We start from the raw sequence: 57527 nt of genomic DNA on the forward strand, positions 1-57527 counted from the left end.
TTTAAATACTGTTTTTGAAGAAAATGTTGCAAAAGCTGTTGATTCAAGAACGATAAAATTAAATAAACCTGAAGATCTTTCTAATGTAGAATTTATGGCTAAAGTTTTAGAACAAGATATTTCTTATACTCCGCAAAATAAAGTTATAATTGATGAAAGAACTGGAACTGTTATTGCAGGGGTTGATGTAGAAGTTGAACCTATTTTAATCACTCATAAAGATATTACCATTAAAATTGATCCTAATAATACTACACCTTTAGCTGGTAATGAGATTGATATGAAGGATGGGGGAATTGTTGATCCAAATTCTAATACTTTAAGGATTAATAGTTCAAAAACAACTGTAGCAAATATAGCAAGAATGCTTAATAAATTGGGTGCTAGTCCAAATGATATTATAGCTATTATGGAAAATTTGAAAAGAGCAGGTGCTATTAATGCTGATTTGGAGATTATATAATGAAAATTGATAATTTCTTAAATACTTATAATATGTCAGGTCAAATTTATGATTTAAAAAAACCTTTTGAGGCTAGAGTAAAAGATAACGAAGTTATTGCAAAAACACCACAAGATCAAGCCTTAAAAGAGCAAACAGATGCTTTTGAAGCTTTTTTGGTTAAGTCTGTTCTTGATATTTCGCTAAAAAACCAAAATTCACTTTTTGGAAAAGATGCAAGTGATGAGATATATTCATCAATGTATAATGATGCTATGAGCAAGGCTTTAAGTGGCGGACTCGGATTTTCTAAATTATTATATGATTTTTTAAAAGAAAGGAGTTAATTTTTTTTAGATTTATCCGATATGCCTTATAGGAAATTGTAAAATCCATTTTAACAAGGAAGGCAAAAATGATAAATCCAGTAAAACAAGGTTATCTTAGTAGTATTGCTACCATAGATACAAATAAATCAGATAAAAAAATAAAATTAGATAATACTCAAAAAACAGAAAATGAAAAAGTTGCTAAAATTGCTGAGCAAATTAAAAATGGAGAATATAAAATCGATTTAAAAGCTACAGCAAGTGCTATTGCAGATTCTTTAATCTAGCTTTTTTCTCTTCTTTTTTTGAGTAAAAAAGGAGAGAAAAATGATAAAAAAACATTTAGATAAAGTTAATACGATTTTAGAGAAGTTAATTTCTCTAACTACTGAAGATATAGAAAATATTAAAGTTGCTAAACATGAAAGCGTTTCTTTAAGCGTGGAAGAAAAAAATAAGCTAATAATAGAATTTAATCAAGCTAAAAAAGAATTAGATCAAGCTCTTATTACCCTTAATAATAGTTCTACGGCAGGATTATCTCAAATGCTTGATGAAGAAGATAAACAAAAACTTGATCAACTTAAAAATAATCTTCAAGCTCTTTATGCAAAAAATAAAGAATATGCAAAATTTGTTTTAATTGTTAAAGATTTTTTAGATGGTTTGCTTAATAAAATGTTTGATGCAAATAATGGAACAAATAATGCTTATGGAGATAAAAAAACTACACCAGAATCATTTTTTAAAATAAATGTTTAAAGGGTTATATAATGGGTATTTTTTCTACGCTTCATACAGGGGTAACAGGTTTAAAAGCAAGTGAAGTTCAAATTGCTACAACAAGTAATAATATTTCAAATGCTAATAGCACTTTTTACACACGTCAAAGAGTTGTTCAAACAACCAATGGATTTTATACAACAGGAGGAGTACAGGTTGGCACTGGAACGAGTGTTGATAGTATTATTCGCTTGCATGATGAATATTCTTATTACAAACTAAAAAATGCTTCAACGCAACTTGAATATACAAAATATTTAGGAGATACATTAAAAGAAGTATCTCAGAGATTTCCAGATTTACAATCAACTGGAATTTTAAAAGATTTGGAAAATTATAATAAAGCTTGGAATGATTTTGCTTCAAACCCAAACGAGAATGCAACAAAAGTAGCTCTTGTTAAAGCTACTCAAACTTTAACAGAAAGTTTAAATAATACTTTTGCTACTTTGGGAAAAATGCAACAAAAAGTCAATGATGATATAAAATCAACAGTTGATGAGATCAATCGTATTGGTGAAGAAATTGCAACAATTAATAAACAAATTTATGGACAAGAAGCCTTAACTACAGAGCATGCCAATGAATTAAGAGATAGAAGAGATGAGTTAGAACTAACTCTTTCGAAATTAGTAGATAGTGTTGCTTCCAAAAATCCTATCAATCAAGACAATCGTTTTGATCAAACAGTTACAGATCCTGGACATCAATATAACCTTAGCATAGAAGGTTTTACTATAGTAGATGGAATAAATTTTCATCCTTTAAAACTTGATTATGATGATAAAAATAAATCTTATAGTATTTATTATGAAACCGCAGATGAGAAAATTCGTGATTTAACTGGAAAGATTAAAGGAGGTCAACTTGGAGCACAACTTGATCTTCGTGGTAGAGATTATAATAAACTAGAAGGAAAATATGAAAATGGGATTCTTCAAGGTTATATGGACTCTTTAGATACTTTTGCTAAGACTTTAATCAATGAAACAAATAATTTATATGCGAGTTCTGCAAAAAATTCAATGACTTCTGATTATATTAGCGGTTTGCAATCTAATATACCTTTAATGAATTATGATAGAACCATACAGCCTGGAAGTTTTGATATTGTTATTTATGATGAAAAAGGAGATAAAAAAGCTACAAAAACTATTACCATAGATGTTAATACTACTATGGAAGATTTGATAAAGCAAATAAATTTTAATTCTGATGATAATGGTGATCATAACAGTCAAAACGATGTAGATGATTATATTAATGCAAGTTTTAGCTATGATCCAAAAAGTGATAGTGGATTGTTTCAAATCAATGCAAAATCAGGGTTTAAGGTAGCTATTGAAGATAAAGGGACAAATTTCGCAGGAGCTTTTAGTATAGGAGGGTTTTTTAGTGGAAATAATGCTGGGAATATTTCTGTTAAAGATAGTATTTTAAATGATCCTAGTACTTTAAGAGCAAGTTTAAGTGGTGTTGATAGTGGTAATGACATGGCGAATAAAATTATACAGCTTCAATACGATAAAGTAAATTTTTATAATGATGATGGGACTATTGATAAACTAACTTTAGAAGAATATTATAGAAAATTTACAGGTAAAATTGCAAGTGATGGAGAAAATAATGAAGTTGTTCTTGCAAGTAATACTACCTTATATAATTCTGTTTATACAGAATATCAGTCAAAATGTGGTGTAAATACCAACGAAGAATTAGCAGCTTTAATACAATATCAATCAAGTTATGGAGCAGCAGCAAAAATCGTTAGTACTGTTGATCAGATGCTTGATACTTTATTAGGACTTAAATCTTAAATATTAATTTTGAAATTTGACTTTTTATTTTTTGTCAAATTTCTTTAATCTTTAAAAATTCTTTTATTTTTATTGTTTTAATTTTCGGCTTTCTAAAAAATTTAAATTAGAATAAATAAAGGATTTTAATGCAAAATTTAATTAATCTTAAAATCAAGCTCGATGAATTAGCAAGAGAAAAGAATAATTCTAAAGCTTTATTTAGTACTCCTGATCCTCTTCAAGTTGCCAAAATATATAATGATGAATTTATAGCATTAATTTGTGCTTTATTTGCTTATGGAAATGCAAAAAATATGCTTAATTTTTTAAAAAAGCTTGATTTTAATTTAATTAATTTAAACGAAGAACAAATTTACAAAAAATGTAAAAAATTAAAATATCGTTTTCAAAATGAGCAAGATATTGTTCAGATTTTTATTACTTTTAGAAGATTAAAACAAGAAATTTCTCTTAATGAATTATTTACTAAAGCTTATCAAAAAGAAGAAAATATTTTAGATGCTATTTTAGTTTTTATACAGAAAGTAAAAATGCTTAATAATTATGAAAGTTATGGATATACTTTTTTCTTTTCTAAAAGCTTTGAAAATATTCCAAAATCACCATTAAAACGTTATAATATGTTTTTAAGATGGATGGTAAGAAAAGATAATCTTGATATGGGACTTTTTGATAAAATTCATACTAAAGATCTATTAATGCCTTTAGATACACATACTTTTAAAACCTCGATTGCTTTAGGACTTATTAAGCGTAAAGTATATGATTTTAAAAGTGTGTTAGAATTAACAAATAAACTCAAAGAATTTGATTTTTATGATCCTGTAAAATATGATTTTGCTCTTTATAGATTAGGGCAAAGTAAGGAGATTTTAAAGTATGGGAATTGAAAATTTTGATATATTTTATTATTTTGTGCTTTTGTTTGTTGCTATTTTTGCAGGATTTATTGACTCTATTGTAGGTGGCGGGGGTCTTATAACTATACCCGCTCTCCTTGCTTGTGGAATTTCACCGCATTTGGCTATAGCAACTAATAAGCTTCAAAGTGTTTTTGGATCTTTAACTGCTGCTTTTACGTATTATAAATCAACTACTTTACCTCATTTAATTTGGGGAGTTTGTTTTACAGCTATTGGTGCAGCTATCGGAAGTTATGGTGTTTTATTTATTGAAGATGATTCTTTAAAAATTATAATATTAGTGTGTTTAACTTTTACTTTTTTATATATTGCATTCAAGCCTAATTTTGGAAAAGAACAAAGCAAAGCAAAGATTAAAAATATCAAAGTTTTTCATATTATTTGCGGATTAACTTTGGGTTTTTATGATGGTTTTTTGGGACCAGGAACAGGATCATTTTGGATTTTTGCTTGTGTCTTTTTATTGGGCTTTAGTATGAAACAGGCTAGTATTAATACTAAAATTTTAAATTTTTCTAGCAATATTGTTGCTCTTTTTATTTTTATTTGGCAATATAAAGTTTTATGGGATATAGGTTTTTTAATGGGATTTGGTCAAATTATAGGTGCATTTTTAGGTTCAAAACTTGTTCTAAAAACTAAAGGACATTTTATAAAAATTTTATTTTTAGTTGTTGTTGCTTTAACTATCATAAAAGTATCTTGGGATTATTTTATAAAATGAAGGCGTTTATGTATAAAATTATCTTTTTAATGTTTTTTTCTTCTTTGCTTTTTGCAAAAGATTTTATTAATTTTGAACAAAATATTTCTAAAAAACAACAAATAGATAAAAAGAAGATAGTTAAAATTCCAACTCATTAAGGATATAGTTTGGAGCTTTTGCATTTTTTTCAATACAAAGAAGGCTATCGTTACAATAGTGATTCTTTATTGCTTGTAGATTTTGTATTAAAAGAAGGTATAAAATCTGAAGTTTTAGATGTTGGTAGTGGTTGTGGTATTATAGGAATATTATTGAAACAAAATATTCCTAGTTTGAGTTTAAATTTATTAGATATTCAAAAAGAAAATATAAAACTTATTAAAAAAAACTTAGAATATAATTTTTTGGAAGCTGAGGTATTTTGTGAGGATTTTAAAAATTTTAATTCTTTAAAAAAATTTGATTTTATTGTTAGTAATCCTCCTTTTTATAGGCAAGGGGCACAACTTAGCAATAATATCCATAAAAATATAAGCAAATTTAGAGAATTTTTACCTTTAGAGGTTTTTATTGAAAAATCCTATCATTTATTAAAACCGCAAGGAATTTTATATTTTTGCTATGAAAGTATAGCTTTAAGTGAAATTTGTGCTTTATTGGAGAAAAATAATATAAAAATTATTAAAATTTGTTGTGTTCATAAAGATATTAAATCAAAGTCAAGATTAGTTTTGATTAAAGCAAGAAAAGGAGTAAAAAGTTCTTGTGAAATTTTAGCTCCTTTTTTAATGTATGAAAATAATCACTTAAGTGATAAAATGAATGAAATTTGCTTAAGGTTTGGGATAAAAAGTTATGATATATGAAAAAGATTTTCCTTATGCTTTTGATGAGAATGCTTGTGCTAAATGTGGCGGGAAATGTTGCACTGGAGAAAGTGGGAATATTTTTATAAATAATGATGAAATAAACCTTCTTAGTGATTATTTAAAGCTAGATAACAAGCAGTTTATGGAACGATTTATAAAAAAAGTTGGCTTAAGATATAGTTTAAAAGAAGTTGAATTTGAACAAGGATATGCTTGTATTTTCTTTGATAAAAAGAAAAGAAATTGTAGTATTTATGAATTAAGACCTAATCAGTGTAAAACATTTCCATTTTGGAAATATTTTAAATTTCATAAAGAGGAATTGCAAAAAGAATGTATAGGAATTTATTATTTATCTTAATAACTATTTTTTTAACAGCTTGTGCAAATAAAAACCAAGTAGTTTTTAAAGATTATGAAGAGCAAAAAAGTAATAAGCTTGATATGCAGATTCTTAGTGCTTTAAATTATGAGTATTTTAATGATTATAAAAAATCTAGAGATATATTTTTAGATCTTTTTAAAGAATATAAAGATGTTGTTTTTTTACAAAATGCTTATTTTTTGACATTGGCAAATAATTTAAATGATATTAAAGAAATTGACAATATTGCTAGAGTTTATGTAGATGAAAATGATAATCTTAAAAGACTTAGTGCTTTTTATGCTTTAAAAAGTTTAGAGCTTAATAGAGCGCAAAAATTAATCAACGAACTTTTGGCTAAAAATTCTAATGATCCTAGAAATTTGGAACTTTATGGCGATTTATTTGTACAAAAAAAAGATTTTATCAATGCTTTAAAATATTATAAATTAGCTTATGAACAAAATCCAACAGAAGATTTTTTATTTAAAATTATCAGCACTTATGCAATTTTAGATGATACTAAAAGCATTGAAAAATTTCTTGAACAATGGCGTCAAAAAAATGGTTGCACATTAAAAACTTGTTCAGTTTTAGCTAAAATTTATAATGATGAAAAGAAATTTGATTTGCTTGAAAATATTTATATCGATCTTTATAAAATAAGCAATAATAAAAGTTTTATTTATTCTTTGCTTGATATTTTAAATAAAGAGCAAAAAAAACAAGAGGCACTAGATTTAGCTTTAGAATATGATTTAGGTAATGATATTAAAATCTTTTTATATCAAGATCTTAAAAAATTTAATGAAGCTAAAAATTTAAGTTTAAAAATGTATGAGCAAAGTGGAAATAAAGAATATCTTATGCGTGCTGCCGTTTTCGAATTTGAACAAGCGAGTTTAGATAAAAAAATAACTCCAAGTTTAGTTTTATCTGTAGCAAAAAAATTCGAACAAGGAATAGATTATAATAGTAATGCTTTATATTTAAATTATTATGGATATTTATTAATTGATAATGATATAGATATTGAAAAAGGGATATATTTAGTAAAACTTGCCCTAGAAAAAGAACCAAATAATTTATATTATATTGATTCACTTGCTTGGGGTTATTATAAATTAAAAGATTGCAAAAAAGCTTGGGAGTTTTTGGAAAAAACTTTTATTGATAAAGAGTTTTCAAATTCAAAAGAAAGTAAAGATCATATTGAAGCGATTAAAGAATGTTTAAAATAACAGATAAAATAATAAATGAAAGCAAGATAGAGCTTGAAAAAAGAAAGAAAATTTTTCCTTATGATATGCTAGGAAGATCTTTAGCTTCAAATCCCTTTTTTCCAAAAGAAGTGAAAAAAAATCTACAAAGAAGCAATAATGAAATAAAATTTATGCCTATTATAAAAGAAGAAAAAGAAGAAAAACTTTTACAACAAGCTTTGGATTTAGAAAAAGATAAAGCTAATTGTGCTTTATGTATTGAATTACAACCCCAAAATCTTCAAAATTTAAGTTTAATAAGACGTTATCTTAAGCTTCCTTTGCTCAATAAACAGCTTATTTTTGATGAATATCAAATTCTTGAATCTTTAGTTTATGGAGCAGATTTTATTTTGCTTAGTGCTAAATTTTTAAATTTAAAAGAACTTAAAAGATTACTTGAATTTACAAGATACTTAGGACTTGAGGCTTTAGTTTTAATTAATGATAAAGAAGATTTAAGTAAGGCAATTTTTGCTGGAGCGGATATTTTAGGAATTTATTTTTTGCAAACCTTTAATGAAGTATCTTATAAAAAAATAATTTCTTTAATTCCTAATTCTAAAATTATTTTAGCTTGTAATACGATAGAAAAAAATGAGATAGAAAAATATCAAAATTTAGGAATTGATGTTTTTTGTAAGGATAAATAATGCAATATTTGTATGCACCTTGGCGTCAGGAATATTTTAATCATAAAAAACAAAGTTGTGTCTTTTGTGATTGTGCGAATAAAATTAAAAGTGATGAAGAATTAGGAGTTATTTTTAGAGCAAAATATTGCTTTGGTGTGATGAATGCTTATCCTTATTCTGTAGGACATTTTATGATAGTTCCTTATATACACGAGGAGCATATAGAAAATTTAAAAAATGAAATTTGGCAAGAAATGAGTGATTTAGTAAGAGTTGGTGTTAAAATTTTAAAACAAGAATTAAATGCTAGCGGGGTTAATATAGGTATGAACTTAAGCAAAGACGCTGGAGCTGGGATTGCAATGCATTGTCATTATCATCTCGTGCCACGTTGGAGCGGGGATACGAATTTTATTACAACAATAGGAGAAACCAGAGTTTATGGAAGTGATTTTAAAAAAAATTACGAAAAAATAGCAGCAGCTTTTAATAATGTTTCAAGAGTTTGAATTTCAGGAATTTGATAAGCAAAATTTTGATTGTTTGATTGATGCAAGAAGCCCTAGAGAATTTATTTATTCCCACATTTTTAGAGCCAAAAATTTTTATGCATTAAATAATGAAGAATTTGAAGAGATAGGTATTTTATATACTAAAAATCAATCTTTGGCTAAAATCAAGGGTGCAAGCTATATTTGCAATAATATGGCAAAACATATTTTAGAATTATATAAAGAACTTCCATTAAAATCTTTGATTGGGGTATATTGTGCTAGAGGAGGAATGCGCTCTAAAAGTGTGAGCATTATTTTATCAGAACTTGGTTATCGTGTGGTTAGATTAAAAGGAGGTTATAAAGCCTATCGATCGTATTTAAATAATTATTTTTCCAAACAACTCAATTTTAAACTTTTATCGCTTTGTGGTAATACAGGATGTGGAAAAACAGAACTTTTAGAATTATTGCCTCAAAGTATTAATCTTGAAAAACTAGCTAATCATTTAGGCTCAGTTTTTGGATCGATTTTGGGAGAGCAGCCAAATCAAAAATTTTTTGAAACTATGCTTTTTGAGAATTTTAAAAATATTAAAAATCAGGTTTTTATTGAACTTGAAAGTAGAAGGATAGGAGATATTATTTTACCTTTAAATTTATATGAAGCTATGCAAAATTCTTTTAAAATTTATTGTTTTTGCTCTTTGGAAAATCGTATTTTACGAATAGAAAAATTTTATAAATCGAAAATAACACCTTTAAAATTTAAGAAAGCTATAGAAAAAATTACACCTTATATTAGTATGAATTTACGTCTTGATTTGTTAAGTTCTTATGATAGAGGTGATTTAAGAAGGGTTATTGTTATGCTTTTAGAATATTATGATAAAGTTTATAAAAAACCTAAAAATATTGATTTTATATTAAATACAGATGATATTTTGCAAGCAAAAGAGAATCTTTTAAATTTATTCAATTTAAAAGATTCTTTAGATTAAAGCCCTAATGCAAATTTAAAAATAACAAAAACAATAGCCGCCATAAGTCCCGCTGCAGGTAAAGTAATCACCCAAGCTAAACCTATAGGCTTCATAAGAGACCAATTTGCATTTTTATTATAAAGACCTATGCCTAAAATTGCCCCTATTAAAATATGAGTTGAACTTACTGGGATACCAAGCCCTGTAGCAAGAAGTATAACCAAACTTGCACCAAGTTCTGCACTAAATCCTGTTGTTGGTTTAATTTTTGTGAGTTTAGAACCAACTGTTCTTATCACTTCTTTTCCTAAAAACCAAAGTCCTATTACTAAAGCTACACCAAACATACAAAGAGCAGCAAAAGGAACTGGAGAATTTGCATTGATTGTATTATTTTTTAAAACGTCTAAGATAGCAGCAAAAGGTCCAATGGCATTTGCTATATCATTTGCACCGTGTGAAAAAGCAAAACTTGAAGCAGTAAAAATTTGAAGCCATGCAAAAATCCTATTAGTTGTTTTATTTAGTTCTGTTTTTCTTACAATTTTTACAATGGCAAAAGTAACTATATATGCAACAATACCTAATATTCCTATAATCCATACATTTTGTAAAATATCTAATGTGCTAACATTATTTAAACCTTTAAATAAAAACATAGCGGAAATAATAATAGCACTCAAGCAACCTATTATAGGCATATGAGTTTTTAAAACAGAGTAAATATCAATAGCTTTTTCTTTTTCTTTAAAATTTTTAATTTGATTTTTATAAAAACTCTTTTCCTTTTCTCCATCATCTAAAACGATCAAGCTTAATTCTTTGATTTGCTCATCTTGAGATTTGTTTTTAAGAGCTTGAAAATATTCTTCTTTGAATTTTTTCTTTTCTTTTTTTATATTTTTAATTTGATCATTTAAGTTTTTAGAAGGTTTAAGAATTTTTTTATCTATGTAGCTAAAAATGCAATAAGCTACTAAACCACCTAAAAGAGGAGAAATAACCCAGCTAATAGCAATTTTTAAAATTCCACTCCATTTTACCATAGAAAGAGTTTGTTCACCATCAAAATATATCATTCCCATCATAATGCTAGCACCAACAATTCCTCCTATAATACTATGAGTCGTTGAAACAGGAAGCCCTTTTTTTGTAGCAATAAAAATCCAAGTTCCAGAGCTTATAAGAGCTGCCAACATAATAGATACAAAGAGCATAGGATTTAAATCTTGTGAAAAATTTACTATATTTGAACGAATGGTTTTTGTAACCTCTCCACCTGCAAAAATAGCTCCACTTAATTCAAAAATAGCGGCTATTATTAGAGCTTGTTTTATGGTAATGGTTTTTGCGCCAACGCTTGTACCAAAAGAATTAGCCACATCATTTCCACCAATATTAAAAGCCATAAAAATTCCAAAAATACTTGCAAGAATAAAGAGTATTAAATGATCATTAGAGATATAATAACTCCCCCAAACAAAAAAGACAACAATACTAATAATAAATATGCCAGAAGCAACAATATTATCCTTTTTCAAACAAAATCCTTAAAATTAAATTGCGATCGCAATTGAAGTTTAGCAAATTTTTCTTATTTTACTTTTAATTTGTTTTATTTTTTTATAATGTTTTTTATTTTATTTTGGATAATGATGAAAAGAGTATTTTTAATTGTAGTAATATGCACTATAAATGTTTTAGCAGGATCTAACCCAAATAATCAATGGAAGAAATTCGATTTTAATATTTCTCAAAAAAAAATAAAAACACCAGAGTATAATATAAATTTTAAAGATTCTTTTAGTTCTTTGTTGTCTAATGTCTTGGAAAATAAAAATGGCATTGATAAAACTTGGGATGATTTGAATTTTAACAATGGGAATGTAAAAATTAAAAATTTAAATTCTTTATATGAATATAAAAATATTTCTTTGTTATTTCAAAAAGAACTTTATGTGAGTGAAGATAATTATAATTATTCTGGTGGATTGATTAATCGCTATAAGCAAGATAATTTTTTAATTGGTGTTAATAGTTTTATCGATAGAAAAAAAGAGCAAAAAGATGTCAGTTTCGGGGGAGAATTTGGTTATAGTAATTTTTTAAAAGCTTATACAAACTATTATTATTTTGATCAAGCAAAACGTAACATTCAACTTGGGGTAAGTTTTACTATTCCAAATTATGATTATTTTTATTTTGATATAAATAAAAACGAAGAAAATATTGATTATAAAGTATCTTATTCTCCTTATAGTATTTTTAATTTAAATTTTATTTTTAGAGAATTGGATCAAAGTGAAGATAGAATTTTGCAATTAGGTTTTAAGATTGATTTGAATAAAAGTTTTTTTAAACAGCTTAAAAAAAATAATGATATTTTTGAGGAAGTTCAACGTTATGATTTCCTCAAAAGATAACTAATACATTCCAGCATTACGAAATTCTTCAGGGTGATCTAGAGCATATTTAAATTTTTCTCTATCGATTTGTTTATCCCATATACTTACAATTAAAGCCGCAACACTATTTCCGCAAAGATTGCCCACAGCTCTCATTTCTGACATAAATTTATCAACTCCAAGCAAAATTCCTATAGCAGCTACAGGTAAAACTTCAGCTAAGGTTCCACCAAATCCATTATTTGCTTCCGGAATTTGCATACCACCTAATGCCGCTAAAGTGCTTCCAAGAACTATAAATCCAGAACCAGTAACACCAACAGCCCCCTTAGATGCTATCATTAAAACAATTAAAATACTAATTTCATGACTTAAAGATAAATTTACATTAAAGGCTTGCGCTAAAAAGATTAGACTCATTGCTAAATAAATATTTGTACAATCTAGATTAAAACTATATCCTGTTGGTAAAACTAACCCAACTGTTGTTTTTGATAATCCTGCTTTTTCTAATTTTCTCATTAAAGGAGCAAGAGCTGACTCACTTGAACTTGTAGCAAAAACAATTAAAACTTCTCTAGAAATAAAACGCATAAATTTAAAAATATTTACTTTAACTAAATAACAAATAATACCTAAAATAATAAAAATAAAGACAAGACAAGAAATAAGCATTACAAAAAGTAAATAACCAAGATTAATTAAAGATTCAATGCCATATTGTGCAATCAATACAGCCATAGCGGAAAATGCTGCAATAGGACTAAAATACATTACAATTTGTAAAATTTTAAATACAAAATTTTGTGCAATTTCAAATGTTTTTTGTATTATTTGTTTATCTTCTTGCTTCATTAAAGAAATAATTAAAGCTGTAATAATAGCAATAATAAGAACTTGCAAAGTTTTTCCTTCTGTAAAAGGACTAATAATATCTGTTGGAATTGCATCTTTTAAAATATGCATAATTTCTGATTTGGCGCTAATTTCTTGAGTTTGATTTACATATTTTTCAACTTTAGTTAAATCAAGTGTTTTTGGATCTAGATTCATTCCAGATCCTGGTTGCATGATATTTGCCATAAAGATTCCAATAGCTAAAGCTAAAGTGCTTACTATTTCAAAATAAAGAACAGATTTAACACCAATACTACCAAGTTTTTTAAGATTTTCAAGACTAATAATACCCAATACAATGGTAATAAATATAATAGGTCCAATTAAAATTTTTAAAGTTTTAATAAAATATTCAACTCCGCCTTTACTAGCAAAAGCTAAATCTTTATTAAAATATCCAAGTATAACTCCTCCAACGATGCCAATAATAACCCAAAAACCGAGACTTTTTATTAAAGATTTTAAAAAAGGTGGTTTTCTTTTTACCAATGTTTGACTCAAAGTTTCCAAAATAAACTCCTCTAAAAAAACTTCAAAAATTTTAACAGAAAAATAAATACTTAGCATTATTTTAATATGAATTCTTTTTTAAGTGTTACTTATTTTCTCAAATATATATTATTTTAATAAAAATATTTAATTTTTATTTTAATTAAACACGATATAATGCGTCAAAAATTTAGAGGTGAATTATATGAAAGAGATTTTTTTATCAAAAGATGCTTTAATTACTTCTAAAACAGATCTTAAGGGAAATATTATTTATGCAAATGATGATTTTTCCAAATATGCTGGTTATGAGACTAAGGAATTTTTAGGAAAGCCTCATAATATTGTAAGGCATCAAGATATGCCAAAAACTGTTTTTAAATGTCTATGGGATACCATACAAAAAGGAGAAGAAATTTTTGCCTTTGTAAAAAACCAAGCAAAAAATGGAGATTATTATTGGGTTTTTGCAAATGTTACCCCATCATTTAATTCTAGCGGTAAGATAATTAATTATTATTCAGTTAGAAGAGCTCCAAATCGCAAAGCTTTGCCTATCATAGAGAGTGTTTATAAAACTATTTTAGAAAAAGAGAAGCAAGGAGGCATTAAGGCAGGATTAGATTCTTTGATAGAAATCGTTTCATCTTATAATGTCAGTTACAATCAGTTAGTTTTCGATTTGCAAGAAAATCTTAGATAATTAAGATAGAATTAATCTTGTTTTTAATATAATTTCTTTTTCAAAAATTCTAAAAAATTATAAGTCTATTTGGCTTAAAAATCATTCTTTATTAAAATATCTTAAAATTTATTAATTTTCATAGGAGTATAGATTTAAAATGGTAAATTGGTTTATATTTTCTATTTTATCGGTTATATTAGGAATTTTAGGAGCTTTTATAAGTATTTTTATAGCAATCCCTATTTTAATTTTATCTTTAGTATTGCTTATATATATGTTTTTTTATTATAAAAATGAACAAGTTATAATTGATAAATTGCTTCAACTTTCTGGGGAGTTAAGAGAGGGTAATTTTGATGGTAGAATTATTTATACTAATACCAAAAGTAAAAAATTAGGTATTATTGCTGATAATATGAATAATACCATAGATAATTTAGAGGCTTATTTAAGAGAAATTAATACTGCTATTTCTTGTTCTCAAAAGGGTGAATTTTATAGAAAAGCGCTTCCTGAGGGTTTAAAGGGAACTTTTGCTTCTAATATAGAATTTATTAATAAAGTTTTATCAAGTATAGAGGCTACTTCTAAATTGGCATACAAAAATGCTTTATCAAAAACTTTAATGGATTTAAGTCTTACAAATCAAAATAAAGATATGTCAGAAATTTCATCTTCTTTAAATCAAGATATAAGTATTATGAAAAATGTTTATGATATGGTTGATTTTATAACACAAACTGCAACTCAAAGTGGTTCTGAAGTGAATTCTTTGCAAAATTCTATGAGTTCTTTATTAGAAGTTGTAAATTCAAGTAAAGATACTGTGCAGACTTTCGTAGCAAATTCTCAAAATATCACTTCTGTTGTAGAAGTAATTAGAGATATAGCAGATCAAACAAATTTATTAGCGTTAAATGCTGCAATAGAAGCTGCACGTGCAGGAGAACACGGACGTGGATTTGCTGTTGTTGCTGATGAAGTTAGAAAACTAGCAGAGAGAACTCAAAAATCTACAAGCGAAATTTCAATTGCCATACAGACAATGCAGCAAGATTTTACAAATATTCAATCAGGTAGTGAGCAAATATTTGGTATTGTGAGTGAGTCAGAAGAAAGAATTAATAAATTTTCTCAAGCATTTAAGCGTCTTGAAGAGAATAGTCTATCTTTAGGAAAAGATTTTGTAGAATTTGCAAAAAGACTTATACTTTCAACTGTAAAAATAGATCATATTTTGTATAAATCAAATATTTATCTTAACCTTAATGGAGCTCAACAATTTAATCTTGAAAGTGTTGATCCAATTTCAAATCTTTGTAATGATGACAGAGCTAAAAGCATTATTGACAAATGTATTAAAGAGAATGAATTAAATCAAGGAAAAGAGTATATAAAAGATAATGCTCAAAAAGCAATTAAAGAATCAAGTCTTGAATATATTGATCAGAATGCATATAATATAATTGTTAATGATGTTAAAAATTTAGAACAAAAAAGTTTAGAAATTTTAGAAAAATTAAAAGTATAATTCAAAGAGGAATAACAATGTCAAAGGAGATTTTTTTAACACAATATTGTTTAATAACTTCAAAAACTGATTTACAGGGAAGAATAGTTTATGCAAATGGCGATTTTTTAAAATATGCCGGTTTTTCAATGAGTGAAATTTTATATAAACCTCATAATATAGTAAGACACTCTTCTATGCCAAAAGCTGTTTTTAAACTCTTGTGGAATTATATGAAAGAAAAAAAAGAAATTTTTGCTTTTGTAAAAAATCAATCAAAAAATGGAGATTATTATTGGGTTTTTGCAAATGTTACCCCATCATTTGATTCTATTGCAAACAAAGTTATAGGATATTATTCTGTTCGTCGTAAACCTAATAAAAAAGCTGTTGATATAATTGAAAAATTTTATGATGAATTATTAAAAATTGAAGATAAAGAGGGTATCAGTGCAAGCTTGCAAACTTTAGATGAATTTTGTAAAAGTCAAAATAAAACTTATAATGAACTTATGTTTCACCTTCAAGAATCTTAAATAGTTTTTTTAAGATTCTTTTTTACTCAACATATTTTAGAGGTTAGCTATGTTTGATATTATTGTTATAGGCGGAGGTCATGCAGGAATTGAAGCAAGTGCAGCAGCTTCTAGAATGGGTAAAAAAACCTTACTTTTAACTACTCTTATTGAGCAAATTGGCGCAGCAAGTTGCAATCCTGCTATAGGAGGGCTTGCTAAAGGACATTTAGTAAAAGAACTTGATGCTATGGGTGGTTTGATGGGAGAAATTACAGATCAAACAGGAATTCAATTTCGTATATTAAATGAAAGCAAGGGTGTAGCTGTTAGAGGTTCTAGAGCGCAAATTGATATGGATGCATATAGAATTTATGCTAGAAATAAACTTTTAAGTTTGGATAATTTAGATATTTCTCAAGAGCAGGCTGTAGATTTAATTATTGAAAATAATCAAGCGCTTGGTGTTAAAACAAATTTAAATAATGAATATTTTGCTAAAAAAATTATTTTAACAACAGGGACATTTTTAAATGGACTTATTCATGTTGGGGAGAAAAAAATTGAAGCAGGAAGAGTAGGGGAATACTCTTCTATAAAGCTTGCGAATTCTTTAAAAAAAATTAATTTAAATATTGGAAGATTAAAAACTGGAACTTGTCCAAGAGTTGATGCTAAAAGTATTGATTTTAATCTTTTAGAAATTCAATACGGAGATAAATTTCCTAAAGCTTTTAGTTTTAGAACAAAAAATTTTAATCCTATTCAACTTCCATGTTTTATTGCAAGGACAAATTTAAAAACACATGATATAATCAAAAATAATTTTTATCGTGCTCCACTTTTTACTGGACAGATTGAAGGTATAGGTCCAAGATATTGTCCTTCTATAGAAGATAAAATTAATCGTTTTGGCGATAAAGAAAGTCATCATTTATTTATAGAACCTCAGACAAAAGCTGCAAATGAATACTATATAAATGGTTTTTCTACCTCATTGCCATATGAGGTGCAAATTGCAATGTTAAGAAGTATAAAAGGTTTTGAAGAAGCCAAAATAACGCGCTTTGGTTATGCCATAGAATATGATTATATTGATCCAATGGAGCTTTATCATACTTTAGAAACTAAAAAAATTAAAAATTTGTATTGTGCTGGACAAATTAATGGAACAACAGGTTATGAAGAAGCTGCAGCTCAAGGTTTTATGGCTGGGGTAAATGCGGTTTTAGCTATTGATAAAAAAGAACCTTTTATTTTAGATAGGGATGAAGCTTATATAGGCGTATTGATTGATGATTTGGTAACAAAAGGAACAAAAGAGCCATATAGAATGTTTACTTCAAGGGCTGAATTTAGACTTTTATTAAGAGAAGAAAATGCTATATTAAGACTTGGTAAATATGGTTTTAAATTAGGGCTTCTAAGTAAAAAAGACTTTGATTTTATTGAAAATATTAATAAGAATTTGAATAAAGGTTTAAAATTTTTACTAGAAAAAGAACTTACCCCAAATAATGAAAATAATGAATTTTTAGCAAGTATTAAAGAAGAGTCAATCACCTCAGTATTAAACTGGCAAAAAATCGTTGCAAGATCAAGTTTTAATATTGAAAAACTTAGAAAAGTTGATACAATTTTTGAGGATATGGATGAGTATTCTTTACAAGAAATTTTAAGTGAAGCCAAATATTATCATTATATTAAAATGCAAAAAGCACAAATCAATAAAATGAAAAATTTAAATGAATTAAAAATTCCAAATGACTTTAATTTTAGAAATATTAGTGGTTTAAGTAATGAGGTAGTAGAAAAATTAGAAAAATTTAAACCCCAAACTCTTTTTGCAGCAAGTAAGATTAGTGGTATTACTCCAGCGGCTTTAGATATTTTACATATTTATATTAAAATGAAAAAGAGTGATAAAAAAATTATTGATTAGAATTATTTTGTATAGGTTTTAAAAAATCTTCATTGATCAAAATATCAATAACATCTTTAAACATAGGTAAAGCACTTTGTGCAGCATAATAAGTCTTAGTAGGATTTCTTACTAAAACCCCTATAGTATAGCGATGATTTTCATCATTAGCAAAGCCAAAAAAGGAAGCATTGTAGCGATTAGATGTGTAACCTTGTCTTTCTGCAATTCTTGCTGTTCCTGTTTTGCCTCCTATGATAATACCAGGTGTCATAGCCTTTTTTCCTGTTCCTTTTTCTATAACGTCAATTAAAATATTTTGCATAGTTTTTGCTGCTTCATTTGAAAGAATTTTTTCTTTTTTAATTTCATCATCCAAGCTAATAAAACGTCCATTCTGATAAAACTTATCTGCAAGTTTTGGGGTGATGTAAATTCCATCATTATTAAAGACATTATAAGCTCCAAGAAGTTGTATAAAAGTAGTTTTTAAACCATATCCATAACTTAAAACAGATTTTTCTATATCTCTTAATCTTTTAGGATTTGGAAGCTCTCCTTTTTGTTCATAAGGCAAATCTATACCACTTTTTTCTCCAAATTTAAAAATTCTAAGTCCTGAAATAATTTCTAAATTATTCAATCTTTTAGCGATTTGAATCATTCCTATATTTGATGAATATCGAATAATTTCTTCCATGCTCATTTTATCTTTTCTATGATCATCGCTGATAATAAAACGTCCTAGTTTATATTTCCCTCCATAAGTATTAATGATTTCATCGAGTTTAATTTTATTAAGTCTTAAAGCTGTTACAAAAATAAATGGCTTAATAACAGATCCAGCTTCATAGCCATATTCTATAGCACTAGCATTTAAAACAGATAAATCTTTGCTACGGTTTTTAGGATCATATCTTCTTGAGCTAGCAAGGGCTAGTATTTTACCTGTTTTGCTTTCCATAACCCCTACAATAATTTCATTTGCTTTTAATTCTTCATTTCTTTGATCAATTGCCTTTTCTATATTTTTTTGAAGTTTTAGTGAAACATTAAGATAAAGATCGCAACCATTAATTTTTTTTTGTTGCAAGGAGTTAGAATTTAAAATAATATTCCCTCCTATATCTTTAAGACCTTGAATTTTTTCATCTTGTAAAGGACTTAAACATTCATCATAGTATTTTTCTAAACCTTTAACACCTATATTTTTTAAAATATTATTGTCTTTATCTAAAAAAGTTTTTGTATAGCCAATAGCAGGAGTTAAAGTATCTGCTGACATATAAATTCTATCTTCTCTATGTTCAATAATACTTAAACCTCTAGTTTCAACACGATTGTTATTGTTAAATGCTTTAAAAAATCCTTGTATATATAGTTTTTTAGCAAGTTCTTTTAAATAGCTTGCTCTTTTTGAATCAAGGTTTTGCAAAAGGACAAAATTATAACTTTTTTTCTTTGCGTTTTGAATTCTTTTTCTAATATCAAGCATTTGTTCATTACTAGCTCCACTATAAATTTGAAAAAGCTTTAAAAATAAATCAAATTTATCTTTATCAATGCTTCTAAGGTCAATTTCAGCACGATATACTTGACGCGATGATGCAATGGTAAAATTATCTTTTGTAACAATATTTCCTCTTAATGCGTGAGAATATTGATCTTTTTCTGTGTTTGGAATATGACGTTTTGAAGTTAGAAAAAAAGTTGAAATGAGGAAAATAATCATAAATAAAAGTGCCATGCAAAAAGCAAAGGCAACTTTTGATATTCTATTTCTCTTGTTTTCTTGTATCAAAGTTTAAATTTGTGTTCTTGTAATTTCTTTGTAGGCATTAATAGCTTTATTTCTAACCTCAAGCATAAATTTCATACTACTTTCGGCTTTAGTTATAGCAATTGCAGCTTGATGCAAATCTTTAACTTCTCCTGTTGCTATATCTGTCATAGCTGCTTCAGCATCTTCTTGAGTTTTGTTGAGGCTATTAATTTCATTTTTTAGAAGTTTTGAAAATTCATCTCCAATATTATTTGAAGTTTTATTATCAGATAAGTTATTATTTGAAATTGTATTAAGTCTTAAATCATTAATATTATTCATTTTTAACCTTTAAGTAAATCAATAGCACTTTGCGCTATAGTTTTAGCACTTGTAAAAGCACTTACATTTGCCTGATAAGCTCTAGTGGCTTCAATTAAATCTGCCATTTCGATAACTGGATTAACATTAGGATAAGCTACATACCCCTCTGCATTAGCATCTGGATGAGAAGGATCGTATTTCATACGAAAATCTTTATCATCTCTTACAACTTTATCAACCACAACACTCATAATAGCAGGTTTGGCATCATTAGGAGAAGTTGGATCATTTAAAGGATTTTCATATTTTAAGAAATTATTATCTTTATTAATTTGTTCATTTAATAACTTATCAAAATCTGTCGCTTTAAAAATAACCTCTCTTCTTCTATAAGGCCCACCTTCTGCGGTCCTTGTTGTATTTGCATTAGCTATATTGGAACTAATGACATTCATTCTAAAGCGTTGAGCACTTAATCCATATCCGCTTATATCAAAATCACTTAAGTATGCCATAATTTTCCTTTAACTTAATTTAGAGCTTGCATCAATAATGGAGCTAAAAATATTACTTTGTCTTCTTAATACCCCATCAAGAGCTGTTATCATAACTGTATTTTTGCTCATTTCTGTAGTCTCTACATCAAGATCTACTGTATTTGCATCATTTCTTGCTAAATGTCCATCTCTTAAATAAATAGTTGATTTATTTGGATCTGGAAATTTCCAAGGTTTTTGATGTCCTTCTTCTGTTATTGCTAATTGTAATTCTTTGTTATCATTTTTCTTAAAAATTTCATTAGCACGGTTAACTAAAGCTGTTTCAAATTCAATATCTCTTGCTTTATAAAAAGGAGTATCAACATTTGCTAAATTAGAATTAATAAGTTGATTTCTTAAATTTCTACCAGCTAAAGCGCTTGCTACAAGCTCTTTTGATTTAAATGGTGAGATCATTTTCTTCCTTTTTATTTGATATTTTTAAATAATAAGCAAAAATTGTTCCATTATTTTTGTCTATTAATAGCATTATTATGATCCTTGATATTTGTGGTAAAGATATGTTTTTTTGTATTTTTATCTCTTACGAAATATAGATACTCACTTTTTATTGGGAAAATAGCAGCTTTAATAGCATTTAATGAAACATTGCAAACTGCATCTTCTGGAACCCCGCTAAATTTATAAGTATTATAAGAAGTATTATCTTGTTTTATTCTTTGAGGTGTTATTTTTTCGTGAGAATAAATTCCATAATTAAGTGTTCCATCCATTTGAAGTTTCATTCCTTTTTTAAGACGATTGTAAATAACACTTGAAACAATTGGCATTTCATCTTCACTAGCCGCCTCTTTTTGGATAATTGAAGCTATTATAATATATTGATGCCATTTTTTTGCATTATATTCCCCAAAAATTTTTTTAGAGATTTTTTGAAAATTATTTTCAGAATACTTTAATATAAAATTAATAAATAAAGATTCAGTAATTCCTTTAGGAATTTTATAAGTTTCTGGTATTAAAACTCCTTCTTTATAAGAGGCTTGTTTTTCAAATTCTTTTAAAAGTATAGTTTTGTTAAGATCTAATTGTTTAGCAACTTGATCTAAAAAAACAATTGTTGTTTCACCTGGTATTAAAGTGATAGTTTCAAGAGCAGCTTTAGATACGGTGAGTTTATATAAAAATTCAGCACGATTTAATTCTTTGTTTCCTATATTAATCCATCCAGATTGAGGATGACCTAAAAAAGATAAAATATATTTATCAATTATACTCATTTGATAATTATTCTGATTTAAATATGATATAATTTGTCCCACTGAGCCTTTGGGGATATAAACTACAGAATTACTTTTAAGCGGAAAAAGCAAGTAGTAAAAAATTCCAAAAATAATAAATAGAAAGAAGTAACGTATGAAGAAAAAAATACTATATTTTTTATTGACAATTTCTATATTAGTGATGTTATTATTTTTAGTTTTAAAAAACGGAATTTCCATATCAAGTATCCAATTTGATTTTTTAAAATTAGAGCAATTATATATTAAATTAGATAAAAAATTAATTGTAAGGGCAAAAAATATTAGTATTTATCAAAAATCAGACATTAATTCCCAAAAGCAAACCAATCAATTTGCCTCAGTTAAACTTTTAAGTCTTGCTGAGAATTTAAAATATTTTTATATTTTTATACAAGAAATAGATATTCGTAATTTAGTTTTTAAAGACTATCATTTGCAGATTTTATTTAAAAACAATGAATTTTTCATTAATAATAATTTATTTTTCTTAAAAACAACTTTACAAAAAGAAAAAAATAATATAAAAGTAAATATAGAAAAAATGCTTATTAAGGATTATAATTTAAGCATAGTTGGAAATTTAGATATTAATACTAAGAGCGAGTTTTATTTTTTTGATGCTAAAGCAAATTCTGATTTGATTAATTTTAATATAAATCTTTCTTATAAAAATGGCCAACTTGCTTATAATTTTAAAGAAATTAGTTTTAAAAATATTTTAGAGATTTTTAATAAGATTCAAAATAAAGTTCAACTTCCAGAAGATCTTATTTTATGGGTTGGAAATAGAGTAAAAGGGGAATTTTATTATTTAGATTATATTAAAGGTTTTATAGATTTTAATAAAAAAAGATATTATTTAGATAATATTGAAGCTTCAGGTTATGTTGATAAAGTTAAAATTAGTTTAGATGGCAAAATGGATCCAATTGAAATTCCAAAACTTAATTTAAGTTTAAATAAGCAAAAGCTTGATTTTAATTTTAAAAAAGCTAATTATAAACAAGCAGATTTAAGTGCAAGTAAAATTTATATTTATGATTTAATGGATGAAAATAAAGCAGGAATTTACTTACATATTATATCTAATAACTTAAAACTAGATCAAAAGCTCTGGAAAGCACTAGATTTTTATGATGTTAAAATACCATTTTTTCAAAAAGAAGGAAAAACAAAAACCGATTTTACTTTAGATCTTGGTTTTTATAAAGATCAAAGTTTGTTTGATGGAAAATTCATTATAGAAAATTCTATTTTAAATTTTTTGGATACAAATGTTAGTAAAGCTTTGCTTAAGATAAATAATAACACATTAAATATAGAAGAAGCTAATATCACAAATAAATTTTTAAAAGCAGATTTTAATGCTAGTATTGATTTAAATACAAAAATAGGTCAATTTAATACAAAAATAGGTCAATTTAGTGTGGAAAATAATATTTTTGATATAAAAAATGAAGATCTTATTATAGATCTTGATTTTACTCAAAACTGCAAAGTTTTTATCCCTAAGTGGCAATTAGATTTAGAAATTTCAGATAATTTAACAATCAATTTAAATAATCCTTCAATATTGGCTTTATATTCTCCTTTGCTTAAACAATTGGGTTTTAAAAATGCTCAAAGTGTTATTTATAGCGGAAGTGATTTTGATAATTTTAAAATAGAGATTAATAATGCTTCTTTTCAAAGTAATTTTTTAAATGGTAGCAATCCTTATCAAAATGATAGTTTTTATATAGAAAAAAAACAAAATACTATTTTTATTAACTCAAAAAGCGATTTAATTAGTGCAATATTAAGCGATAAAAATAAAGAAATTCATTTTAAAAATTTAACTTATATTTATAAAGAAGATAAAGAAAAATTTTTTAGTTTAGATTCTAATACTGAAAATATTTATTTTGGTGGAGCTAATTTTAATATTATTTTTAAAGATACTAATAATACTTTATCATTTGATCGCTTGGAAGCAAATCTTAATGAAAATACTTTAAACATTAAAGCTAATAAAAATGATACAAATTTAAATTTTGATTTTTCGCCAAATTATATAAATTTAAATATTAACAATATTAATGATGAGTTTTTAAATACTTTTCTTCAAAAGCAAGCCGTTTTACAAGGGGTTTTTGATTTAAATGTCACTGGTAGAAATTTTGAGGATTTTGAAGGACAATTTAAAATCAAAAATACTTTTATTAAAGATTTAAAAGGAACAAATCAGCTTATAAGTTTTATTGATACGGTTCCAAGTTTGCTTTTATTTAAAACTCCAACTTTTAATGAAAAGGGTCTTAGTGTAATTGATGGAGTAGTTGTTTTTGATCGCAAGAAGGATTTGTTTAGGGTTAAGGCAATTAGTTTAAATGGTGAAAGTGTTGATATTTTTGGAATTGGAAATATTAATTTGCGTTTAAAAAATATAGATTTAAATTTAGAACTTAAGACTTTAAAATCAGCCTCTAGTGTTATTTCTAAAGTTCCAATTATAAATTACGTTATTTTGGGTAAAAATCAAGAGATAAGCACTAATATCAAAGTAGATGGTTCTTTAGATAATCCTAATTTTCATACTCAAATTTTAGGAGATGTTGTAAAATCACCTTTTAATCTTATAAAAAATATTATTGAGTTACCAACAAATTTGTTTAAATAGTTTTAAAAATTCACCATTTGAAACAAATTGAAACAAAATTGCTGTTTTTTTATGAAAATTATTATATTTAATAAAATTAAAAATAAAATCAAATTAAAATATTTAAAAATTTTTATTTTATCAAGGAGCATAAATGAGCTTGATAGCACCGGAAAATACTCCAGTTTGGGTTGATGAAAAAAGATGTAAAGCTTGTAATATATGTGTAAGTTATTGTCCAGCAGGGGTTTTAGCAATGCGTGATGAGATTCATGCTGTTTTAGGTCAAATGATAGAAGTTGTATATCCTGAATCTTGTATAGGTTGTAGCGAGTGTGAAGTCCATTGTCCTGATTTTGCAATTATGGTAGCCAAAAAAAGTGAATTTCAATTTGCTAAATTAACACCACAAGCAAGAGATAGAGCAAAATTAATAAAAGATAACAATTATAAAAAATTAATATAGGAAGTAAGATGAGAGAAATTATAGCAACTGGAAATTCATTAATTGCAAAGGCTGCAATTGATTGTGGATGTAAATTTTTTGGAGGTTATCCTATTACCCCAAGCTCAGAAATAGCTCATGAGTTAAGTTATTTATTGCCAAAAAACAATGGAACCTTTATTCAAATGGAAGATGAAATTTCTGGTATTAGTGTAGCTATAGGTGCTTCAATGAGTGGAGTAAAAGCAATGACAGCAAGCAGTGGTCCTGGAATTTCTTTAAAATCAGAACAAATTGGCTATGCTTTTATTGCAGAAATTCCTTTAGTGATTGTAAATGTGATGAGAGGAGGTCCTTCTACTGGACTTCCAACAAGAGTAGCACAAGGAGATTTGTTTCAAGCAAAATCTCCAACTCACGGAGATTATGCAAGTATTGCTATTGCCCCTGCATCTTTAGAAGAATCTTATAGTGAAACTATTAGAGCTTTTAACTTAGCTGAAAAATTTATGACCCCTGTTTTTTTACTTATGGATGAAACTATTGGTCACATGAATGGCAAAGCAATACTTCCAGAATTAAAAGATTTAGAAATTATTAATCGTGCTAAATTTGAAGGAGATAAAAAAAACTATAAGCCTTATGCTGTAGGTGAAAACGAAAGTGCTATTTTAAATCCTTTTTTTACAGGTTATCGATATCACATTACTGGACTTCATCACGGAGATATAGGTTTTCCAACAGAAGATGGTGAGATTGTTAAAAAAAATATACAAAGACTTATAGGAAAAATCAAAAATCGCACTAATGAAATATGTTCTTATGAAGAATACTATCTTGATGATGCAGAATTTTTGATTATTGCTTATGGAAGTGTTTCTCGCTCTGTAAAAGAGGCTATTTTAAGATTAAGACAAGATGGAATAAAAGTAGGACTTTTTAGGCCTATAACTTTGTATCCTGTGGCAGAAAATAAAATCGAAAAAGTTGTTAAAAAATTTGAAAAAATTATGGTTTGCGAACTTAATATGGGTCAATATTTAGAAGAAATACAAAGAGTAAGCAAAAGAGATGATTTAATTTCATTACTTAAGGCTAATGGGCGTCCTATTACTCCAGATGAGATTATAGTTAAGGTAAAGGAGAATTTATAAAATGGCTTTTAATTATGATGAGTATTTAAGAGTAGATAAGCTTCCAACTCAATGGTGTTGGGGTTGTGGTGATGGTGTTATTTTAAAAAGTATTATTCGTGCTATAGAAAAAATTGGCTGGAGTATGGATGATGTTTGTCTAGTTTCTGGTATAGGATGTAGTGGTAGAACTAGTTCTTATGTTAATTGCAATACAGTCCATACAACTCATGGTAGAGCTATTGCTTATGCAACGGGTATTAAATTAGCAAATCCTAAAAAACACGTGATTGTAGTAAGTGGAGATGGTGATACTTTAGCTATCGGTGGAAATCACACTATACATGGTTGTAGAAGAAATATTGATATTACTCATATATTGATTAATAATTTTATTTATGGTCTAACAAATTCTCAAACCTCTCCAACTACTCCATTAGGTTTTTATACCGTTACAGCTCAATTTGGTAATATAGACCCTAATTTTGATGCTTGTGAGCTTACTAAAGCTGCTGGTGCTACATTTGTAGCAAGATCAAATGTAATAGAAATAAACAAACTTGAAAATATTATTTATAAAGCTTTAGAACATAAAGGTTATAGTTTTGTTGATATTTTTTCAAATTGTCATATTAATCTTGGACGTAAAAATAAAATGGGCGAAGCTGTTTCCATGCTTAATTGGATCAAAGAACGTTGCGTTGAAAAAACTAAATTTGAACAAATGGATCCTCAAGAAAGAAAAGATAAATTTCCAACAGGTATTTTATATCAAAATAAAGATTGTAGAGAATATTGTGAAGCTTATGAAGAAGTGCGTAAAGCAGCTCAAGAGGGAAGAATGGTAAATTTAGGAGCATTACAATGAAATTTCAGTTAAGATTCGGAGGTGAGGGTGGTCAAGGTGTTATTACTGCAGGAGAAATCTTAGCTAAAGCTGCAATTAAAAAAGGACTTTATGCTTTTAAGGCTTCAACTTATACTTCACAAGTGCGTGGAGGTCCTACAAAAGTTGATGTAATTATAGATGAGAGCGAAATTCTTTTTCCTTATGCCATAGAAGGAGAGATTGATTTTATGCTTTCTACTGCAAATAAAGGCTATAAAGGTTTTAAAGATGGAGTTAAAGATAATGGTATTATAGTAATTGAGCCTAACTTAGTTTATCCAGAGGAACAAGATTATAAAAAATGGCAAATTTTTAAAATTCCTATTATTAGTATTGCTAAAGATGAGGTAGGCAATGTTGCAACTCAATCTGTAATTGCATTAGCTATTGCTGCTTATATGAGCAAGTGTATTGATTTAAATATATTAAGAGAAATTATGCTTGAGATGGTGCCAGCTAAAACAAAAGAAGCTAATGCAAAAGCTTTTGATTTAGGTATTGAATACGCTAGTAGAGTGAAAAATTAATTTATGAGCTAAACTTTTATATTTAACTCTTTTTATAACATTCATAAAAAGAGTTAAAAATTATTTAATATTTTTTTATTATTATTTTGATTTAGCTACTTTTAACTATTAAAATTTTATAATCAATTGTTCTTAATTAAGGAAAATAATGGATATTTTTGATGAAATGTTAAATAAAACTCCTAAAGAAAAATTTATAGAAATTATTAAAAACGGAAATTTAGGAGCATTAGAAAAAACTTTTGATAATTTTTTTGCAGAACATATAGCAATGATAGAACTTTTAGAGCGCCAAAAGATAGATGATAGAGATATTAAAAAATTTATATTTGAAAATAATGAATTTATAAAAGAAAGACAAAACGATATTTTTATTGGTTTAAGTGCTGAAATTTTAGGATATGAAGGTTAAATTTGAAAAATATTTTTATATATTTTTTAATATGTTTTTTGTTAATTTTTAGTGTGCAAGATTTAAAAGCTTCTTTGCCAGTTTTTCAGCATACTTATAAATTTATTTTAAAAAAAGATGAAAGAGCAAGTGTAGAAATTCAAGAGCTTGGATATGAGGATAAAGTGCAAAATTTTGATTTTTACTGGACTTTATTTGATAATACAAATATTATAGTACATTCTAAATTTAGAAAATTTCCAAGGCAATTTACTATGTCTTTGCGTAGAAATTTAAATTGGGTTACTCAGACTTTAATTCCAGATTATACCAATCCTCATATTGATAGAGCACGTTTGATTTTAGAATTTAACTCTTATAACAAAGGTGAAGCTACTTTTGTGGTGTATATAGAGGATAAGGATGCGCGTTTAGCTGTTAAATTTTTAGATCCAAGAAAATTTCCTTTAAAAAATCCTCCACAGGATAATCAAGTTGTACCTATGATTAATTTTAATGAACCGCAAGTTAAACCTTTAACCAATCAAGAACAAAAATAAGGAAAAAAATTGCAAGAAATTGATAGTTTAATTCAAAATTATTTAAAAGATTTAGATTATACACCAGTTTTAGTAATGTTAGATAATATCAATACAGGGAAAAAACTTCGTTCAAAACTACTTTTAAATATAGCAGGGAAAAATGATATATCCTTTAAGCTTTGTGCTATTATAGAGCTTATACATTTAGCAAGTCTTTTGCACGATGATATAATTGATGAGGCAAAATTAAGACGAGGGGCACGTTCTATTAATGATAAATTTGGAGCTAAAAACGCTTTAATGCTCGGAGATATTTTATACTCTAAAGCTTTTTTTGAGCTTTCTAAAATAGATACTAATTTTGCACAAATAGTTTCTGATGCTGTGGTTAAATTATCTCTTGGTGAATTTATGGATATTAATTTAAGTCAAGAATTTAATATTGATGAGAATAAATACTTAAAGATGATTTATCACAAAACAGCTATTTTAATTGAGGCAAGTGCAAGATGTGGTGCTATAATAGCAAATTTATCTGAAGATGATTTTGCTATATATGGTAAAAATTTAGGTTTAGCATTTCAAATTATTGATGATATTTTAGATATTAAAAGTGATGAAAAAATACTTGGAAAACCTATAATGAACGACTTTAAAGAAGGGAAAACAACATTACCTTATATATATCTTTATAAAAAATTAAATGATGTTGATAAAAAAACGTTAATGAGCTTTTTTAAAAAAGAATTAAATAAGGATGAGATTACATGGGTAAAAGAACAAATGGTTAAAAATCAAATTCTAGAAGAGGTGTTTAATGAAGCTAGATCATATGGAGATCAAGCATTAAAAGCAATTGAAAATTATAATAAAACTTCTTTAAATGAAATTATTGATAATATGATAAGTAGGGAATTTTAATGCATTATTTTTGCGTCAGTTTTACGCATAAAAATACTGATATTTCTATAAGGGAGAAATTAAGCTTTAGTAATAATGCTAAAAAAGAGGAATTTCTTAGTATTATTTGTGCTAATGAAAATATAAAAGAGAGCTTAATTATCAGTACTTGCAATCGTATTGAAATTTTAGTTTTTGCTAAAAATAAAAATCAAATTGATAAATTTATAATCTCTTCCTTATCTTTATTTTGTAATATAGATTCTCAAACTCTTTTTGAAAAAGCAGATATTTATGAAGATACTGATGCAGTGCATCATCTTTTTGCCGTTGCCAGTTCTTTAGATAGTTTGGTTGTTGGAGAAACTCAAATTGTAAAACAACTTAAAGATGCATTTATTTTTGCACTTGAAAATAAATTTTGTTCAATACATCTTTCTAGAATAATGCATTTTTCTTTTAAGTGTGCTGCAAAGGTAAGAAATCAAACTCAAATTTCTAAAAACCCAATTTCTGTAGCATCTGTTTGTGTTGCAAAGGCTAAAGAATTCTTTGATTTAAGTCAAAAAAAAGCAATAGTAATTGGCGCAGGAGAAATGAGTGAGTTGGCATCTAGATATTTGATTTCTGCTGGAGCTAAAGTCATTATTTTAAATAGAGATTTAAAAAGAGCAAAAAGATTGTGCGAAGATTTAGGAAAATCAAGTCATTTTGATCATTTAAGTCAATTGTCTTCCTATATTAATAAATACGATTTATTTTTTTCTGCTACAAATGCAAGTAATGCAATTATAACAAAAGATTTGTTACAAGAAGTAGATTTTAAACGCTATTTTTTTGATATTGCTGTCCCAAGAGATATTGAACTTGAAGAAAATGATAAGATTAAAGTTTTTTCTGTAGATGATTTAGAAGAAGTTGTTAAAAAGAATTTAATTTCAAGAGAATATGAAGCTCAAGCAGCTTATAAAATTGTAAATGCAATGACAGATGAATTTTTTAAGTATTTAAATGATTTGGCTATTATGCCAGTTATTAAAGCTATACGTTTAGAAGCAAAAGAATGTGCTATTAAACAGCTTGAAATAGCACTTAATAAAGGTTATCTTAAAAAATCAGATTTTAAAGAGGCTCAAAAACTTATTCATCAAGTTTTTAAAGCTTTTTTACACACTCCAACTATAAATTTAAAGAAAATGCAAGGTAAAATTCAAAGCGATACTATAATTAATGCTATGCGCTATGTTTTTGATATAAAAAATGATTTAGAAGATTTAAATTTAAATCAATATAAATGTGAATTCAATACAAAGGAAGAGGATGAAATTTAGCAGACTTTATGCCCCTACAACAAAAGAAAATCCAAAAGATGCACTTTTGCCTAGCCATATTTTTTTAACACGTGCAGGTTTTATTGAGCAAATTGGAAGTGGTCTTTATAATTTTTTACCTTTAGGGAAAATGGTTTTAGAAAAAATTAAAACAATTATAAAAGAAGAAATGGATAAAGCAGGAGCGCAAGAATTAAGTCTTAGTTTTATTACTCCTTCAGATTTATGGAAAGAAAGTGGTAGGTATAATGTTTTTGGTAAAGAATTGTTAAGATTTAAAGATAGAAAAGAAAATGAATTTGTTTTAGGACCAACTCACGAAGAAGCAATACTTTCTTTAGTTAAAAACAAAATTACAAGCTATAAACAACTTCCTTTGCATCTTTATCAAATAGGATTAAAATTTAGAGATGAAGCAAGACCTAGATTTGGACTTTTAAGATGTCGTGAATTTTTAATGAAAGATGGTTATAGTTTTCATAGTAGCGAGAAAGATTTACAAGAAGAATTTGATTTAATGTATAAAACTTATAGTCAAATTTTTACAAGGCTTGGTTTTGATTTTCGCGTTGTAAATGCAGATAGCGGAGCTATTGGAGGAAGCGGATCTAAGGAGTTTATGGTTTTAACAGATAATGGTGAAGATGATATTTTGACTTGTCAAAATTGTACTTATGCTGCAAATATTGAGGTTGCCAAAAGAGCAAAAAAAGAATGTAAAGATGAAAGACCAGAAGCTAATTATGCAAGTAAATTTCATACGCCAAATATTAAAAGCATTAAAGAATTAGCTGATTTTTTTAAAATAAATGAATTTTATACTATTAAAGCTATTGCAAAAAAAGCTATTTATGAAAATGAAAGTAAAATTGTTGTGTTTTTTATACGAGGTTGTGATGAACTTCAAGAGGTAAAAGCTTTAAATGCTATCAATGCTTTAGAATTGCAAGATGCTAAAGAAGAAGAGCTTATTGAAGTAGGACTTTGTCCAGGATTTATTGGTTTTATCGGGCTTAAAGATATTGAATTTTACATAGATCAAGAACTTGAAAATGAAAAACAAATGATTATAGGAGCTAATGAAAAAGATTATCATTTAATAGGTATTGATGTTGTAAATTTAAATAAAAATCGTTTTAAAGATCTAGTAGAAGTAAAAGAAGGAGATTGCTGTATAGAGTGTGGCGCTAAATTAAAAAAAAGCAAAGGAATTGAAGTAGGTCATATTTTTAAACTAGGACAAAAGTACTCTAAATCTATGAATGCTAATTTTTTAGATGAAAATGGCAAAGCTCAAGCCTTTTATATGGGATGTTATGGCATAGGAGTAAGTCGTTTAGTTGCTGTGGCTATAGAAGCAAGTTATGATGATAAAGGTTGTATTTGGAATAAAATTTTAAGTCCTTTTGATTTGAGTATTATTATTTCAAATATAAAAGATGAAAAAGTAGTTGCATATGCTAATAATCTTTATGAAAATTTAAAAAAAGAAGGTATTAAAGTATTATTAGATGATAGAAATGAACGTTTTGGAGTTAAAATTAATGACTTTGAACTTATGGGATTTCCTTATGCTTTAGTTATAGGAAAAAATTTTGAAGAAAATAAGATTGAATTAATTCAAAGAAAAGGCTTAAAAAAAGAATTAATTGATGCTAATAAAGCTTTAGAACTTATAAAAAAGATAGTATTATGAAATTTAAATTAAGTTTAACCCCTTTAATTTTACTTGAAATATTTTTTACGATTTTATTTATTGTTGTTTTTGGTCTTGGTAATTTTTTAGCTTTTGTTTTAATTAGTATGGTTTGTGGTATTGTAATTTTGGGAATTTTTTGGAAGAATTTGCTTGAATTTCATATCGATAGTTTTAAAAATATGTTTATACAATTTTCTTTTGTGATTTCTGGTTTTTTACTCATTTTTCCAGGAATTTTAAGTAGTATTTTAGGAATCTTAATATTTATTTTTGGCATTTTGTTAAAAATAAGCACTAATACAAATTCATTTAAGGCTAATACAAAACAGAATTCGTGCAATGATGATATTATTGATGTTGAGATAATAGAGGATAATAAATGAAAGAATTAATTATTGCTACAAGAAAAAGTCAATTAGCTTTATGGCAAAGCGAATGGGTAAAATCATTTTTGGAAAAAGAACATAAAATTAAAGTTATACTAGAAGGTTTTAAAACAAAAGGAGATGTTTTGCTTGATTCTCCTTTGGCAAAAATAGGTGGTAAAGGACTTTTTACAAAAGAACTCGAGCAAAGTATGCTTGAACGAAAAGCACATTTAGCAGTTCATAGCTTAAAAGATGTGCCAAGTTTTTTTCCAAAAGGTTTAAAGCTTGTAGCAATTTCAAAAAGAGAAGAGAGTAATGATGCTATGCTTTCTCAAAAATATCCTACTTTAAATGATTTACCTCAAAATGCTAAAGTAGGAACAACAAGTTTAAGACGTAAAATGCAACTTTTGCTTTTAAGACCTGATTTAAATATTATTTCTTTAAGAGGTAATGTAAATTCTCGTATAGACAAATTAAAAAATGGCGAATTTGATGCAATCATTTTAGCTTTAGCTGGGATAAAAAGATTAAGATTAAATTCTTTAGTTAATTATATAAGCATTTTTTCAAAAGATGAAATGATACCTGCTGCTTCACAAGGTGCTTTAGGAATTGAAGCTCTTGATGTGCCTGAAATTATTTCTTTGCTTGATTGCTTAAATGATGAAAATTCATTTATAGAAACTACTATAGAAAGAGATTTTATTAGAGTTTTAGAAGGCGGATGTCAAGTTCCTATTGGAATTAATGCTGAGTTATTTCAAGATAAAATTCATATAAGAGCTATTTTAGGACTTCCTGATGCAAGTGAATATCTAAAAGAAGATTTTACAATCAATAAAAACGATTTTCAAAATGCAGGAGAAGAATTAGCTTTAAAATTTATTAAATTAGGAGCTAAAGATTTATTAAAAAGAGCAGAGGCAATGATATAATGAAAAATTTCATTAAAATTTTAAAACAAAATGATTTATTAAAAATTATAGAAGAACCCATAGATGTTGATCTTGAGATGGGATATATTGCTTATATAGAAGCTAAAAAACAAGAAGATGGTAAAGCTTTATTATTTACTCATCCTATAAGCAAAAAAGAAAATAAAAATTATAATTTCCCTGTTCTTATGAATACTTTTTGTAATGAAAAAGCTTTAAATTTAATTTTTTCACGTCCTTATTTGGAGGTAGCAGATGAAATTTCAAAGCTTTTAAAATTACATATCCCTACAAATCTAAAAGCAAAAATAGATTTTTTTAAGATTTTATTTTCCTTAAAAGATATTCCACCTAAAAGATTAAGTGCTAAACGTTCTAAATTTTCTTTTAAAACTTTAAATTCTTTAGAAGAACTTCCTATTTTGAAAACTTGGCAAAAAGATGCTTCTAAATTTATTACTATGGGCCAAGTTTATACCCAAAATGTAGATAAAACTCAAAATAATCTTGGAATGTATCGCTTGCAAGTAAGTGGCAAAAATGAACTTTTAATGCATTGGCAGATTCATAAAGATGGAGCACTTTTTTATCATGAGTATAAAAAAGCAGGTTTTAAAAAAATGCCAGTAAGCATTGCCATTGGTGGAGATCCTTTATATATTTGGTGTGCCCAAGCCCCTTTGCCAAAAGGGATTTTTGAACTTTTACTTTATGGTTTTATTAAAAAAACAAGAGCTTTGCTTACTCCTTGTGAAAATGGTATTTATGTTCCATATGATAGCGACTTTGTTATAGAAGGTTATGTAGATTTAGATGAGTTTAAACTCGAAGGTCCTTTTGGGGATCATACAGGTTTTTACACTCCACAAGAACTTTTTCCAGTAATGAAAGTTGAAAAAATTTATGCTAAAAAAGATGCTATTTATCAAGCCACTATAGTAGGAAAACCTCCTTTGGAAGATAAAATTATGGGACTTGGAACTGAGAGAATATTTTTGCCTTTATTGCAAACTAGTATTCCTGATTTAATTGATTATAAAATGCCAGAAAATGGTGTTTTTCATAATCTCATCTTAGCAAAGATTGATACAAAATATCCAGCTCATGCTAAACAAATTATGCACGCTTTTTGGGGTATAGGGCAAATGAGTTTTGTAAAACACGCTATTTTTGTGGATAAAGATGGTCCAGATTTAAATGATTATGATAATTTAATCCCTTATATTTTAAATCGATTTGATTGTCAAGATTTATTAATTAGCGAAGGAATTTGCGATCAATTAGATCATTCATCTCCTAATGCTTGTTTTGGGGGAAAAGCTGGACTTGATGCTACTGAAGAGAAGATAATACAAAGTTTGGAACTATTAGAAGATGAAGATTTAAAAGTACTATTTCAAACTAAGCTTGAAATTATTGATTTAAAACAATTTTATAAAGAGAGTAAAAATCCTATAGTATGTATTTTACTTGATAAAAAAGAAAGCATAAAAGAAAGTTTTGAAAAACTTTTAGATTTTAAAAAGCATTTTAGAATTTTAGTTTTTTTAGATAAAGAAAATCGGTTAGAAAATCCTTATATGCTAGTATGGAGAGTTGTTAATAATATAGATGCTAAAAGAGATATATATATAAAAGAAAAAGTAGTAGCTATAGATGCAAGTGCTAAAGGAAAAATGGAAGGCTATGAAAGAACTTGGCCTGAAGAAACTATTTGCTCCAAAGAAATTATTGATGATCTAATCTTACGTAAAATTTTAAAAAATGATACACAACTTTTCAAAAAATTTGAAATTTTTTAAATTTGAGAATACTTTTTGCTTGTAGTTTTGTAAGTTTATAAATTTCTATATAAACTATTAATTTTTTTTATTTAAATCCGATATGATGACAAAGCGAAAATTTTAAAAAGGATTTTAAAATGGAGGTAACTAAGCTTGCTAAAATGGATATATCAAATAATGTGAATATTCAAAGTCATCATAAAACCAATGAGGAAAATATTCAGAAAGTTCAAACAAATTCTGAATATTCTAAACAAACTCAACAAGAAGGTTTAAGTGAAAAATTATCAGAAATTACTAAAAATTTAAATGAGCAAATGGATTCGTTAAATACAAATATAAGATTTGCTTTTAATGATAAAATAGGCTCTATGTATATTAGTGTTACTGAAAAAAATACAGGAAGAGAAATCCGTCAAATTCCTAGTGAAGAAGCCATGAGATTGGCTGAATATTTTAGGGATGCGTTGGGATTAATTTATAATAAGGAGAGTTAAATGGCATTTGGAAGTTTATCTAGTTTAGGTTTTGGATCCGGAGTTTTAACACAAGATGTCATTGATAAATTAAAAGCAGCAGATGAGGCAAGTCGTATAAAACCATATACAACTAAAATTGAAGAAAATAACACTAAACAAAAAGATTTAACTGAGATTAAAACAAAACTCCTAAGTTTTCAAACAGCAGTTTCAGCTTTGGGTGATGCAACTGTTTTTGCAAAAAGAAAAGTAAATGCAAGTGTAACTACTAATCCTCCAGCTAGTTTAACAGCTGATAGTGGTGTAAGTTTGCAAAGTATGAAAATAAATGTAACCCAATTAGCTCAAAAAGATGTTTATCAAAGTAAAGGTCTTTCAAATGATAGTGGCTATGTTGATGCAAATTTAGATGGACAAGCTTCTTTTACTTTATTTCAAAATGGAAAACAATATACTATAACTTATGACAAGACTACGACTTATAAAGATTTGGCCGATAAGATTAATCAAGCAACAGATGGAAATATACAAGCTAAAATAGTTAACACCGGAGAAAAAGATGCTCCATATCGTCTTACTCTTTCAAGTAAAGAAACAGGCGAAGATAATGCGATTGGATTTTTTGATGGTTTCAAAAATGAAGATGGATTATATCAAGTTGATTCAAATGCTTCAAAACTTTTTTCAAATCTTGGCTGGGAACTTCATAAACCTTTATCTGATAGTAGTTCTGGTGATATTACTACCATAGATCCAAATAATTTTACAGGTTATGGTATAGTAGATGATCCTGATAATCCTTTACATATCCAAAAAGCCCAAAATGCAGAATTTACTTTAGATGGTGTTAAAATGATTCGTCAGAGTAATACAGTAACAGACTTGGGCGTTGGTATAACTTTGACTTTAAATTCAACCGGAGAGATTAATTTTGATATCCAGCAAGATAATGAATCTGTCATAAAGGCTATGAATGATCTTGTAGATAGCTATAATGACTTAATAGTTAATTTACAAGCAGCCACAGATTATAATAGTGAAACAGGAACAAAGGGAACTTTACAGGGTGTTACAGAAGTAAATAGTATAAGATCGACTATTATTTCAACACTTTTTGGAACTCAATCTGTTGATGGTTTTGTTGAAGATGCAAATGGTAATAAAATTCCTTCTAAGGTAATGGTTTCTTTGCAAGATTATGGACTTAGTTTAAGTGATTCTGGAACCTTGAGCTTTTCTCAATCAACTTTTGAAGAAAAAATGAATGAAGATCCAAGTTTTATTGAAAGTTTTTTTGCTGGTATTACTCAATACAAAGATATCAATTATACAGGTGATTTGGTAGAAACTAGCGATACAACTAAAACTTTATCAGAAAGCGAAAAAGAAATTAAATTTGAAAAAGGTAAATTTACTATAGTTTTTAACAATCAAACTTATGATTTATCAAAAACTAGAGACGGAAAAGATTTTGTTCTTACAGGTGATACCAAAGAAGAACAAATGCAAAATTTGGTTCAGCATATTAATAGTTTAAATATAGATGGATTAAATGTTAAACTTGAAGAAGTTAATAAAGATGGAAAACAAGGTGTTGTTATAAAATTTAGTAGTGATAATGGTTCTGATTTAACAATCAAAGGAGATGATGAATTTCTTAAACAATTTGGTTTAAAAAATACTACTGTAATTTCAGAGCCAGTTGAAGGACTTGGAGTTTTTGCACAGCTTAAAAGCAAGCTTCAAGGTATGACAGGAACTAATGGTTCTTTAACTAAGCTTGATGAAAGTTTAACTAATGAAACAAAATCATTAACAAAATCTAAAGAATCAACTCAATCTTTAATTGATTCAAAATATGAAACAATGCAAAATCAATTTTTGCAATATGAAAGTATTTTAAATAAATTAAATACACAGCTTAATACCATAACAAATATGATTAATGCCATGAATAATCAAAATAGTTAAGGAATATAAGATGCAAAATAATTTAGCCTATAATGCTTATTCTCAAAATCAAGTGGGGATAGAATCTCCACAAAAGCTCATTGAAATGCTTTATGAGGGAATTTTACGTTTTTGTGCAAGAATTAAATTTGCTATTAAAAATGAAGATATAGAACAAAGAGTTTATTATGTAAAAAGAGCTACGGCTATTTTTATAGAGCTTATTGATAATCTTGATTATGAAAAAGGTGGAGACGTAGCACATTATTTAAGTGGTCTTTATACAAGAGAGATTCAACTTTTATCTTTAGCAAATTTGGAAAATAATGAAGCAAGAGTAGATGAAGTAATCAATGTTGTAAAAGGTCTTTTAGAAGCTTGGAGAGATGTTCATAATAATGAAAACTTGGCTTGATAAATTTAAACTTGCTTTAATTGAAGAAAATATCAGTATTTTAGAAGAGCTTGTAGATAATTTTCCACGCAATATGGATAATGAAAAACTAATAGAAGTTAAAGCTTTAACCGAAGAAGCAATAAGGCTTATTATCAGCAAAAAAGATATAGCCGCTAAAGAAATTCATAAATTTAAAAGAGCTTTAGAATATACTAAAGCATAGCTATAAGCCGAGTTCTGTCTTGAATGCTCATTTATCTAGTTTTGTTTTTACAAACAAAATCAAGCGAAGGGTCCAACTAAAGACTTAAACCATCCCTTCTTGCTGCGAATTGGGTTTACAAAGCCGAAATTATTACTAAAATCGCTGGTAAGCTCTTACCTCACCTTTTCACCTTTTCCACTTAGTGGTAGTTTGTTTTCTGTTGCACTTTCCCTTAGGTTGCCCTAGCCATCTGTTAGATGGAATTCTTGTCTTTTGCAGCTCGGACTTTCCTCTTCATTAAAATAATAATGAAGCGAGCATTTGCTATGCTTTGTATAATTTTAACTAAAATTTCTTGTTTTGAAAATAAATTTTTTATAAGTATATAAAATAAAATTTGATAAAATAAAATTTATTTTTCATATAAGGAATGATTATGGCATCTTATTCGATGGGTGATTTAAAAAAAGGCTTAAAGATTGAAATTGATGGTATTCCTTTTAAGATAGTAGAATATCAGCATGTAAAACCAGGTAAAGGTCCTGCTTTTGTACGCATAAAAATAAAATCTTTTATTGATGGTAAAGTCCTTGAAAAGACTTTTCATGCGGGAGATAAGTGCGAAGCTCCAAATTTAGAGAATAAAAAAATGCAATATCTTTATGATGACGGTGAAAATTGTCAGTTTATGGATACTGAAACTTATGAGCAAGTAGCTATCACAGAAGATGATGTGGGTGAAGCTAAAAAATGGCTTTTAGATGGTATGATGGTAGAAGTTTTATTTCATAATGGCAAGGCAATTGGTGTTGAAGTTCCTCAAGTTGTAGAGTTAAAAATCATAGAAACAGCACCTAATTTTAAAGGTGATACTCAAGGTTCTAATAAAAAACCAGCTACTTTAGAAACAGGTGCCGTTGTTCAAATTCCTTTTCATGTTTTAGAAGGAGAGATAATTAGAGTGGATACCACAAGAGGTGAATACATAGAAAAAGCAAGCAAATAGCATTTTTATGCTATTTTGCAAGTTTTAATATTAAGTCCAAAACCTTTAAGTCCTATAAAATCTTTATCATGGCTTTGTGATATTAAATTTATTTCTTCTATCCCAAAATATCTAAGAATTTGTGCTCCAATTCCATAGTTTTTAACCTGAGTTGCTTGTGTTTTTTCTCCTTGCATAAAAACTATAAGGCCACCATTTTGATATAAAAATTCTATTTGTTTTAATAATGTAGAAAATTTATCAGAAGTAAGGAGTTCAAAGTCGCTTCCGCTTGAATGAAATTTTACATTTTCAATTTTTTGTGGCTCTTTAAAAGAAAAAACAATATGTGTAATGCCATTATGATCTTTAAATTCGTATTTTTGTGCTGCAAAACCTGCAAGAGAACTAGAACTTTGATTGATTAATTCAATTAAACTTTCATTTTTTAACCGATATTCTATCAGATCAGAAACTGTGATCATGTTTAGATTATGTTTTTGACAAAATTCTTCTAAATCAGTACGTCTTGCCATATCTCCATCATCTTTAACAATTTCACAAATTACACAAGCTTCTTTAAGTCCTGCTAAACGACATAAATCAACACTACCTTCAGTATGTCCAGTGCGTTCTAATACTCCACCATTTTTAGCTACTAAAGGATTTATATGCCCTGGACGAACAAAACTCTGTGCTGTTGCATTTTCATCTGTTAAAAGTTTTATAGTCATGTTTCTTTCATGGGCGCTAACTCCAGTTGTTGCTTCTTTTGCATCAATGGTTATAGTAAAAGCTGTTTCGTGATTGGAAGTATTATTTGGAACCATTAAAGGAAGTTCAAATTTTTTGGCTAGTTTTTCACTTAAAGCAACGCATACAACCCCTCTTGCTTCTTTTATAGTAAAATTTACTTTTTCTTTTGAGCTAAATTCGGCTGGAAAAATAATATCTCCTTCGTTTTCTCTATCTTCTGCATCTACCATTACAAGCATTTTTCCTGCTTTTAGATCTTCAATAGCTTGTTCTATGCTTATAAAATTCATTTAAATCCTTAAGTTTTTTAAAAAATTATAGCTTTATTTACTTGACAAATCAATTAAATTTAATTATAATTTTGGCTTTTAATGGGGTATCGCCAAGCGGTAAGGCAACAGGTTTTGGTCCTGTCATTCAGGGGTTCGAATCCCTTTACCCCATCCATTTTTTAAGATCGCGAAGTAGAGCAGTGGTTAGCTCGTCGGGCTCATAACCCGAAGGTCGGGAGTTCAAATCTCCCCTTCGCAACCAGAGATATTATTTTTTATTCTTTTTAATTTTCTTTACTTCTTTTTACTTATCTATAAAATAGGCTTTTCATAGATGTTTAATTTTTTTAGATTATTTTTAATTTATTATATTTGCAAATATTTTTTATTGACTTTATTATTGACCTAGCTGACCTTATTGGTCTAAAGGAATAAAAGTGTTAAATGATACAAAATAAAAGCTTTAAAAGCTAAAGATAAAAAATATTATATTGCTGATTTGATAATTTGCTTATTTGTGTTTATCTAATGATAAAAAAACGTTTAACTATAAATGCTTTAAAACTTTAAATTATAAAAAGCAACTTTAGGTGAATATCCTGCTTTAAGTCTTTAAAATGCAAGAAAAGAAAAAGATAATTTAAAAATCAATTTAGCCCAAAATGATAGCATAAGAGAAAAATCTCAAACAACATTTAAAGAACTGGCATTAGAAAAAATAAAACTTTAAAAAATAGAATTAAGCGAAAAAAGCTATATGATTTATTTGCAAAGATTTGCTTTTGTATTATATTAGATAAATTACAAATTAAAGATATTTTAAAAAGTTTTGAGAAATTTAGAAAAGAGAATATAAAAGAAGGTACTGATAAATTTTTTCTCTTTTAAATGAAATTTTTAAATATGATGTTATAAAAGAATATATCAAAAATATCTTAATATAATTACGCTTTAAATTTAAAAAATTATCCTGTGAAGCATTAGGCTGACCATATTGATGAGATTGCTAATTTAAATTAGCAAGTCCAAAATATTTTTTATAAAATTTTTCAATATCTTCTTTAGAATATAATTCTGAATAATTTCTATACTACTTAAACTCTCTAAATTTACCCTTTATTCAAAAACTAATGATAAGTTGGATCTATACAGATCTTATGAGAATGGATGAAAGACTTGTAAAACTTACTCAAATAAGAAATGATGAATTAAGAAATATTTATAAAAAAAGGAAAATAATGAAAAATGATTTAAAAAGAGTATGTGTAAAACCTTATGATAAAGATAGGTTTGAAGTAGTTGATGATTATGCTTTTTCTTTACCAAGCTTTAACGGTGTTATACCTAAGGGTTTTAAAACTGATGGAGCAAGTATTCCTAGAATTTTTTGGAGTATTTATCCACCTTTTAAAAGTGAGTATTTTAGTGCTTGTGTAATACACGATTTTTTATGCATAAAAGCAAGAAGTAAGAATGATTATATGTTAGCCAATAAGGTTTTAAAAGAGGCAATGCAAGCTTTAGAAATAAATGAATTTAAAATTTTTATTTTTTATCACTCTTGTAATTTGTTTCATAAAATTAAATGTTTAATAAAGGGGATAAAATGAGTTTGAAGTATTAAAATGAAGTATAGCATTGGGAAATTAAATAAAGAATTATAAACAATACTAGAAGAATATACAACAAGTACTTGCGTTATAGGAAAATTTAGAGTTTTTGATGATAAAGAAAATATACTTTTAGATTGCTTTTCCTTAGAAGAAGATAAAGAAGGCTTAGAAAGAGAGCAAGATTTAAGAGTTCTTGCTGGAATTTATAATCTTAAAAGACACAAGACTTCAAGTTTTAACGATAAAGGTAAAAAAGAAGTAGCAGGGGTTAAAGTTTTAAAAGATGATGATAGCATTATTAATATTTTTAATAATGATGTTCCTTTTGATAGACACATTCTTATACATTGGGGTAACACTGATAAAGATACCAAAGGTTGTATTTTACTAGGTTTAACTAAGTCTAATGATAATGAAAGCATAGGTTCAAGTAGATTAGCTTGTAAAAAATTTTATGATTTGGTGTATCATCAAGATTTAAGCAATATTAAGCTTGAAATAATTAACGAGTTAAACTAGTCAATGAATTTTTTATTTCAATATAAAAGCTATATTTTCATAGGAATACTTATTATCTCTATGGTATTTTTAAGTTTTAATCTTAAATTAACTAAGCAAGAATTAGAAACGACTAAAAATAATCTAAATCTTGCTTTAGAAGCTAATAATGAAAATTTAAAAAAACTAAAAGAGATAAATAAAATACATAAAGCACAACTACAAGCTATAAGCAATGCAAATAATGAAAAAGAGCAAATAAGAGAAAAGGTGAAATATGTTAAAGAATACATTTATAAAAGCAATGAAAATAACCTTACTAAGCTTTTTAACGATGTTATTGATAGGTTGTGGGAGCACAACGCAACAAGTGGTAACAAAAATTGAAATTCAAAAGGTTAAAATACCTAAAGAATTGCTAAGTTTAAGCCCATTGAAAAACCTAAATGTCAAATGATATAGAATAAAAACTTTAAAATTTAATAAAATATTGTATTATATTGTATAATTTATTTTTTTCTGTTTGTCTTTTCTGGACCAATAAATTAAAGACTATAATTTTATTTAGCTTAGGGTTAATTTTCTAAAAGATAATAAGGATCATCTAGTAATTTTTTTAAAGTATTTGTTAGATAAGATTTAGAATCTATATTTATTATACAAGAATTTCCAAATTTTTCTTTTTTAAAATTATTAGAATTTTTTAATATCTTTATTTGTTTATAAACATCAAGATTTGAATTTGTATTTAGATTCCTTACATAGTATTTTATGTTTTTTTGAGAAATATTTCCCAACTCATCAATGATTTTTCCGCTAAAATTTTTAAAATATCTATAAGGTACTTTTGCTTTTTCTTCTATGAAATGTGTAAAAGTATAACCATTGATTTCTGATCCAAGAAGTATAATTTTTCCATTCATTTTATAAAGCGTATCATAAACACTGTTTTCTCCAAAGCAACTTGAATGATCTTTTAAAAATTCTTTTTGCTCTTTTCCTTTTATAGCAAAAGAAAAAATAGGATCATTGTTCCTTGTTGCTCCTTCATAGAATCTGAAAAACTCATTTAAAATTCCTACTTTACATTTGGAGTTTAATTTGTCATAATTTTCATTTTTGCAGAAACTATAAGTAAAAGTAGGCATTATAAGAGTTTCAGTTTCTCCTAAAATTTCTAGAAAAGCTTTAATATAAGTATTAAGGTATTCTTTTTTGGAAAGCAAAGGAAAACCAAAATTAAAGAGTTCGGTATGTATGCAAAGTACGTCACCTTTTTTAATGCCTAATTTTTCTAAGGTAATAAGTAAATCATTTAAGGTATAGTTTTTATCAGCTCTTAAAAAAGTATCCATTTTACTTCTTTTATTATTTTTGAGGACTTATTATATAAGATTTTGATAAATATGATATCCAAAAAATAAATAATTAAATATATCCAGTGCTTAAAGCTATAAAATATCCAGCTACACAAGAACTAAATACACCCAAAAGTCCAGGTATAATAAAGCTATGATTGATTACAAATTTACCTATATGAGTTGTTCCTGATCTATCAAATTGTATAGTTGCTAAATCACTTGGATAAGTAGGCAAAATATAATATCCATAGCAAGCTGCTGCAAAGGCTATGATTATACCTGGTTCTACGCCTATATTTAAAGCTAGTGGAACAAAAGCTGAAATAGCTGCTGCTTGAGAATTAACAAATTTTGAAATCAATAAAAGCATAATTGCATAAGTATAAGGATAATCTTTAACTATGTTTCCAAGTATTTCTTTCATCATTGGAGTGTGGATAGCAAACATAGTATCAGCCATCCAAGAGATTCCAAAAACTGCTACCATGGCAATCATACCAGATTTAAAAATTTCATTTGATGCAATTTTTTTAGTTTCTGTTTTGGTAAAAATAATTATCAAAGATCCAGCTAAAAGCATAAACATTTGTATAACAGATACCATAGATAAAATGTCTAATTTTGGATTTCCTAAACTATCAAATTGAGGGATATTATTTTTTACAATTTGTCCCCAATTTGGACGTAGAAAATCAAAAATTCCAAGCAAGGCAACACAAACAATAGCACCTAAAAAAATCCACATTGCCAACCAATTGTCTTTTGAAAGTTTTTCATTTAGTAAAGTTTTAGTATTTCCATAAACGTAATTTTTAAATTCTTCATTTTTAAGTTTATTTTGAAATTTTTCATCTCTATCTAAATCTTTACCTCTAAACCATGAAAAAATTCCCACACACAAAACCCCAAAAAGCGTACTAGGTATTGTAATTTGAAGCAAATTGATATACCCATCAAAACCTGCTAATTTATGATTTGAATTTAATAAAAGCGCAGTAAGTGAGACAACAGCAACAGAAACTGGGCTTGCTATAATTCCCATTTGAGAAGAGATTGAAGCTGCTGCCATAGGGCGTTCTGGACGAATATTATTTTTAATGGCTATATCATAAATGATTGGCATTATAGTATAAACAACATGACCTGTTCCGCAAAGTATAGTTAAAAAGCAGGTTATAAAAGGTGCAAGTATAGTTAAAAATTTGGGATTACGTCTTAAAATACGTTCTGCAATTTGAAGCATCACATCAAGTCCTCCACTAGCCTGCAGTGTTGCACTTGCAATAACTACTGCTAAAATTGTTAGCATTACATCAATAGCAGGTTTTCCTGGCTTTATATGAAAAGCAAAAACAAGCATTAAAATTCCTATTCCACCTAGTAATCCAAGTGCTATACCTCCTTTTTTGGCTCCATAAAAAAGACAAGCAAGAACTATAATAATTTGAATTAGAAATTGAACGCCTTCGCTAAGATTGGTTAAAAATTCCATTTTATTGCCTTTAATTTTTATTAATACTAATAAAATATTATATTAATAAAAATTAAATATATCTTATTAAAATATAAAAATATTTTTTATTTTAAGTTATTTTGATATTTTATTATGAGATAAATCAAGTAGGTTGACAATTTAAATATTGTTTTAGATAAATTAAAAATTGTATTAATTTTATACAAAAATTAACCAAAGATATTTGTAAAAATTTTAAAATTTAAATTAGACTTTTTTATCCATTCCCATATTTAAATCAAAATTTTTTGTATGTATATCAAATTTTGATTTAATGATATCTCCAACAAAGAAATTTGCACTTAAAAGACCTGCTTTATTGATATTTTTTTTAAGTTTATGCGCATTTTCATAAATATTTTTTCTAAATTCTTTATTTTCTACCATTATATTTATATCTATATATTTTTGATTATTTAAGGCGATTAAAATTTCTAAATTGCCAAGTTTTGAAAATTCAAGTTTAATTTGAGCAAAAAATTTATCTTTTTTTCCTCTTTTAAAGATGATTTTAGAATCATTTAAATCATCCCAAGAGAAAGGTATATGAGTATTGATAGAGTTATTAGCTAAAGACATTAATTGATTGATTTCAATTTGTGCAATAAGTCTATTAGCTTGATTGAAAATAGCTTCATTGTCTGTTGTTTTGGCTAAATTTGAAATTTGAAGCAAGGTGGATTTTATGTCGTTGTGTATATCATAGTTTATATCATTTTGTGTTCTTGGTTTAATATTTTGTATATCTTTTATAGAAAGATTAACCTTATGATCAAGATTTTTTAGCTCTATTAAAAGATTTTTAGCATTTTTGGAATTTGGATCAAGCTGTTTTAAACTTTCTTCAATTTTTTTAGAAAATGAAGTTAAAGCCTTGCTTAAATCTTCTGTTTCATTTAATACTTCTCCATTGTTTAAAAAAATTAAATTTTTAACATTTTGTTCGTTTAAATTTTCATTTTTTATAAGATTATTAAAGATATTTTGATTTAAAAATTCGTTTTTGTGAGTGGTATTTTCTATATTTATATCCATTTTTTGGGAATTTTTTATTTCTTTTTGTGGTATCTTATCTTCATTTTTACTAGTTTTTATCTCTTTTTTATCATTTTCCTTTTTTTGTGTTGTTGGTATTTTTTCTTCTATATTTTCTTGTTCTTCTTCTATATTTTTTTCTTGTTCTTTTATATCTCCTTGTTTTTTTATCATTGTATCTTTTGAATCTTCTTTAGTTTCTATTTTATTATTTTGTTCTTTTATTGTTTTATCTTTTGAATCTTTTGTTTCTAATTTAATATCTTTGGTATTAATTTGATTTTCTTTTTTTTCTATTGGAGTTGTAGTTTTGAAATTTTTTTCATTATCTGGTTTTTGATATTTGTTTTCAATAATGTTTTTTAAAATGCGTTCGAGTTTATCTAAGCTTTGCATAGCTTGTTTAAGAATTTGAGGATTTTTAATTGCTATATTTTGAGGTTTGCTAAGATCTTTTATAAAGTCTTTTTTTAATGCATTGATTTCATTTAAAATTCTATTTGCCACTGTAATAATTTTTTTTTGAGAGAATTCAGGATTTTTATTAATATAGTTTTTAAAATTTGTAATTTTTTTACCTAAGTTTATTAAGGCGTTAAAAGAACTATTTTTTAAAATTTGTTTATTTTCATCGATATTTTTTTCTATAATACTTTTGAGTTTTTCTAAACTTTGTTTTGGGCTTAAATTTAATGAATCAAGTTTTAAAATTTCATTGATAATACTTTCTTTGCTTAAAGATTTAATTCCATTGACAAGAGTATGAAAACTTTTGGGTAAAAGATCTTTATTAAGAGAATCTTTTAATTTGGCTTCAAAAAATATTCCAGAATTTTTAAACAATAACGCTACATCATTGTTTTTAACTTCTGCCATAGGTTTTAATAAATTTTGTAATTTATTCAATACTTGTGAAAATTGATTATTTTTTGAAAGTTCTTGTATTAGAGTTTTTAATTCATTTGCAAAATTTGGAGCAAGATTTAATCTATTGGCTTGTTTTAAAACAGGAGAATTTGGGTTTTTTTGGGCATTAATTTGATCAAGAAGCTTATTGATTAATTCTTTAAATTTTAAATCAGTTTTATTTTGTATAAATTTTTGTATATTTTCTTCAGAATCTATAACTTTATCTAAATTTTGTTTTAAGGTTTTATTTAGAAGATCTTTGGGATCTAATTTATCTTTTGATATAGTATCTTTAGAATTTGAATCAGGTTTAATTTCATTTTTAAGTTTGTTTCCTATTTGATTTGTAAGCGCTGTATTAATCATCATCTTATCTTTAATATTTTTATTTTTTTAGAAATAAAATTTGGTTTATTGATGGCAAAAATAAATAAAAATGCAAATAAAAATGCATAAAAATATATAAAACCATAAAAACTCAAATATTGCATTAAAATACCTAAGATTAAAGGAGAAAGTAAAGATCCTAAAGAATAACAAAACAATACTCCACGCCCAAGTTCTACTATATTATCTTTTGAAGTTAAAGCATCGTTAGCACGAGCAAGTGCTAAGGCATAAAGACAAAAAGTTCCAAAACCTAAAAAGAAAGCTAAAAAATACTGAAAATAAATATTTGGTTTAAGAAGCAAAAAACATAACATAGTTAAAAAACCTATGAGAACGCAAATAATAATAGCAAATTTTCTTCCTAATTTATCGGAAATAAAACCCATAATTGCTTGAGCTAAAAATCCTCCTAAAGTTGCACAAGCTATAAAATAAGAAACAAATTTTGTATCATAGCCTTGCAAAATGATAAACAAAGAAGACATAGAAAAAAATCCCCCAATGAGTAAGCCCCCAACAAAACTTGTTGCAATAGCTAATGGAGCTATATTAAAAATTTTAGGTATAGAAATAGGATGAGGTTTTGGTATTGCTGGTTCTTTAATCTTGATTAAATTTAAAGGCAAAGAAGAAAATAAAATCAAGCTAGCACTTATAATAAAAATAGTATATTGATTTAAATTTAGAGCTAAAATTAAAGTTCCTAAGGCATAAGAGAAGTAAAAAATTATTTCATAAAAACCTAAAATTCTAGATCTTGTAGCATTTTTAGATTTTTCGTTAAGCCAAGACTCTATAGCCATAAGCAAGCCATAATAGCAAATTCCAATTAAAAATCTTAAAAAAGCCCAAAAAAATAAATTATTACTTAAAGCATGTAAAATAGCAGAAATTCCAAAAATAGAAACAAAAATTCCAAAAGATCTAATATGTCCTATTTTAGATATAATTTTATGAATTCCTATTGTTGCACATAGGGCACCTATAAAAAAACAAGAACTAATCACTCCTATCATTAAAGAACTTGAGTTGTTTTCTTTTAAAATAACTCCTATAGAGCTCATCATCAAGGCATTTCCAGCAAATAAAAAAGCCATAGAGGCAAATAATGCCATTAAAGATCTAATAATTCTTGTTAAACTCATATTTTACACATAAAGCAAATATTATAATACATATTAATAAAGCCGAAATTCCACCCAAATAAGCAAAAGTAGAAAAAATGCCTTTGCGATTTAAAAATAAAAATCCAGCGACTAAAATTCCATAAGCTAATAATTTAAATAAAGTAAAAAACAAAGTAAAATTTTGTATTTTATCTTTAAAATTCAGTTTTAAATCGTCATTTACCTTTTTAAATTTTATAATTTTTTGATCTTTTTTATAATTTTTAATGAAAATATTTGGTATTTGATCAAATTTATATTTATATGTATTTTTTACAATATTCTTTTGATAATTAAAATAAGAAATAATGATGATCAATAAACTACTAAAAAAAGCAATTTCAAAACTTAAAATATTTTTTTGGTTTAAAGAATAAGTAAAAAAAGAAAGTCCATAAAAAAATATATGGACTATAATAAATAATAAAAATAATTTTTTTTTATCTTTTGTTTTCATTTTTTATTTTGAAATTCTTCATAGCTTTTAACTTGTGCTTTATAGGCTTTATATACATTTAAAATAGCTGCTGCTATTCCCCAAAAAATTCCAAGCCAAAAAAGAAAGGTAATTCCTGTAATCTTTTTTAAAAAATAACCCAAACCTATGCCAAGGATAATAGCTACAACGATAGAAATTCCAAGACTTAAACCATTTGCAGCCTCTATGCTTTTTTGAATAATTTTTTTTCTTTTGCTCATAATTTTTTAAAACTTTCTCTTGCGGCTTCTAGTGTAATATCAATGGTTTTTTGATTCATTTTTGAACAAATAAAACCTGTCTCAAAAGAAGAAGGAGCTAGATAAATTTTATTTTTAATCATATTTTGATGAAATTTAGCAAAAAGTTTTAAATCAGATTTTAAGGCATCTTGATAATTTTTTACTTCATTTTCATTAAAAAAATATCCAAACATTGAGCCAACATAAGAAGTTTGCAACGCTATACCTTTTTCTTTAGCGAGTTGTTTAAGTCCTAAAGTCAATTTTTTGGCAAGTTTTTCAAGTTTGTTATAGAGATTTTTTGTATTTTTTGCTTTGCTAATGCTTGCAATTCCAGCCGCCATAGCCAAAGGATTACCACTTAGTGTTCCTGCTTGATAAACTCCGCCTAATGGGCTTAAATAATCCATAATTTTAGCTTTTGCAGCAAAAGCTGCTGCTGGCATTCCTCCGCCAATAACTTTACCAAAAGTTACGATATCAGCTTCTATTTTATTGATTCCATATGAACCTAAAAATGAAGCCCTAAATCCACTCATTACTTCATCAAAGATGAGTAAAGTTTCATTATCTTTACAGATTTTAGTCAATTCTTTTAAAAAGTCAATTTCTCCTTTTACTAAACCCATATTTCCAGCTATAGGTTCTATAATAACACAAGCTATATCTTTATGCTTATGAAAAAGTTCTTTAACGCTTTCTATATTATTATAAGTTGCTACTAAAGTTTGCTTTGCAACATCTTTTAAAACTCCTAAAGAGCTAGGAGAATTAAATGTAGCAGCTCCGCTTCCAGCACTTACTAATAAAGAATCAGAATGTCCGTGATAACAACCTTCAAATTTGAGAATTTTATCTTTTTTTGTATATCCTCTAGCAAGTCTTATAGCACTCATCGTTGCTTCTGTACCACTATTTACGAAACGAATTTTATCAAGATGAGGAAAAGATTCTAGGATAAGTTTTGCAAGCGTGGTTTCAAGTAAAGTAGGGGCACCAAAACTTGATCCTTTTTTTAAAGCTTTAATGCAAGCATTTTGTATATCTTTATCACAATGTCCAAAAAGTAATGGACCCCAACTCTGAACATAATCAATGTAAGCTTCATTATTGATATCATAAATATAAGCCCCCTTGCCATGATCTATAAATAAAGGATTGCTTTGAACGTTTAAAAAAGCACGCACAGGAGAATTAACTCCACCTGCTATAAATTTAGATGATTCTTCAAAAGCTTGTTTATTTGTCATTATTTTTCCTTATGATTAATATAATTATATAAAGTTACTATTTCATCTTCAGTAAGAGAATAACTTGGCATAATAGATTTTGAATCTTTTTCTTGAGTAAGAGCTAATTTAAATTGTTCAAAACTCAAATTTTGAATGCTTGGAATTTTATAAGGTATTTTTGTATCTTTTTTGGTGATATATCCTAGAATTTGCTCATCTCCATTTTTTCCGTGACATTCTTTACAGCTGATTCCTCTTGGGTTTTCATATAGCATTTTAGCGTATTCTCTCATAGTGATAAAATCTTCTGCAAAAAGTCTTGGAAAAATAAACAATATTATAAAAATAAGTCTCAAATTCTACCTTGTTAATAAATTCTTAATATGATACAATTTTTATTTTAAAAAATGTATAAATTTAAAAAGGAAAGCAATGGTTTTACTTGATGGCAAAGCTTTAAGTTTAAAAATAAAAAATGAATTAAAACTTAAAGTATTAGAGCTTAAAGAAAAATCTATAGAACCTTGTTTAGCTGTTATTTTAGTTGGAGATGATGAAGCAAGTAAAGTTTATGTGCAAAATAAAATTAAAGCTTGTGAATTTTGTGGTATTAAATCGCTTTCTTATCATTTAAAAAAAGATATAACTCAAAATGAACTTTTAGCCCTTATTAATACTTTAAATTATGACGATAGTGTCCATGGGATTTTGATCCAACTTCCTTTACCTAGTCATATTAATAAAGATATTATTTTAGAAAATATTGCAAGTTCTAAAGATGTTGATGGTTTTCATCCTATAAATGTAGGATATTTAAATTTAGGTTTAGAAAGTGGCTTTTTACCTTGTACACCTTTGGGGGTAATTAAACTTTTAAAAGCTTATGATATCCATTTAACAGGACTTGATGCTGTGGTTATTGGAGCTTCTAATATAGTAGGGCGTCCTATGGCAACCATGCTTTTAAATGCTGGTGCTAGTGTAAGTATATGCCACATTAAAACAAAAGATTTAAATTTTTATACAAAAAAAGCTGATTTGATTGTAGTAGCTGCGGGTTGTGCTCATTTATTAAAGGCTGATATGATAAAAGAAGGTGCTATTATCATAGACGTTGGTATTAATCATCTTGATAATAAAATCGTAGGTGATGTTGATTTTGAAAATGTTTCAAAAAAATCAAGCTATATTACACCTGTTCCTGGTGGTATAGGCCCTATGACTATAGCAATGCTTTTAGAAAATACAATTAAATCAGCAAAAAATAGACTTTAATTTAGGAAAATTATATGCAATTTTTAAAGAAACTTTATCATTTTTCTCAATCTTGGACCGGAACTATTGTTATCGTTCTTTTGGTAATATTCTTTTTTATTCAAGCTTTTGTTATTCCTTCTGGTTCTATGAAAAATACTTTGTTGATTGGAGATTTTTTATTTGTAAAAAAATTCAGCTATGGTATTCCAACCCCGCATATCCCTTGGCTTGAAATTCCTGTTTTGCCCGACTTCAATAAAAATGGACATTTAATTTCTGCAGAAGGTCCTAAAAGAGGGGATATAGTAGTTTTTAGAAATCCTAAGAATACTAAAGAACATTATGTAAAACGCTGTGTAGCCTTAGGACTTGATCGTGTAGTTTATGCTAATAAAACCTTATATATAAGGATGCACGAAGGTGATGATTTTATGAAAGAACACTATAAAGATGATATAGTTGTTTTAGGTGGAGAAATTTATGTTAAAGAACCTTACAAACAAAAAGGTATTCACTATGATCCACATAAAAATATAGAAAGAGAAATTTTAGAATATATGATGAGAAGTGATTTTGCTATGTCTCCTATCTATTTTAAAGAATTAGGCACCAATGTGGGCTTTAATGGTGGTAATGCTTATATTTTTGATGTTCCAGAAAATGAATATTTTATGGTGGGAGATAATAGAGACAATTCTTATGATAGCCGTTTTTGGGGAAGCGTGCCTTATAGTTTGATTGTTGGAAGTCCTTGGTTTGTATATTTTTCTTGGGATGAAGAAAAAAATGTGCGTTGGGATAGGGTAGGACGTTTTGTAGAAACTCTAGAAAGCGATGAATATTTTGATAAAAATTCAAATCAGATTTCATCACAATGATACCGAGTCTTATTAGATTTATAATTATATGCTAATATAACTTTAGTGTTATAGACTAAACAAAATTAAGTATATTTTTTAAAATAATACTTGACAAAATATCACTAAAGTTATATAATTATCAAAAATTATAGATTTTTTAAGAGTTTGACAATGATAAAAGTTGAGGATAAAAGAGAATTAATTTTAAAATCTATCATCGAAACTTATTTGTTAGATAATACACCTATAGGTTCTAATGAATTAAATTCTAGTCTTTGTATTCCAGCTTCTACTATACGTGTATATCTTAAAAAGCTTAGCGATGAAGGACTTATAACTCAAATTCATATTAGCAGTGGTAGAATTCCTACTATTTTAACTATGCAAAATTATTGGAAAAATGAGCTTGATATTGATAGTGAGCTTGATATTAAAAATGAAATATTTTTATATCATTTACTTAAAGAATACAAGATTTATTGTTTAGTTTATGGCGGTAGAGATCTTATTTTAAAAGAAATTTTTAACTTAAATAATAAATTTATTGTTTTAGATTTTGAAGAAAATGAAATCGTTTTAAAATATAACATTCAAGCTTTTGATTTTTTAAAAACTTTAATAGGATTAAATCTTTTTGATTTAGAAGATATAGTTTTAAAAGTTAAATTTTTTGAACTTGCTCAAAAAATTTCAAATTTAAAACAAGGTTTAATTTATAGTAAAATCAATGAACAAAGAGCTTATCAAATTTATCAAAACGATGAATTTGCTAAGCTCTTAGATTGTGCAGTTGATAGAAAATTCGGCGAAAGTCTTCAATTTGAACCTTTATTTAAAAAAGGTTTTATGGGATTTAAAATCAATGCGCAGTTTTTGGGCAAAAGTGTAAATATTATCTTCGCGGGTAGTGTTTATACGGATTATAATAAAGTTTTAAAACAGATAAAGGAGGCTGCGTGAATCAAGAAAACAATGAAGAAATGATTGAAAATAATCAAGAAATAGAACAAGAAAAGCAAGAAGAAAGCAAAGAAGCCATTTTACAAAAAGAATTAGATGAACTTAAAGATAAATATATAAGAGCTAATGCTGAATTTGAAAACATTAAAAAAAGAATGGAAAAAGAAAAAATTTCAGCAATGCTTTATGCAAATGAAAGTTTTGCCAAAGATTTGCTTGATGTTTTAGACGCATTAGAAGCAGCTTTAAATGTTGAAGCAAATGATGAAATAAGTTTAAAAATTAAAGAGGGGGTTCAAAATACTCTAGATTTATTTATGAAAAAGCTTGAAAAAAATGGTGTAAAATCCATAGATGAAATTAAAGAATTTGATCCTAATTTACATGAAGCTATGTTTCACGTAGAGAGTAAGGATCATCAAAGCGGAAGTATTATACAAACTCTACAAAAGGGTTATAAAATCAATGATCGTGTAATACGACCAGTAAAAGTTAGTGTAGCAAAATAAATTATTATAAAGGATATAAAATGAGTAAAGTTATAGGTATAGATTTAGGAACAACCAATTCTTGTGTTTCTGTATATGAGCGTGGCGAAAGTAAAGTAATTCCAAATAAAGAAGGGAAAAATACAACTCCTTCTGTAGTTGCTTTTACAGATAAAGGTGAAATTTTAGTTGGTGATAGTGCTAAGCGTCAAGCAGTAACTAATCCTGAAAAAACAATTTATTCTATTAAAAGAATAATGGGTCTTATGATAAATGAAGAAGCAGCAAAAGAAGCCAAAAACAGACTTCCGTATCATATCACTGAAAGAAATGGAGCTTGTGCTATAGAAATTGCTGGAAAAATTTATACTCCACAAGAAATTTCAGCTAAAGTTTTAATGAAATTAAAAGAAGATGCAGAAGCTTTCTTGGGTGAAAAAGTTGTTGATGCGGTTATTACTGTACCTGCATATTTTAATGATGCTCAAAGAAAAGCTACAAAAGAAGCAGGAACGATAGCAGGACTTAATGTTTTAAGAATTATCAATGAGCCTACCGCTGCAGCTTTGGCTTATGGTCTTGATAAAAAAGATAGTGAAAAAATCGTTGTTTATGATTTAGGTGGAGGAACATTTGATGTTACTGTGCTTGAAACTGGAGATAATGTTGTAGAAGTTTTAGCAACTGGTGGTAATGCTTTCTTAGGTGGTGATGATTTTGATAATAAATTAATTGATTTTCTAGCAACTGAATTTAAAAATGAAACAGGCATAGATCTTAAAAATGATGTAATGGCTTTACAACGTTTAAAAGAAGCTGCAGAAAATGCTAAAAAAGAATTAAGTTCAGCTAATGAAACTAATATCAATTTACCATTTATTACAGCTGATGCAAGTGGTCCAAAACATTTAACTAAAACAATCACTAGAGCAAAATTTGAAAGTATGATTGAAAGTTTAGTAGCCGAAACTATTACTAAAATCAATGAAGTGGTAAGTGATGCAGGACTTAAAAAAGATGAAATTAAAGAAATCGTTATGGTAGGGGGCTCTACTCGTGTTCCTTTAGTTCAAGAAGAAGTTAAAAAAGCTTTTGGAAAAGATCTTAATAAATCAGTAAATCCAGATGAAGTTGTAGCAATTGGTGCTGCAATTCAAGGTGCGGTTATAAAAGGTGATGTTAAAGATGTACTTTTACTTGATGTTACTCCGCTTTCTTTAGGTATTGAAACTTTAGGCGGAGTAATGACTAAGATCATCGAAAAAGGCACTACTATACCAACTAAAAAAGAGCAAGTTTTCTCAACTGCAGAAGACAATCAAAGTGCAGTTACTATCAATGTTTTACAAGGAGAGAGAGAATTTAGCCGCGATAATAAATCTTTAGGAAATTTCAATCTTGAAGGAATTCCACCTGCACCACGTGGTATGCCACAAATCGAAGTTACTTTTGATATCGATGCTAATGGTATTTTAACTGTAAGTGCAAAAGATAAAGCAACAGGAAAAGCTCAAGAAATCAAAATCACAGGTTCAAGCGGTTTAAGTGAAGAAGAAATTGATAAAATGGTAAAAGATGCAGAACTTCACAAAGAAGAAGATAAAAAACGTAAAGAAGCTGTAGATGCTAGAAATTCAGCTGATAGCCTTGCTCATCAAGTAGAAAAATCTCTAAATGAGCTAGGAGAAAAAGTTGCAGATGATGAAAAAGCAAAAATCCAAAAAGCATTAGATGATTTAAGAGAAACTCTTAAAAATGAAAGTGCAAGTAAAGAAGAAATCGAAAGCAAAATGAAAGCTTTAAGTGAAGTTTCTCATAAATTAGCTGAGAATATGTATAAAAAAGATGAGTCAAATACAGCAAATGATAAAAAGAAAAAAGATGATGATGTAATCGACGCTGAAGTCGAGTAAAACTCTCTCAATTCTTCAATCAAGCCTTTTTAAAAGGCTTGATTCAATTCTATTTTATCTTATTTAATTTTTAAATATCTTTTAGTGATGATTTTGTATAATTTTTTTATTAAAATACGAGGAAATCATTTTTAAAATTTGTTCTGATTTGTCAATTCTTTCATTATCTTCGTTAAATCAAATATTTATAAGAATTATAAATTTTATATTTGTTTTTGTTTGTATGTTTATTTTTATTATTTATGTTTAGTTATTTAGTTTTATTTGTTATTTTTAATCTTTATTGCTTTAAATTATTATTGATTTTATATTTTTATTTTTAATTACTATTATATTTTTGTATTGCTTTTTAATTATTATTTGTATTTATTTTATATTGCTTTATAACCTATATGTTATTTGTATTATTTTATATTTTAACTTTCTATCATTTAATTTTATTCTATATTTAAACTTATGATTTAATTTATTAAGTATTTTTAAAAGAATAAACCCCAAACAACTTAAAGTCATTTAGGGTTAAGGAGATTAAACTAGTTCTTTATATTTATTCTAATTTAGAATTATTTATATTCTTTTACCACACATAATTAAATTGAGCAAATCCTGTATGAGTTTTACCATCTTTATCAAACATTCCATTGTAGTTTAAGCTAAAGTAGAATGCTTCATTCACAGGAATAATTACTGAAGTAGTTACAAATTTTTGAACTCTTGGTAGATCAAATGTATCACTTACTTTAACACTACCAAATCTAGCTTTAGCTTTTACACTAGGATTGATATTAAATTTAGCTCCAAGTTCTAATGAAGTTTTTAAATTTGGTAACCAATCTCTAAACCATGTAAAGCTTGTTTTAGTAGAGAAGAGATTTAAATAGTTTGCATAGGTTCTCTCTCCTCCATTAACTGTAGCTTGACCTATAGTATCTTTCATAGAAAAAGCTTCTGTATAACCTCCTTCATAGGCTAAACCAACTTCAGGTGAGAATATATCTTTATCTTTAATAAAATTCATACCTAAATTAGCATTAAGTCCATAAGCATAAGAATTAGGTTCAG

Annotated in this window: 61 protein-coding genes, 2 tRNA genes, 1 other RNA gene and 1 pseudogene (1 of these 65 only partly in view); 47 read left to right on the top strand and 18 right to left on the bottom strand. The window is 26.9% G+C overall.

Annotation, left to right across the window (positions count from 1 at the left end):
* From GQV94_RS03680 to mnmH, 14 genes are all read left to right on the top strand, one after another.
* On the top strand, nt 1-463 hold the 3' end of the coding sequence (locus GQV94_RS03680; RefSeq protein WP_200169621.1) for a flagellar basal body P-ring protein FlgI. 584 nt of this gene lie to the left of the window's left edge; 463 of the gene's 1047 nt are visible here — the last part of the coding sequence; its start codon lies beyond the left edge, outside the window; it ends in the stop codon at nt 461-463.
* Complete coding sequence (locus GQV94_RS03685) at nt 463-789, top strand: rod-binding protein (protein WP_200169623.1); 327 nt, start codon at nt 463-465, stop codon at nt 787-789. Before GQV94_RS03680 ends, GQV94_RS03685 begins: the two co-directional genes overlap by 1 nt.
* A gap of 68 nt (nt 790-857) precedes the next feature.
* A complete protein-coding gene (locus tag GQV94_RS03690; protein WP_200169625.1) occupies nt 858-1058 on the top strand; it encodes a flagellar biosynthesis anti-sigma factor FlgM in 201 nt (66 codons plus the stop codon).
* Between the two features lie 40 nt (nt 1059-1098).
* Nucleotides 1099-1533: a flagellar protein FlgN gene (locus GQV94_RS03695; RefSeq protein WP_200169628.1), complete on the top strand. Its 435-nt coding sequence runs from the start codon at nt 1099-1101 to the stop codon at nt 1531-1533.
* A gap of 11 nt (nt 1534-1544) precedes the next feature.
* Entirely contained in the window at nt 1545-3371 is a 1827-nt protein-coding gene (gene flgK / locus GQV94_RS03700) for a flagellar hook-associated protein FlgK (RefSeq protein ID WP_200169630.1), read from the top strand.
* A 128-nt stretch (nt 3372-3499) separates the two neighbouring features.
* The gene (locus GQV94_RS03705; RefSeq protein WP_200169632.1) at nt 3500-4264 is read left to right on the top strand and encodes a TIGR02757 family protein; all 765 of its coding nucleotides are present in this window, start codon (nt 3500-3502) and stop codon (nt 4262-4264) included.
* Nucleotides 4254-5021, top strand: a complete 768-nt coding sequence (locus tag GQV94_RS03710; protein ID WP_200169634.1) for a TSUP family transporter — start codon at nt 4254-4256, stop codon at nt 5019-5021. The genes GQV94_RS03705 and GQV94_RS03710 overlap by 11 nt, the downstream gene beginning before the upstream one ends.
* Nucleotides 5022-5029: 8 nt before the next feature.
* Nucleotides 5030-5161, top strand: a complete 132-nt coding sequence (locus GQV94_RS07885; RefSeq protein WP_267904825.1) for a hypothetical protein — start codon at nt 5030-5032, stop codon at nt 5159-5161.
* 9 nt (nt 5162-5170) lie between these two features.
* Entirely contained in the window at nt 5171-5869 is a 699-nt protein-coding gene (locus tag GQV94_RS03715) for a tRNA1(Val) (adenine(37)-N6)-methyltransferase (RefSeq protein WP_200169636.1), read from the top strand.
* Entirely contained in the window at nt 5859-6233 is a 375-nt protein-coding gene (locus tag GQV94_RS03720; protein ID WP_200169638.1) for a YkgJ family cysteine cluster protein, read from the top strand. Before GQV94_RS03715 ends, GQV94_RS03720 begins: the two co-directional genes overlap by 11 nt.
* Nucleotides 6206-7477: a tetratricopeptide repeat protein gene (locus GQV94_RS03725; protein WP_200169640.1), complete on the top strand. Its 1272-nt coding sequence runs from the start codon at nt 6206-6208 to the stop codon at nt 7475-7477. The genes GQV94_RS03720 and GQV94_RS03725 overlap by 28 nt, the downstream gene beginning before the upstream one ends.
* The gene (locus tag GQV94_RS03730) at nt 7465-8151 is read left to right on the top strand and encodes an indole-3-glycerol-phosphate synthase TrpC (protein ID WP_200169642.1); all 687 of its coding nucleotides are present in this window, start codon (nt 7465-7467) and stop codon (nt 8149-8151) included. The genes GQV94_RS03725 and GQV94_RS03730 overlap by 13 nt, the downstream gene beginning before the upstream one ends.
* A complete protein-coding gene (locus GQV94_RS03735; RefSeq protein ID WP_200169644.1) occupies nt 8151-8642 on the top strand; it encodes an HIT family protein in 492 nt (163 codons plus the stop codon). Before GQV94_RS03730 ends, GQV94_RS03735 begins: the two co-directional genes overlap by 1 nt.
* Nucleotides 8626-9627, top strand: coding sequence for a tRNA 2-selenouridine(34) synthase MnmH (gene mnmH / locus GQV94_RS03740; protein ID WP_200169646.1), 1002 nt, complete (start codon nt 8626-8628; stop codon nt 9625-9627). The genes GQV94_RS03735 and mnmH overlap by 17 nt, the downstream gene beginning before the upstream one ends.
* Here mnmH and GQV94_RS03745 read toward each other — a convergent pair.
* A complete protein-coding gene (locus tag GQV94_RS03745) occupies nt 9624-11150 on the bottom strand; it encodes an inorganic phosphate transporter (RefSeq protein WP_200169647.1) in 1527 nt (508 codons plus the stop codon). The two genes, mnmH and GQV94_RS03745, sit on opposite strands and share 4 nt — an antisense overlap.
* Before the next feature lie 114 nt (nt 11151-11264).
* Here GQV94_RS03745 and GQV94_RS03750 point away from each other — a divergent pair, with 114 nt between their 5' ends.
* The gene (locus GQV94_RS03750) at nt 11265-12032 is read left to right on the top strand and encodes an inverse autotransporter beta domain-containing protein (protein ID WP_200169648.1); all 768 of its coding nucleotides are present in this window, start codon (nt 11265-11267) and stop codon (nt 12030-12032) included.
* On the opposite strand, the gene GQV94_RS03755 is transcribed toward GQV94_RS03750, so the two are convergent.
* Complete coding sequence (locus GQV94_RS03755; protein WP_200169734.1) at nt 12033-13421, bottom strand: cation:dicarboxylate symporter family transporter; 1389 nt, start codon at nt 13419-13421, stop codon at nt 12033-12035.
* A 184-nt stretch (nt 13422-13605) separates the two neighbouring features.
* Between GQV94_RS03755 and cetC the strand changes: the two genes are divergently transcribed.
* The 4 genes from cetC (at nt 13606) to mnmG (ending at nt 18052) form a co-directional block, all read left to right on the top strand.
* Complete coding sequence (gene cetC, locus GQV94_RS03760; RefSeq protein ID WP_200169650.1) at nt 13606-14103, top strand: energy taxis response protein CetC; 498 nt, start codon at nt 13606-13608, stop codon at nt 14101-14103.
* 139 nt (nt 14104-14242) lie between these two features.
* Nucleotides 14243-15616, top strand: coding sequence for a bipartate energy taxis response protein CetA (gene cetA / locus GQV94_RS03765; RefSeq protein WP_200169652.1), 1374 nt, complete (start codon nt 14243-14245; stop codon nt 15614-15616).
* A gap of 17 nt (nt 15617-15633) precedes the next feature.
* Nucleotides 15634-16131, top strand: coding sequence for a PAS domain-containing protein (locus GQV94_RS03770; RefSeq protein WP_200169653.1), 498 nt, complete (start codon nt 15634-15636; stop codon nt 16129-16131).
* Nucleotides 16132-16180: 49 nt separating this feature from the next.
* Nucleotides 16181-18052 (top strand): tRNA uridine-5-carboxymethylaminomethyl(34) synthesis enzyme MnmG, encoded by a 1872-nt coding sequence (mnmG, locus tag GQV94_RS03775; protein WP_200169654.1) that lies wholly within the window; start codon nt 16181-16183, stop codon nt 18050-18052.
* On the opposite strand, the gene GQV94_RS03780 is transcribed toward mnmG, so the two are convergent.
* From GQV94_RS03780 to mltG, 5 genes are read right to left on the bottom strand one after another with little or no spacing between them, the layout of a single operon-like run.
* A complete protein-coding gene (locus tag GQV94_RS03780) occupies nt 18042-19829 on the bottom strand; it encodes a peptidoglycan D,D-transpeptidase FtsI family protein (protein ID WP_200169736.1) in 1788 nt (595 codons plus the stop codon). The two genes, mnmG and GQV94_RS03780, sit on opposite strands and share 11 nt — an antisense overlap.
* Before the next feature lie 6 nt (nt 19830-19835).
* Nucleotides 19836-20135 carry a flagellar hook-basal body complex protein FliE gene (gene fliE / locus GQV94_RS03785; protein ID WP_200169655.1) on the bottom strand — a complete coding sequence of 100 codons (300 nt, stop codon included), beginning with the start codon at nt 20133-20135 and terminating at the stop codon, nt 19836-19838.
* A 2-nt stretch (nt 20136-20137) separates the two neighbouring features.
* Nucleotides 20138-20632 (bottom strand): flagellar basal body rod protein FlgC, encoded by a 495-nt coding sequence (flgC, locus tag GQV94_RS03790; RefSeq protein ID WP_200169657.1) that lies wholly within the window; start codon nt 20630-20632, stop codon nt 20138-20140.
* Nucleotides 20633-20641: 9 nt separating this feature from the next.
* On the bottom strand, nt 20642-21073 hold the full coding sequence (flgB, locus tag GQV94_RS03795; RefSeq protein WP_200169659.1) for a flagellar basal body rod protein FlgB: 432 nt from the start codon (nt 21071-21073) through the stop codon (nt 20642-20644).
* A 50-nt stretch (nt 21074-21123) separates the two neighbouring features.
* Nucleotides 21124-22119: an endolytic transglycosylase MltG gene (gene mltG / locus GQV94_RS03800; protein ID WP_200169661.1), complete on the bottom strand. Its 996-nt coding sequence runs from the start codon at nt 22117-22119 to the stop codon at nt 21124-21126.
* On the opposite strand from mltG, the gene GQV94_RS03805 reads away from it, so the two are divergent.
* The 17 genes from GQV94_RS03805 to GQV94_RS03885 all read left to right on the top strand — a co-directional run bounded on the left by GQV94_RS03805 (nt 22034) and on the right by GQV94_RS03885 (nt 38555).
* Complete coding sequence (locus GQV94_RS03805) at nt 22034-24580, top strand: YhdP family protein (protein ID WP_200169664.1); 2547 nt, start codon at nt 22034-22036, stop codon at nt 24578-24580. The two genes, mltG and GQV94_RS03805, sit on opposite strands and share 86 nt — an antisense overlap.
* A gap of 133 nt (nt 24581-24713) precedes the next feature.
* Nucleotides 24714-25025 (top strand): 4Fe-4S binding protein, encoded by a 312-nt coding sequence (locus GQV94_RS03810; RefSeq protein WP_200169666.1) that lies wholly within the window; start codon nt 24714-24716, stop codon nt 25023-25025.
* Between the two features lie 8 nt (nt 25026-25033).
* Complete coding sequence (locus GQV94_RS03815; RefSeq protein ID WP_200169668.1) at nt 25034-26158, top strand: 2-oxoglutarate synthase subunit alpha; 1125 nt, start codon at nt 25034-25036, stop codon at nt 26156-26158.
* A gap of 1 nt (nt 26159) precedes the next feature.
* Entirely contained in the window at nt 26160-27005 is an 846-nt protein-coding gene (locus tag GQV94_RS03820; RefSeq protein WP_200169669.1) for a 2-oxoglutarate ferredoxin oxidoreductase subunit beta, read from the top strand.
* Entirely contained in the window at nt 27002-27553 is a 552-nt protein-coding gene (locus GQV94_RS03825; protein WP_200169671.1) for a 2-oxoacid:acceptor oxidoreductase family protein, read from the top strand. Before GQV94_RS03820 ends, GQV94_RS03825 begins: the two co-directional genes overlap by 4 nt.
* A 148-nt stretch (nt 27554-27701) precedes the next feature.
* Nucleotides 27702-27965 (top strand): DUF2018 family protein, encoded by a 264-nt coding sequence (locus tag GQV94_RS03830; RefSeq protein WP_200169673.1) that lies wholly within the window; start codon nt 27702-27704, stop codon nt 27963-27965.
* A 17-nt stretch (nt 27966-27982) separates the two neighbouring features.
* Entirely contained in the window at nt 27983-28504 is a 522-nt protein-coding gene (locus GQV94_RS03835; RefSeq protein ID WP_373563798.1) for an exporting protein, read from the top strand.
* Between the two features lie 9 nt (nt 28505-28513).
* Nucleotides 28514-29407 (top strand): polyprenyl synthetase family protein, encoded by an 894-nt coding sequence (locus GQV94_RS03840; protein WP_200169675.1) that lies wholly within the window; start codon nt 28514-28516, stop codon nt 29405-29407.
* A complete protein-coding gene (gene hemA, locus GQV94_RS03845) occupies nt 29407-30717 on the top strand; it encodes a glutamyl-tRNA reductase (protein WP_200169677.1) in 1311 nt (436 codons plus the stop codon). The genes GQV94_RS03840 and hemA overlap by 1 nt, the downstream gene beginning before the upstream one ends.
* Nucleotides 30707-32413 carry a proline--tRNA ligase gene (locus GQV94_RS03850; protein ID WP_200169679.1) on the top strand — a complete coding sequence of 569 codons (1707 nt, stop codon included), beginning with the start codon at nt 30707-30709 and terminating at the stop codon, nt 32411-32413. Before hemA ends, GQV94_RS03850 begins: the two co-directional genes overlap by 11 nt.
* Nucleotides 32410-32799, top strand: a complete 390-nt coding sequence (locus GQV94_RS03855; RefSeq protein ID WP_200169681.1) for an integral memnbrane protein — start codon at nt 32410-32412, stop codon at nt 32797-32799. Before GQV94_RS03850 ends, GQV94_RS03855 begins: the two co-directional genes overlap by 4 nt.
* Entirely contained in the window at nt 32796-33722 is a 927-nt protein-coding gene (gene hemC, locus GQV94_RS03860) for a hydroxymethylbilane synthase (protein ID WP_200169683.1), read from the top strand. The genes GQV94_RS03855 and hemC overlap by 4 nt, the downstream gene beginning before the upstream one ends.
* The gene (locus GQV94_RS03865; RefSeq protein WP_200169685.1) at nt 33722-35524 is read left to right on the top strand and encodes a menaquinone biosynthesis decarboxylase; all 1803 of its coding nucleotides are present in this window, start codon (nt 33722-33724) and stop codon (nt 35522-35524) included. The genes hemC and GQV94_RS03865 overlap by 1 nt, the downstream gene beginning before the upstream one ends.
* A gap of 119 nt (nt 35525-35643) precedes the next feature.
* Nucleotides 35644-36003, top strand: a complete 360-nt coding sequence (locus tag GQV94_RS03870; protein ID WP_200169687.1) for a FlaG family protein — start codon at nt 35644-35646, stop codon at nt 36001-36003.
* The gene (gene fliD / locus GQV94_RS03875) at nt 36004-37956 is read left to right on the top strand and encodes a flagellar filament capping protein FliD (protein ID WP_200169689.1); all 1953 of its coding nucleotides are present in this window, start codon (nt 36004-36006) and stop codon (nt 37954-37956) included.
* Nucleotides 37957-37966: 10 nt separating this feature from the next.
* Nucleotides 37967-38350 carry a flagellar export chaperone FliS gene (fliS, locus tag GQV94_RS03880; protein WP_200169691.1) on the top strand — a complete coding sequence of 128 codons (384 nt, stop codon included), beginning with the start codon at nt 37967-37969 and terminating at the stop codon, nt 38348-38350.
* Complete coding sequence (locus GQV94_RS03885) at nt 38334-38555, top strand: hypothetical protein (protein WP_200169692.1); 222 nt, start codon at nt 38334-38336, stop codon at nt 38553-38555. Before fliS ends, GQV94_RS03885 begins: the two co-directional genes overlap by 17 nt.
* Here GQV94_RS03885 and rnpB read toward each other — a convergent pair.
* Nucleotides 38543-38870, bottom strand: an RNA gene (gene rnpB / locus GQV94_RS03890) — RNase P RNA component class A. The genes GQV94_RS03885 and rnpB overlap by 13 nt on opposite strands.
* A 103-nt stretch (nt 38871-38973) precedes the next feature.
* On the opposite strand from rnpB, the gene efp reads away from it, so the two are divergent.
* Nucleotides 38974-39543 (top strand): elongation factor P, encoded by a 570-nt coding sequence (gene efp / locus GQV94_RS03895; protein ID WP_200169694.1) that lies wholly within the window; start codon nt 38974-38976, stop codon nt 39541-39543.
* 5 nt (nt 39544-39548) lie between these two features.
* On the opposite strand, the gene GQV94_RS03900 is transcribed toward efp, so the two are convergent.
* Nucleotides 39549-40568 (bottom strand): bifunctional 3,4-dihydroxy-2-butanone 4-phosphate synthase/GTP cyclohydrolase II, encoded by a 1020-nt coding sequence (locus GQV94_RS03900; protein WP_200169696.1) that lies wholly within the window; start codon nt 40566-40568, stop codon nt 39549-39551.
* 82 nt (nt 40569-40650) lie between these two features.
* On the opposite strand from GQV94_RS03900, the gene GQV94_RS03905 reads away from it, so the two are divergent.
* From GQV94_RS03905 to GQV94_RS03925, 5 genes are all read left to right on the top strand, one after another.
* Nucleotides 40651-40725 (top strand) — tRNA-Gln (locus tag GQV94_RS03905).
* Nucleotides 40726-40736: 11 nt separating this feature from the next.
* Nucleotides 40737-40812, top strand: a tRNA-Met gene (locus GQV94_RS03910).
* Between the two features lie 973 nt (nt 40813-41785).
* Nucleotides 41786-42160, top strand: coding sequence for a DUF1353 domain-containing protein (locus GQV94_RS03915; RefSeq protein WP_200169740.1), 375 nt, complete (start codon nt 41786-41788; stop codon nt 42158-42160).
* Nucleotides 42161-42217: 57 nt separating this feature from the next.
* A complete protein-coding gene (locus GQV94_RS07780) occupies nt 42218-42682 on the top strand; it encodes a DUF5675 family protein (RefSeq protein WP_325099503.1) in 465 nt (154 codons plus the stop codon).
* 3 nt (nt 42683-42685) lie between these two features.
* Nucleotides 42686-43048: a hypothetical protein gene (locus GQV94_RS03925; protein ID WP_200169745.1), complete on the top strand. Its 363-nt coding sequence runs from the start codon at nt 42686-42688 to the stop codon at nt 43046-43048.
* Between the two features lie 188 nt (nt 43049-43236).
* On the opposite strand, the gene GQV94_RS03930 is transcribed toward GQV94_RS03925, so the two are convergent.
* The 8 genes from GQV94_RS03930 to GQV94_RS03965 all read right to left on the bottom strand — a co-directional run bounded on the left by GQV94_RS03930 (nt 43237) and on the right by GQV94_RS03965 (nt 51343).
* Nucleotides 43237-44016 (bottom strand): AAC(3) family N-acetyltransferase, encoded by a 780-nt coding sequence (locus tag GQV94_RS03930; protein WP_200169700.1) that lies wholly within the window; start codon nt 44014-44016, stop codon nt 43237-43239.
* Nucleotides 44017-44089: 73 nt separating this feature from the next.
* Nucleotides 44090-45514, bottom strand: a complete 1425-nt coding sequence (locus GQV94_RS03935) for an anaerobic C4-dicarboxylate transporter (protein ID WP_200169702.1) — start codon at nt 45512-45514, stop codon at nt 44090-44092.
* A 228-nt stretch (nt 45515-45742) separates the two neighbouring features.
* Nucleotides 45743-47845 carry a flagellar hook-length control protein FliK gene (locus tag GQV94_RS03940; RefSeq protein ID WP_200169704.1) on the bottom strand — a complete coding sequence of 701 codons (2103 nt, stop codon included), beginning with the start codon at nt 47843-47845 and terminating at the stop codon, nt 45743-45745.
* On the bottom strand, nt 47845-49014 hold the full coding sequence (locus tag GQV94_RS03945) for an MFS transporter (protein WP_200169706.1): 1170 nt from the start codon (nt 49012-49014) through the stop codon (nt 47845-47847). The genes GQV94_RS03940 and GQV94_RS03945 overlap by 1 nt, the downstream gene beginning before the upstream one ends.
* Complete coding sequence (locus tag GQV94_RS03950; protein WP_200169708.1) at nt 48992-49492, bottom strand: hypothetical protein; 501 nt, start codon at nt 49490-49492, stop codon at nt 48992-48994. Before GQV94_RS03950 ends, GQV94_RS03945 begins: the two co-directional genes overlap by 23 nt.
* Nucleotides 49489-49734, bottom strand: a complete 246-nt coding sequence (locus tag GQV94_RS03955) for an AtpZ/AtpI family protein (RefSeq protein ID WP_200169710.1) — start codon at nt 49732-49734, stop codon at nt 49489-49491. Before GQV94_RS03955 ends, GQV94_RS03950 begins: the two co-directional genes overlap by 4 nt.
* Nucleotides 49731-51005 carry a glutamate-1-semialdehyde 2,1-aminomutase gene (hemL, locus tag GQV94_RS03960; RefSeq protein WP_200169712.1) on the bottom strand — a complete coding sequence of 425 codons (1275 nt, stop codon included), beginning with the start codon at nt 51003-51005 and terminating at the stop codon, nt 49731-49733. The genes GQV94_RS03955 and hemL overlap by 4 nt, the downstream gene beginning before the upstream one ends.
* Complete coding sequence (locus GQV94_RS03965) at nt 51005-51343, bottom strand: hypothetical protein (RefSeq protein WP_210328634.1); 339 nt, start codon at nt 51341-51343, stop codon at nt 51005-51007. Before GQV94_RS03965 ends, hemL begins: the two co-directional genes overlap by 1 nt.
* A 76-nt stretch (nt 51344-51419) precedes the next feature.
* Between GQV94_RS03965 and folD the strand changes: the two genes are divergently transcribed.
* The 5 genes from folD (at nt 51420) to dnaK (ending at nt 56465) form a co-directional block, all read left to right on the top strand.
* Nucleotides 51420-52262: a bifunctional methylenetetrahydrofolate dehydrogenase/methenyltetrahydrofolate cyclohydrolase FolD gene (folD, locus tag GQV94_RS03970; RefSeq protein WP_200169714.1), complete on the top strand. Its 843-nt coding sequence runs from the start codon at nt 51420-51422 to the stop codon at nt 52260-52262.
* A 14-nt stretch (nt 52263-52276) separates the two neighbouring features.
* Nucleotides 52277-53122 (top strand): signal peptidase I, encoded by an 846-nt coding sequence (lepB, locus tag GQV94_RS03975; protein ID WP_200169716.1) that lies wholly within the window; start codon nt 52277-52279, stop codon nt 53120-53122.
* Nucleotides 53123-53278: 156 nt separating this feature from the next.
* Nucleotides 53279-54064, top strand: a complete 786-nt coding sequence (locus GQV94_RS03980; RefSeq protein WP_325099502.1) for an HrcA family transcriptional regulator — start codon at nt 53279-53281, stop codon at nt 54062-54064.
* A complete protein-coding gene (gene grpE, locus GQV94_RS03985) occupies nt 54061-54573 on the top strand; it encodes a nucleotide exchange factor GrpE (protein WP_200169719.1) in 513 nt (170 codons plus the stop codon). The genes GQV94_RS03980 and grpE overlap by 4 nt, the downstream gene beginning before the upstream one ends.
* Nucleotides 54574-54593: 20 nt before the next feature.
* A complete protein-coding gene (dnaK, locus tag GQV94_RS03990; protein ID WP_200169729.1) occupies nt 54594-56465 on the top strand; it encodes a molecular chaperone DnaK in 1872 nt (623 codons plus the stop codon).
* 577 nt (nt 56466-57042) lie between these two features.
* Here the strand turns inward: dnaK and GQV94_RS03995 are convergent.
* A pseudogene (locus GQV94_RS03995) lies at nt 57043-57527 on the bottom strand (autotransporter outer membrane beta-barrel domain-containing protein); the annotation flags it as partial.

The organism is Campylobacter sp. TTU_617 (assembly GCF_016599045.1).
GTDB lineage: Bacteria > Campylobacterota > Campylobacteria > Campylobacterales > Campylobacteraceae > Campylobacter_D.

What these genes read in the sequence shown, in the direction of transcription:
- GQV94_RS03695 (WP_200169628.1), top strand. Translation starts at nt 1,099, where the DNA reads ATGATAAAAAAACATTTAGATAAAGTTAATACGATTTTAGAGAAGTTA.
- cetC (WP_200169650.1), top strand. Translation starts at nt 13,606, where the DNA reads ATGAAAGAGATTTTTTTATCAAAAGATGCTTTAATTACTTCTAAAACA.
- GQV94_RS03945 (WP_200169706.1), bottom strand. Translation starts at nt 49,014, where the DNA reads ATGAGTTTAACAAGAATTATTAGATCTTTAATGGCATTATTTGCCTCT.
- lepB (WP_200169716.1), top strand. Translation starts at nt 52,277, where the DNA reads ATGCAATTTTTAAAGAAACTTTATCATTTTTCTCAATCTTGGACCGGA.
- GQV94_RS03935 (WP_200169702.1), bottom strand. Translation starts at nt 45,514, where the DNA reads ATGGAATTTTTAACCAATCTTAGCGAAGGCGTTCAATTTCTAATTCAA.
- GQV94_RS03825 (WP_200169671.1), top strand. Translation starts at nt 27,002, where the DNA reads ATGAAATTTCAGTTAAGATTCGGAGGTGAGGGTGGTCAAGGTGTTATT.
- folD (WP_200169714.1), top strand. Translation starts at nt 51,420, where the DNA reads ATGGTTTTACTTGATGGCAAAGCTTTAAGTTTAAAAATAAAAAATGAA.
- GQV94_RS03725 (WP_200169640.1), top strand. Translation starts at nt 6,206, where the DNA reads ATGTATAGGAATTTATTATTTATCTTAATAACTATTTTTTTAACAGCT.
- GQV94_RS03720 (WP_200169638.1), top strand. Translation starts at nt 5,859, where the DNA reads ATGATATATGAAAAAGATTTTCCTTATGCTTTTGATGAGAATGCTTGT.
- GQV94_RS03930 (WP_200169700.1), bottom strand. Translation starts at nt 44,016, where the DNA reads ATGGATACTTTTTTAAGAGCTGATAAAAACTATACCTTAAATGATTTA.
- GQV94_RS03855 (WP_200169681.1), top strand. Translation starts at nt 32,410, where the DNA reads ATGAAATTTAAATTAAGTTTAACCCCTTTAATTTTACTTGAAATATTT.
- mltG (WP_200169661.1), bottom strand. Translation starts at nt 22,119, where the DNA reads ATGGAAATTCCGTTTTTTAAAACTAAAAATAATAACATCACTAATATA.
- GQV94_RS03830 (WP_200169673.1), top strand. Translation starts at nt 27,702, where the DNA reads ATGGATATTTTTGATGAAATGTTAAATAAAACTCCTAAAGAAAAATTT.
- hemA (WP_200169677.1), top strand. Translation starts at nt 29,407, where the DNA reads ATGCATTATTTTTGCGTCAGTTTTACGCATAAAAATACTGATATTTCT.
- mnmH (WP_200169646.1), top strand. Translation starts at nt 8,626, where the DNA reads ATGTTTCAAGAGTTTGAATTTCAGGAATTTGATAAGCAAAATTTTGAT.
- GQV94_RS03865 (WP_200169685.1), top strand. Translation starts at nt 33,722, where the DNA reads ATGAAAAATTTCATTAAAATTTTAAAACAAAATGATTTATTAAAAATT.
- GQV94_RS03750 (WP_200169648.1), top strand. Translation starts at nt 11,265, where the DNA reads ATGAAAAGAGTATTTTTAATTGTAGTAATATGCACTATAAATGTTTTA.
- GQV94_RS03820 (WP_200169669.1), top strand. Translation starts at nt 26,160, where the DNA reads ATGGCTTTTAATTATGATGAGTATTTAAGAGTAGATAAGCTTCCAACT.
- fliD (WP_200169689.1), top strand. Translation starts at nt 36,004, where the DNA reads ATGGCATTTGGAAGTTTATCTAGTTTAGGTTTTGGATCCGGAGTTTTA.
- GQV94_RS03690 (WP_200169625.1), top strand. Translation starts at nt 858, where the DNA reads ATGATAAATCCAGTAAAACAAGGTTATCTTAGTAGTATTGCTACCATA.
- GQV94_RS03900 (WP_200169696.1), bottom strand. Translation starts at nt 40,568, where the DNA reads ATGAATTTTATAAGCATAGAACAAGCTATTGAAGATCTAAAAGCAGGA.
- GQV94_RS07885 (WP_267904825.1), top strand. Translation starts at nt 5,030, where the DNA reads ATGTATAAAATTATCTTTTTAATGTTTTTTTCTTCTTTGCTTTTTGCA.
- GQV94_RS03950 (WP_200169708.1), bottom strand. Translation starts at nt 49,492, where the DNA reads ATGAAAACAAAAGATAAAAAAAAATTATTTTTATTATTTATTATAGTC.
- GQV94_RS03810 (WP_200169666.1), top strand. Translation starts at nt 24,714, where the DNA reads ATGAGCTTGATAGCACCGGAAAATACTCCAGTTTGGGTTGATGAAAAA.
- GQV94_RS03925 (WP_200169745.1), top strand. Translation starts at nt 42,686, where the DNA reads ATGAATTTTTTATTTCAATATAAAAGCTATATTTTCATAGGAATACTT.
- GQV94_RS03705 (WP_200169632.1), top strand. Translation starts at nt 3,500, where the DNA reads ATGCAAAATTTAATTAATCTTAAAATCAAGCTCGATGAATTAGCAAGA.
- GQV94_RS03870 (WP_200169687.1), top strand. Translation starts at nt 35,644, where the DNA reads ATGGAGGTAACTAAGCTTGCTAAAATGGATATATCAAATAATGTGAAT.
- hemL (WP_200169712.1), bottom strand. Translation starts at nt 51,005, where the DNA reads ATGACAAATAAACAAGCTTTTGAAGAATCATCTAAATTTATAGCAGGT.
- dnaK (WP_200169729.1), top strand. Translation starts at nt 54,594, where the DNA reads ATGAGTAAAGTTATAGGTATAGATTTAGGAACAACCAATTCTTGTGTT.
- GQV94_RS03710 (WP_200169634.1), top strand. Translation starts at nt 4,254, where the DNA reads ATGGGAATTGAAAATTTTGATATATTTTATTATTTTGTGCTTTTGTTT.
- flgC (WP_200169657.1), bottom strand. Translation starts at nt 20,632, where the DNA reads ATGGCATACTTAAGTGATTTTGATATAAGCGGATATGGATTAAGTGCT.
- GQV94_RS03885 (WP_200169692.1), top strand. Translation starts at nt 38,334, where the DNA reads ATGAAAACTTGGCTTGATAAATTTAAACTTGCTTTAATTGAAGAAAAT.
- fliS (WP_200169691.1), top strand. Translation starts at nt 37,967, where the DNA reads ATGCAAAATAATTTAGCCTATAATGCTTATTCTCAAAATCAAGTGGGG.
- GQV94_RS03770 (WP_200169653.1), top strand. Translation starts at nt 15,634, where the DNA reads ATGTCAAAGGAGATTTTTTTAACACAATATTGTTTAATAACTTCAAAA.
- flgB (WP_200169659.1), bottom strand. Translation starts at nt 21,073, where the DNA reads ATGATCTCACCATTTAAATCAAAAGAGCTTGTAGCAAGCGCTTTAGCT.
- GQV94_RS03940 (WP_200169704.1), bottom strand. Translation starts at nt 47,845, where the DNA reads ATGATTAATACAGCGCTTACAAATCAAATAGGAAACAAACTTAAAAAT.
- efp (WP_200169694.1), top strand. Translation starts at nt 38,974, where the DNA reads ATGGCATCTTATTCGATGGGTGATTTAAAAAAAGGCTTAAAGATTGAA.
- GQV94_RS03730 (WP_200169642.1), top strand. Translation starts at nt 7,465, where the DNA reads ATGTTTAAAATAACAGATAAAATAATAAATGAAAGCAAGATAGAGCTT.
- GQV94_RS03735 (WP_200169644.1), top strand. Translation starts at nt 8,151, where the DNA reads ATGCAATATTTGTATGCACCTTGGCGTCAGGAATATTTTAATCATAAA.
- GQV94_RS03850 (WP_200169679.1), top strand. Translation starts at nt 30,707, where the DNA reads ATGAAATTTAGCAGACTTTATGCCCCTACAACAAAAGAAAATCCAAAA.
- cetA (WP_200169652.1), top strand. Translation starts at nt 14,243, where the DNA reads ATGGTAAATTGGTTTATATTTTCTATTTTATCGGTTATATTAGGAATT.
- GQV94_RS03815 (WP_200169668.1), top strand. Translation starts at nt 25,034, where the DNA reads ATGAGAGAAATTATAGCAACTGGAAATTCATTAATTGCAAAGGCTGCA.
- fliE (WP_200169655.1), bottom strand. Translation starts at nt 20,135, where the DNA reads ATGAATAATATTAATGATTTAAGACTTAATACAATTTCAAATAATAAC.
- GQV94_RS03805 (WP_200169664.1), top strand. Translation starts at nt 22,034, where the DNA reads ATGAAGAAAAAAATACTATATTTTTTATTGACAATTTCTATATTAGTG.
- GQV94_RS03955 (WP_200169710.1), bottom strand. Translation starts at nt 49,734, where the DNA reads ATGAGCAAAAGAAAAAAAATTATTCAAAAAAGCATAGAGGCTGCAAAT.
- flgK (WP_200169630.1), top strand. Translation starts at nt 1,545, where the DNA reads ATGGGTATTTTTTCTACGCTTCATACAGGGGTAACAGGTTTAAAAGCA.
- GQV94_RS03685 (WP_200169623.1), top strand. Translation starts at nt 463, where the DNA reads ATGAAAATTGATAATTTCTTAAATACTTATAATATGTCAGGTCAAATT.
- hemC (WP_200169683.1), top strand. Translation starts at nt 32,796, where the DNA reads ATGAAAGAATTAATTATTGCTACAAGAAAAAGTCAATTAGCTTTATGG.
- mnmG (WP_200169654.1), top strand. Translation starts at nt 16,181, where the DNA reads ATGTTTGATATTATTGTTATAGGCGGAGGTCATGCAGGAATTGAAGCA.